Annotated in this window: 40 protein-coding genes and 2 pseudogenes; 14 read left to right on the top strand and 28 right to left on the bottom strand. The window is 69.5% G+C overall.

All coding sequences use genetic code 11. The annotated features are described in order from the left end of the window. Positions 1 to 295: 295 nt before the first annotated feature. Complete coding sequence (locus ABZW30_RS37185; protein ID WP_355675694.1) at positions 296 to 1807, top strand: DEAD/DEAH box helicase; 1512 nt, start codon at positions 296 to 298, stop codon at positions 1805 to 1807. 450 nt (positions 1808 to 2257) lie between these two features. On the opposite strand, the gene ABZW30_RS37190 is transcribed toward ABZW30_RS37185, so the two are convergent. Next, complete coding sequence (locus tag ABZW30_RS37190) at positions 2258 to 2614, bottom strand: hypothetical protein (RefSeq protein WP_355675695.1); 357 nt, start codon at positions 2612 to 2614, stop codon at positions 2258 to 2260. A 74-nt stretch (positions 2615 to 2688) separates the two neighbouring features. Beyond that, a complete protein-coding gene (locus ABZW30_RS37195; protein ID WP_355675696.1) occupies positions 2689 to 3828 on the bottom strand; it encodes an NAD(P)/FAD-dependent oxidoreductase in 1140 nt (379 codons plus the stop codon). Between the two features lie 133 nt (positions 3829 to 3961). On the opposite strand from ABZW30_RS37195, the gene ABZW30_RS37200 reads away from it, so the two are divergent. Next, positions 3962 to 4570, top strand: a complete 609-nt coding sequence (locus tag ABZW30_RS37200) for a helix-turn-helix domain-containing protein (RefSeq protein WP_355675697.1) — start codon at positions 3962 to 3964, stop codon at positions 4568 to 4570. Between the two features lie 465 nt (positions 4571 to 5035). On the opposite strand, the gene ABZW30_RS37205 is transcribed toward ABZW30_RS37200, so the two are convergent. The 3 genes from ABZW30_RS37205 to ABZW30_RS37215 all read right to left on the bottom strand — a co-directional run bounded on the left by ABZW30_RS37205 (position 5036) and on the right by ABZW30_RS37215 (position 8324). Beyond that, positions 5036 to 5947 carry an NADP-dependent oxidoreductase gene (locus ABZW30_RS37205; protein ID WP_355675698.1) on the bottom strand — a complete coding sequence of 304 codons (912 nt, stop codon included), beginning with the start codon at positions 5945 to 5947 and terminating at the stop codon, positions 5036 to 5038. 98 nt (positions 5948 to 6045) lie between these two features. Next, positions 6046 to 7491 carry an MFS transporter gene (locus tag ABZW30_RS37210; protein ID WP_355675699.1) on the bottom strand — a complete coding sequence of 482 codons (1446 nt, stop codon included), beginning with the start codon at positions 7489 to 7491 and terminating at the stop codon, positions 6046 to 6048. Between the two features lie 80 nt (positions 7492 to 7571). Further along, positions 7572 to 8324 carry a TetR/AcrR family transcriptional regulator C-terminal domain-containing protein gene (locus ABZW30_RS37215; RefSeq protein WP_355675700.1) on the bottom strand — a complete coding sequence of 251 codons (753 nt, stop codon included), beginning with the start codon at positions 8322 to 8324 and terminating at the stop codon, positions 7572 to 7574. 95 nt (positions 8325 to 8419) lie between these two features. Here ABZW30_RS37215 and ABZW30_RS37220 point away from each other — a divergent pair, with 95 nt between their 5' ends. Both ABZW30_RS37220 and ABZW30_RS37225 read left to right on the top strand, forming a co-directional pair. Further along, complete coding sequence (locus tag ABZW30_RS37220; protein ID WP_355675701.1) at positions 8420 to 8548, top strand: hypothetical protein; 129 nt, start codon at positions 8420 to 8422, stop codon at positions 8546 to 8548. Between the two features lie 324 nt (positions 8549 to 8872). Then, positions 8873 to 9754, top strand: a complete 882-nt coding sequence (locus ABZW30_RS37225) for an IS4 family transposase (protein ID WP_355675728.1) — start codon at positions 8873 to 8875, stop codon at positions 9752 to 9754. Positions 9755 to 9922: 168 nt separating this feature from the next. On the opposite strand, the gene ABZW30_RS37230 is transcribed toward ABZW30_RS37225, so the two are convergent. From ABZW30_RS37230 to ABZW30_RS37240, 3 genes are all read right to left on the bottom strand, one after another. Further along, positions 9923 to 10591 carry a Type 1 glutamine amidotransferase-like domain-containing protein gene (locus ABZW30_RS37230; protein WP_355675729.1) on the bottom strand — a complete coding sequence of 223 codons (669 nt, stop codon included), beginning with the start codon at positions 10589 to 10591 and terminating at the stop codon, positions 9923 to 9925. A 459-nt stretch (positions 10592 to 11050) separates the two neighbouring features. Continuing rightward, complete coding sequence (locus ABZW30_RS37235; RefSeq protein WP_355675702.1) at positions 11051 to 11974, bottom strand: helix-turn-helix transcriptional regulator; 924 nt, start codon at positions 11972 to 11974, stop codon at positions 11051 to 11053. A gap of 174 nt (positions 11975 to 12148) precedes the next feature. Then, on the bottom strand, positions 12149 to 13231 hold the full coding sequence (locus ABZW30_RS37240) for a DMT family transporter (RefSeq protein ID WP_355675730.1): 1083 nt from the start codon (positions 13229 to 13231) through the stop codon (positions 12149 to 12151). 147 nt (positions 13232 to 13378) lie between these two features. Between ABZW30_RS37240 and ABZW30_RS37245 the strand changes: the two genes are divergently transcribed. The 5 genes from ABZW30_RS37245 (at position 13379) to ABZW30_RS37265 (ending at position 17060) form a co-directional block, all read left to right on the top strand. Further along, positions 13379 to 13543, top strand: a complete 165-nt coding sequence (locus ABZW30_RS37245) for a hypothetical protein (protein ID WP_355675703.1) — start codon at positions 13379 to 13381, stop codon at positions 13541 to 13543. 95 nt (positions 13544 to 13638) lie between these two features. Next, entirely contained in the window at positions 13639 to 14070 is a 432-nt protein-coding gene (locus ABZW30_RS37250) for an organic hydroperoxide resistance protein (RefSeq protein WP_355675704.1), read from the top strand. A 213-nt stretch (positions 14071 to 14283) separates the two neighbouring features. Then, a complete protein-coding gene (locus ABZW30_RS37255) occupies positions 14284 to 15063 on the top strand; it encodes a hypothetical protein (RefSeq protein WP_355675705.1) in 780 nt (259 codons plus the stop codon). Positions 15064 to 15105: 42 nt separating this feature from the next. Then, positions 15106 to 15369: a hypothetical protein gene (locus ABZW30_RS37260; RefSeq protein WP_355675706.1), complete on the top strand. Its 264-nt coding sequence runs from the start codon at positions 15106 to 15108 to the stop codon at positions 15367 to 15369. 518 nt (positions 15370 to 15887) lie between these two features. Next, positions 15888 to 17060, top strand: coding sequence for a DMT family transporter (locus ABZW30_RS37265; RefSeq protein ID WP_355675707.1), 1173 nt, complete (start codon positions 15888 to 15890; stop codon positions 17058 to 17060). Between the two features lie 389 nt (positions 17061 to 17449). On the opposite strand, the gene ABZW30_RS37270 is transcribed toward ABZW30_RS37265, so the two are convergent. The 13 genes from ABZW30_RS37270 to ABZW30_RS37330 form a co-directional block, all read right to left on the bottom strand. Further along, positions 17450 to 17848, bottom strand: a complete 399-nt coding sequence (locus ABZW30_RS37270; protein ID WP_355675708.1) for a transcriptional regulator — start codon at positions 17846 to 17848, stop codon at positions 17450 to 17452. Then, positions 17845 to 18348, bottom strand: coding sequence for a hypothetical protein (locus tag ABZW30_RS37275; protein WP_355675709.1), 504 nt, complete (start codon positions 18346 to 18348; stop codon positions 17845 to 17847). The genes ABZW30_RS37270 and ABZW30_RS37275 overlap by 4 nt, the downstream gene beginning before the upstream one ends. A 320-nt stretch (positions 18349 to 18668) precedes the next feature. Further along, positions 18669 to 19463: an alpha/beta fold hydrolase gene (locus tag ABZW30_RS37280; protein WP_355675710.1), complete on the bottom strand. Its 795-nt coding sequence runs from the start codon at positions 19461 to 19463 to the stop codon at positions 18669 to 18671. Continuing rightward, on the bottom strand, positions 19460 to 20542 hold the full coding sequence (locus tag ABZW30_RS37285) for an alpha/beta hydrolase (RefSeq protein WP_355675711.1): 1083 nt from the start codon (positions 20540 to 20542) through the stop codon (positions 19460 to 19462). Before ABZW30_RS37285 ends, ABZW30_RS37280 begins: the two co-directional genes overlap by 4 nt. 14 nt (positions 20543 to 20556) lie before the next feature. Continuing rightward, the gene (locus ABZW30_RS37290; RefSeq protein WP_355675712.1) at positions 20557 to 21441 is read right to left on the bottom strand and encodes a 4'-phosphopantetheinyl transferase superfamily protein; all 885 of its coding nucleotides are present in this window, start codon (positions 21439 to 21441) and stop codon (positions 20557 to 20559) included. After that, positions 21386 to 22261: a 2-oxo acid dehydrogenase subunit E2 gene (locus ABZW30_RS37295; protein ID WP_355675713.1), complete on the bottom strand. Its 876-nt coding sequence runs from the start codon at positions 22259 to 22261 to the stop codon at positions 21386 to 21388. The genes ABZW30_RS37290 and ABZW30_RS37295 overlap by 56 nt, the downstream gene beginning before the upstream one ends. Further along, complete coding sequence (locus ABZW30_RS37300) at positions 22258 to 22494, bottom strand: acyl carrier protein (protein ID WP_355675714.1); 237 nt, start codon at positions 22492 to 22494, stop codon at positions 22258 to 22260. The genes ABZW30_RS37295 and ABZW30_RS37300 overlap by 4 nt, the downstream gene beginning before the upstream one ends. Before the next feature lie 8 nt (positions 22495 to 22502). Further along, entirely contained in the window at positions 22503 to 24401 is a 1899-nt protein-coding gene (locus ABZW30_RS37305) for an HAD-IIIC family phosphatase (protein WP_355675715.1), read from the bottom strand. 35 nt (positions 24402 to 24436) lie between these two features. After that, a complete protein-coding gene (locus ABZW30_RS37310) occupies positions 24437 to 25459 on the bottom strand; it encodes a 3-oxoacyl-ACP synthase III family protein (protein ID WP_355675731.1) in 1023 nt (340 codons plus the stop codon). Positions 25460 to 25497: 38 nt separating this feature from the next. Next, positions 25498 to 28494 (bottom strand): type I polyketide synthase, encoded by a 2997-nt coding sequence (locus tag ABZW30_RS37315; protein ID WP_355675716.1) that lies wholly within the window; start codon positions 28492 to 28494, stop codon positions 25498 to 25500. Continuing rightward, a complete protein-coding gene (locus tag ABZW30_RS37320; protein WP_355675717.1) occupies positions 28491 to 28766 on the bottom strand; it encodes an acyl carrier protein in 276 nt (91 codons plus the stop codon). The genes ABZW30_RS37315 and ABZW30_RS37320 overlap by 4 nt, the downstream gene beginning before the upstream one ends. Before the next feature lie 52 nt (positions 28767 to 28818). Continuing rightward, positions 28819 to 30531: an acyl-CoA dehydrogenase gene (locus ABZW30_RS37325; RefSeq protein WP_355675718.1), complete on the bottom strand. Its 1713-nt coding sequence runs from the start codon at positions 30529 to 30531 to the stop codon at positions 28819 to 28821. Positions 30532 to 30566: 35 nt separating this feature from the next. Beyond that, positions 30567 to 32345, bottom strand: coding sequence for a fatty acyl-AMP ligase (locus ABZW30_RS37330; protein WP_355675719.1), 1779 nt, complete (start codon positions 32343 to 32345; stop codon positions 30567 to 30569). Positions 32346 to 32960: 615 nt separating this feature from the next. Here ABZW30_RS37330 and ABZW30_RS37335 point away from each other — a divergent pair. Further along, positions 32961 to 33480 (top strand): annotated as a pseudogene (locus ABZW30_RS37335) (transposase family protein); the annotation flags it as partial. 11 nt (positions 33481 to 33491) lie between these two features. Here ABZW30_RS37335 and ABZW30_RS37340 read toward each other — a convergent pair. The 3 genes from ABZW30_RS37340 to ABZW30_RS37350 are packed head-to-tail and all read right to left on the bottom strand — an operon-like array spanning position 33492 to position 36392. Next, complete coding sequence (locus tag ABZW30_RS37340; protein ID WP_355675720.1) at positions 33492 to 33926, bottom strand: RidA family protein; 435 nt, start codon at positions 33924 to 33926, stop codon at positions 33492 to 33494. A gap of 31 nt (positions 33927 to 33957) precedes the next feature. After that, positions 33958 to 35490 carry a carboxylesterase family protein gene (locus tag ABZW30_RS37345; protein ID WP_355675721.1) on the bottom strand — a complete coding sequence of 511 codons (1533 nt, stop codon included), beginning with the start codon at positions 35488 to 35490 and terminating at the stop codon, positions 33958 to 33960. Beyond that, complete coding sequence (locus ABZW30_RS37350) at positions 35487 to 36392, bottom strand: MBL fold metallo-hydrolase (RefSeq protein ID WP_355675722.1); 906 nt, start codon at positions 36390 to 36392, stop codon at positions 35487 to 35489. The genes ABZW30_RS37345 and ABZW30_RS37350 overlap by 4 nt, the downstream gene beginning before the upstream one ends. Positions 36393 to 36699: 307 nt before the next feature. On the opposite strand from ABZW30_RS37350, the gene ABZW30_RS37355 reads away from it, so the two are divergent. The 3 genes and pseudogenes from ABZW30_RS37355 to ABZW30_RS37365 all read left to right on the top strand — a co-directional run bounded on the left by ABZW30_RS37355 (position 36700) and on the right by ABZW30_RS37365 (position 39578). Further along, positions 36700 to 37728: an Lrp/AsnC family transcriptional regulator gene (locus tag ABZW30_RS37355; protein WP_355675723.1), complete on the top strand. Its 1029-nt coding sequence runs from the start codon at positions 36700 to 36702 to the stop codon at positions 37726 to 37728. Between the two features lie 115 nt (positions 37729 to 37843). Beyond that, positions 37844 to 38053: pseudogene (locus ABZW30_RS37360) on the top strand (transposase); the annotation flags it as partial. Positions 38054 to 38861: 808 nt separating this feature from the next. After that, the gene (locus tag ABZW30_RS37365) at positions 38862 to 39578 is read left to right on the top strand and encodes a TNT domain-containing protein (protein ID WP_355675724.1); all 717 of its coding nucleotides are present in this window, start codon (positions 38862 to 38864) and stop codon (positions 39576 to 39578) included. Positions 39579 to 39814: 236 nt separating this feature from the next. Here ABZW30_RS37365 and ABZW30_RS37370 read toward each other — a convergent pair whose 3' ends face one another. The 4 genes from ABZW30_RS37370 to ABZW30_RS37385 form a co-directional block, all read right to left on the bottom strand. After that, positions 39815 to 40489: a GAP family protein gene (locus ABZW30_RS37370; RefSeq protein ID WP_355675725.1), complete on the bottom strand. Its 675-nt coding sequence runs from the start codon at positions 40487 to 40489 to the stop codon at positions 39815 to 39817. A gap of 42 nt (positions 40490 to 40531) precedes the next feature. Then, entirely contained in the window at positions 40532 to 41341 is an 810-nt protein-coding gene (locus ABZW30_RS37375; RefSeq protein ID WP_355675732.1) for an SDR family oxidoreductase, read from the bottom strand. A gap of 304 nt (positions 41342 to 41645) precedes the next feature. Then, a complete protein-coding gene (locus ABZW30_RS37380) occupies positions 41646 to 43478 on the bottom strand; it encodes a glycoside hydrolase family 15 protein (protein ID WP_355675733.1) in 1833 nt (610 codons plus the stop codon). A 329-nt stretch (positions 43479 to 43807) separates the two neighbouring features. After that, positions 43808 to 44020, bottom strand: coding sequence for a DUF6059 family protein (locus tag ABZW30_RS37385; protein ID WP_355675726.1), 213 nt, complete (start codon positions 44018 to 44020; stop codon positions 43808 to 43810). 295 nt (positions 44021 to 44315) lie between these two features. Between ABZW30_RS37385 and ABZW30_RS37390 the strand changes: the two genes are divergently transcribed. Beyond that, positions 44316 to 46090: type I polyketide synthase (locus ABZW30_RS37390; RefSeq protein ID WP_355675727.1), on the top strand; the 1775-nt coding region annotated here is incomplete at its 3' end.

The following is a 46090-nucleotide window of genomic DNA, read 5'->3' on the forward strand; positions in this document are numbered from 1 at the left end:
CGGCGTTGCGCCACGACGCCCCTGGCCTTCAGCCCCCCTGGCTGCGCCACCGGCGGCCATCCCCACGCGAGACGCACAGCGCCGCGTCCGGATCGGTGCCTGCCGTGACAGCTCACGGTTCGAGGTTCTTCGCTCCCGCCCGTTTCGGTGAGCGCCGACCGTAGGTGACGTGCCGCACGGTTCTACCGTCCACGCTCCGCCCGCCCCACTTTCGGCCCGTTCCCTTGCGGTCTCCGCCAGCGCCCCCCGCTGCGGAGCCTTCCTCGCAACGTGCCACCTGAGGAAGGTCTCCCGCATGAACCGCCCCAGTCGCTCCTCGTACCAGAACGCCAACTCACGCTCCGCCGCAAGCTCCCGCTCCGGCGGCAGCTCCTTCTACGACTCCCGACCCGCCAGTGGCCGACATTCCTCCGATCGGGGCGGCCGCCAGGGCTCCTCCCCGCAGCGAGAGTTCGCGATGCCGGTGAGCACCACCCCGGCACTGCCGGCCGTCGAATCCTTCGACGAGCTGGACATGCCGAAGGCGCTGCTGACGGTGCTGACCCGTCAGGGCGTCACCTCGCCGTTCCCGATCCAGGCCACAACGCTGCCGAACTCGCTGGCCGGCCGCGACGTGCTCGGACGAGGCCGCACCGGCTCCGGCAAGACCATCGCGTTCGGCCTCGCCGTGCTGGCCCGCACCGCCGGGCAAAGGGCCGAACCCCGCCGCCCGCTGGCCCTGGTGCTGGTCCCCACCCGGGAGCTCGCGCAGCAGGTCAACGAAGCCCTCACCCCCTACGCCCACGCGATGCGCCTACGGATGACGACCGTGGTGGGCGGGACGTCGATCAGCCGCCAGGCATGGATGCTGAACCGCGGGGCGGAGATCGTGGTGGCCACCCCCGGCCGGCTCAGGGACCTGATCCAGCGCGGCGACTGCCGGCTGGACCGGGTCGGCGTCACCGTCCTCGACGAGGCCGACCAGATGGCCGACATGGGCTTCCTGCCACAGGTCACCGAGCTCCTCGAACAGGTCACCGAAGGCGGCCAGACGATGCTGTTCTCCGCCACCCTGGACCGCAACGTCGACCGCCTCGTGAGGCGCTTCCTGAAGGACCCGGTCACGCACTCGGTCGACCCGTCCGCAGCGGCGGTCAGCACCATGGAGCACCACGTGCTGCACGTGCAGAACTTCGACAAGAACGCCACGATCGCCCACATCGCCTCCCGCGACGGCAGGGTGATCATGTTCATCGACACCAAGCACGGCGCGGACCGCCTGGTCGAGGACCTGCTCGCGAACGGGGTCAAGGCCGCGGCCCTGCACGGCGGCAAGTCCCAGCCCCAACGCACCCGCACCCTGGAGCAGTTCCGCACCGGCCAGGTGACCGCACTGATCGCCACCAACGTCGCCGCCCGCGGCATCCACGTCGACGGGCTCGACCTGGTCGTCAACCTGGACCCGCCGGGCGACCACAAGGACTACCTCCACCGGGGCGGCCGCACGGCCCGGGCCGGAGAGTCCGGCACCGTCGTCACGCTGGTGCTGCCCAACCAGCGCCGCGCGATGGCCCGCATGATGACCACCGCCGCTATTACCCCCGTCACCACCAGGGTCAGCGCCGGCGACGAGGACCTGGCCCGCATCACCGGCGCCCGCGTGCCCACCGGCATTCCCACCGTGATCGCCGACCCCGTCGTCGAGCGGCCGCGCCGCAACGCGTCCACGAGCCGCGGCCGCCGCAACCGCCCCGCCTACACCGGCGCCGACAACCAGGGCTCCTCCGGCCGCCGCCGGGCGCCCAGGCGTGCCGCCCTCGCCGGGTAGCACCCCAGCGGGCCCGGCTCACAGCGCGGACCGGGCCCGCGCAGTCCGCCCAGGGACGACACCCGGTTCCCACGACGACCGCACACGAAAAACCGGAACCAACGCCGCGGCCCGCTCCAACGCACGCCGCCAGCCGCCTCACCGCCAGTGCCCTGATCACTGCAGGCCCCGGCGGAGGCGACACAAAGGCCCTCGAACACCCCTCGACGCGGTCGCCGCAGGCGTCGAGCTGGTGCTGGCCGCCCCGCTCCCGCAGACCAGGCAGCTGCTGGAGGTCACCGGCGCCGGCGAGGTCTTCACCGCCCGCGACCGTGTCCGCGCAGCCCTGACCTCGCCCAGCAGGCCAGGCCGTCCTGTTCAGCCGCGAAGACGTCTCCCCCGTCCAAGTCGCCGACGCGCACCATGACCGGACCAGAGGCTGCTCCAGGCCCCCTGCTACAGCATTCGGCATCAACCGGCAGGCGGGGCGAGGACGGTTCGGTCGAACGGCCCGCCATGCGCGGCGGCGTACTCGACAGCGTCGTTGACGGCGTCGAGGGGGAAGGTCCGGACCCATTCGGCATCGAGATCGAGCGCGCCGGATGCGCTGAGTCGGATCATGCCGACGTTCGCCGAGCAGGGGTACATCCACTGCCCGCGCACGGTGACCGAGTTGCGCATGATCCACGGATAGGGGAGGGCGAGGTCCACGCCGCCGAGCATGCCGACGCCGCCCATGAGGACGACGCGGCCGTACTCGCGGACGGTCATGGCCGCCGCACGTACCGCCGAACTGGGTGCGGCGGGCGGAAGCAGGTCGATCACCATGTCGATCCCTCGGCTGCGGCGGACATGGCCGTGCGCCGGGCTGGCGGTCGGTGCGGCTCTTGCGGGCGGGGGGCTCAGCGCTGGGCGTCGGCGCCGAAGTCGGGGATGTCGGCGGACAGCAGGTGCTCGGCGCCGCCTTCGAGGGTCTTGGCCGTCTCGGTGGAGCGGGGGAGCATGGTCTTCTCGTAGGTGCGAATGGCGTCGTCGACGGTGGCGGAGTTGGCGAGGGCGAGGGCGAGTTCGCTGGCGTCGAGCATGGCGAGGTTGACGCCGACGCCGAGCGGGGGCATGACGTGGGCGGCGTCGCCGAGCAGGGTCACGGTCGGGTTGTGCTCCCAGGTGTGCGGGACGGGGAGGGCGAAGATCGGGCGGTCGACGTAGGGGCCGTCGTTGTCGGTGATCATCTGGCGCAGGCGGGGCGACCAGTGGGCGTACTCGTCGAGGAGCAGGGCGCGGATGGCGTCGGTGTCGTCGGCGGTCAGGCCGCTGCGGCTGATCCTGTCAACGGGGACCCGCTGGATGAGGTAGACGCGGATGTGGTCTCCGCTGTTGCGCTGGGCGAACAGTCCGCGGTCGCCGTCGGCTGCGTGGGCGCCGCCCAGGCCGACCAGTTCGGCGATGTCGGGGTGGCGGTTCTCGACGTCGGAGAACCGGGCCTCCAGGAAGCTCACCCCGGTGTACTGGGGGACGGCGGGGGACACGGCCGGGCGTACCCGCGAGAAGGCGCCGTCGGCGCCGATGACCAGATCGGTCTCGATGGTCGTGCCGTCGGTGAAGTGCAGCTGCCGCGGCCCGTCGGCGGGCCCGCTGATCGTGTCGAGGGCCTGCCCCCAGTGAACGGTTCCCGGTTGCAGGGAGTCGAGCAGCAGGTCGCGCAGCTGGCCGCGGTCGATTTCCGGCTTGAAGAGCTCGTCTGCCTCCGGGACGTGGTGGAAGGTGATCGTGCCGGTCGGGTCCATCTGGCGCATCTCCTGCCCTTCGGGGCGGGCCAGCTCGAAGAACTCCTCGAGCAGGCCGGCTTCGCGCAGGGCGATCTGGCCGTTGTCGGCGTGCAGGTCGAGGGTGCCGCCCTGGTTGCGGGCGTCGGGGCCCGGGTCGCGGTCGTGGACGGTGACCGCGATGCCGCGGCGCTGGAGGATGCGGGCGCAGGTCAGCCCGCCGGGTCCGGCGCCGATGATGCTGATCCTGGCCTGGGCGGGCGCTACGGAGTTCATGGGAATCCCTTCGTCGATGCCGGATCACGGCCGCGGACCCGTGCCGCGGACCCGTCCGGCATCGCTAAATTATTGGAACCGTGCCAAACATGCAACAGTTCCAACTTTTCGCGATGCCGGGTAGGGTTGGGACATGGCAGAGACGATCGACCGCGCGGAGACAGGCGGGCGGCGCGAACGCAAGAAGGCCGCCACCCGCCAGGCGATCGCCGACACGGCGCTGCGGCTGTTCCTGGAACGCGGCTACGAGCAGGTGGGCGTCCGCGAGATCGCCGAGGCCGCCGACGTGTCGGTGTCGACCCTGTTCAACTACTTCCCCCAAGGCAAGGAAGCCCTGGTCTTCGACGAGGACGCCCGCAACGAGGCCGCCCTGGTCCTGGCGGTCACCGACCGACCGCCGGGCCAGACGATCCCCCAGGCTCTGCGCGCCCACCTCGCCGGCTTCGTCGACTCGGCCCACACCCGAGACCCCCGCTTCGCCGACTTCCGGCAGCTCATCCACGAAACCCCGGCCCTGCGCGAGTACTCCCGCACGATGTGGCTGCGCCACGAACACGCCCTGGCCCGCGCTCTCGCCGACCAGACCGGCCGACCCCACGACGACCTCATCTGCGCCGCCTACGCCCGGTTCACCCTGGAAATCGTCGCGTTCGCCGGCTCCCGCCCCGACCCCGTCGCCGCCATCGACCAGGCCTGTCTCCTGCTCGACCAGGGTTGGACGGCCGCAGCCGCCCAGACCTGACCCCGAACTCGGAAGACCCGTCGGCGTCCCCTCCCCAACCGCACGGGGGTTGCGAATGTTTCGCCGGCCGCACCACGGTGCACGCCGACGAGCTGGTTGACGCCGCGTGGATCGCCACCCCGTTGTCGAGTTCCGGGCCGGCCTGCCCGCACGGCCGCCCCACCCCGGCGATCACGGCCGTCCCCCAGACGATGACCTCGACCTCCGGACTTTCGCCGCAGCCCGCCGAGGGCGCACACGACCCCGACGGCCTGCCGGCCGCCGGGGTCGTGTCACAACGCTCCGTCGACGACGAGCGCGTCGCGTGCCCGGGGCCCCGCCGCACTCTGGCCGATCGCGGCCTGGACGGCGCAGTCCAAGCAGTGCGCCAGGTCGCCGCCGGCGGCACGCGCGCACAGGGGTCTGACGGTGCCCTGCGGGAGTATCCAGGGTGGTTGGCTACGCCCGGATCGCCTGTCGTGTCGGTCAGTTGACGATGAGGACCAGCCTGCCGCGGACCCGACCGTGTTCACTGACCCGGTGGGCTTCGGCGATGTCGGCAAGAGGGAACGTCCTGTCGACGGGGAGCCAGAATCGCCCAGCCTCGATCAGCTCGCCGATCGTGTGCAGGGAGTGGAAGGCGTGTCCGTCTGCGAATCCGCTGCTGAAGTGCACGCCGTGATCCTTGGCGCCCTGGAAGTCGGCGAGGGTGATGACGTGGTCGGCTCCGTGCGCGAGGTCGATCAGCTCGGGCAGGACGCCGCTTCCGGCTACGTCCAGGGCGGCGTCCACGCCGTCGGGAGCGAGGACGCGGACCCGTTCGGTCATGCCGTCGCCGTAGGTGACGGGCTCCGCGCCGAGCAGGCGCAGGTAGTTCTGGTTGGCGGCGCTGGCGGCGCCGATGACGCGGGCGCCGCGGGCGACGGCCAGCTGGGTCGCGGTGCCGCCGATCCCTCCGGAGGCGCCGTTGATGAACAGGGACGTGCCGTTGGTGACGCCGAGCTGGTCGAGAGCGCGGGTGGCCGTTTCCAGGGCGACGGGCAGGCCCGCGGCATCGACGAATCCGAGCGACGGGGGGATGACCGCGCGGAAGGTGAGCAGCGCCAGCTCGGCCGCCCCTGCGGCGTTGTCGGAAACACCGAAGACGCGGTCTCCGACGGCTACGTCGGTCACGCCCTCGCCGATCTCGTCGACCACGCCCGCAACGTCGGTCCCGGTGGTCTGCGGGAGCGTTGCTCCGAAGGAGAGCGTGCCGGCGCGCAGTTTCCAGTCGGTGCCGCTGATGCCGACGGCGTGGACCTTGATGCGCACCTGGCCGGGGCCGGGGTGCGGGTCCGGGAGCTCGACGATCTTCAGGACCTCGGGGCCCCCGTACTCGCTGAACTGCACGGCCTTCATGTGTTTCCTTTCGATGGAGCGGCGGGTTCTCCGCTGATGCCTGCTGCGGCTGCGGAGTGCGGAGCTGACTCGCGTGCCCGGTGAATGCTCGAGAGGTGTCAGTGCGCGGCGATGGGCGGCGCGTCGTCGGGGATCGTCAGCGGGCCGCTGCGGAACATGAGCGCGGTCAGGGCGCCGCAGGCCAGGAACACCGCTGATGAGATCCAGAACACCAGGTGATAGCTGGAGATGGTGGCGTCGGCCAGGATCTGCCCCTGAGGGGCCGTGTCGGCGTGGTCCTTGATGTACGAGGTGACGGCTGTCGCGGCGAGCGAGCTGAAGACAGCTGTTCCGATCGAGCCGCCGATCTGCTGGGTGGTGTTGACCATGGCGGAGGCCACGCCCGCCTCATGGGGCTGGACGCCGCTGGTCGCGGCGTTCTGCGCGGATCCGAAGATCAGGCCCATCCCGAGGCCGAGGACCAGCAGGGCCGGCAGCACGCTTCCGGCGTAGCTGGAGTGGGTGCCGAGCCCGGTGAACAGCGCCATGCCGATCGCGGACAGGAGACATCCGATCGGAACCAGGGGACGGGGACCGATACGCGGCAGCAGGGCCCCGGAGACGATCGCTCCCACGATCAGCAGGCCGACCATGGGCAGGAACGCGCTGCCGGTCTGGATCGGGCTGAACTTGAGGGTTTCCGCCAGGTAGTAGGTGACGAACAGGAACACCGCGAACGCCCCGACGCCGGACAGGCCGATCGACACGAACGACGCACCGCGGTCGCGGTCCAGGATCACACCCAGCGGCAGCAGCGGGTTGCGGACGCGCCGCTCGATCGATACGAAGACGACCACCAGGACGACGCCCGCGATCACCGGACCGAGCGAGGAGACGTCGGTCCAGCCCTTGGATGCGGCATTGCCCAGGCCGTAGACGATGCCGACCATGCCCGCGACGATGGTGAGCGTTCCGGCGAGGTCGAGGCGGACGCGTTCGGGCCGCTCACCCTCGTGCAGCCAGAGCATGGCACCGATGAACGCGATGGCCGCGATGATCAGGTTCACGTACAGGCACCAGCGCCACGACACGCTCTGGGTGAGGATGCCGCCCAGCAGCAGTCCCATGGCGCCGCCGGCACCCGAGACCGCGCCGAAGATTCCGAACGCCCGGCCTCGTTCGGCGGCATCGTGGGCGAAGGTGACGGAGACCAGTGAGAGGGCCGCAGGTGCGAGGAGCGCACCGAACACGCCCTGAGCGACGCGCGCAACGAGCAGCAGCACGAAGCCGCCGGCCGCCCCGCCGACCGCGGACGCCAGAGCGAATCCGACGACGCCGATCAGGAACAGCAGCTTGCGACCCAGCAGGTCCGACAGGCGGCCGCCGAGCAGCAGCAGGCTGCCGAACGCCAGCGCGTAGCCGGTCACCACCCACTGCCGGGCGTCGTTGGAGAACCCGAGATCGCGCTGCGCGGTAGGCAGGGCGATGTTCACGATGGTCGAGTCCAGCACGACCATCAGCTGGGCCAGGCTCAGGACGACGAGTGCCAGCCACCGGTTCGCCACACGACGCCCACGTGCGGGGGCCTCAAGGGAGCCGGCTCCAGACTGCCGCGTTGCCGTGTCGCCCGAGGATGTCTCGGTGCTCATGAGGTGGGTCCCCCGATTCGTGCGGTGAGCCCTCCGAAGAGCAGCCCCAGTGTGTAGTCGAAGCGGTCGTGTCCCTCGCCGGAGTTCACCACCTCCACCGATGCGACCGTGATCGGGAAAAGATCCGGGGGCAGCATCCTCAGGCGTTCGACGACTTCGTCCCGTGCTGCGGGACTGCCGTCCGGGCCGCGCTCGGTGGTCCGCCTGGGTGCCACGACGCTGTAGGCGCCGATGTAGAGGAAGGCCGCATCCACTGCCCACGCTGCGGACCGCAAAGAGACGCCGCCCGCCACGAGGATCGCGAGCAGCCCCTCGTTGATACGGAGCGTGTCCAGGCTGTGCGGAGCCCTCGCCACCGTGGCGCGCCAGATCCCCGGATACCTGAGGTACTGATCACGCAACTGCCGGCAGACATCCCGCGCCTGGTCCATCCACCGGTCGGCGTCCGGCTCGGGCAGCGTCACTTGCGAACACAGCTTGCCGACCATCAGATCGTCGAGCTCCGCCTTGTCACGCACATGCGAATACAGCGCCCCCTGTGTGGCATGCAGCTCGGCGGCGACACGGCGCATGGTCAGTGCGTCGAACCCTTCGGCCTCAACGATCCGCAGCGCGGCGTCCACAATCCGCTCGACGGTGAGCGGCTCCCTGCGTGCACGCGTAGCTCTGGGCGTTTCACCGAGAGCCGCGACCTGCGCGGCCCACTGATCGCTCGAGACGATGCCTCGCGACTGCTTCTTCTCGGTCATGACACAACCGTAGCAGCGAACTAAACAGCGTTCAATCACTAAACGGCGTTTAATGACGCCCCGACGTGTAACGCTGCGTACGAGACAGGTATCACATGCGTGACACTGCAAGCGATGGCGACGGCCAGCGGCGACGCAGCAGCATGGCCACGGTGGCGCTGGGCAGGGCTGCGCCGACGGCCATGCAGGTGTCCGGGGTGGCGCAGGAGACGCTGGTGAACTGAACGTGATTAGGCGATCACACCAGTAGGTGCCGAGGCCGGACACCCACACTCGGCCGCCGGCCGAGTCCGTGCTCGCCAGCGCCCGAATCCTCGCCCTCGGCGCCGCCGTCCACGCCGTACGCCGGCAACGCGCCTGCGGGTCGACCCACCGGCGCCGCCGCGGTTCAGGGCCAGGAAGGTGCGCAGACTGCGCGGGGTGGCTACTCGGAACGCCGCGGGGACAGGCCGTCCAGCACTATGTCGACCGCTCTGTCCACGACGGCCCGGTCGCCCCGGGCGTTGGCCAGCGCTCTGATCAGCATGTAGACCTCATCTACGGAGCCGCTGCAGGCGCTGTTCGTGCGGGTGTGTCGTCCGGTGGCGACGCCGGAGACCGTCGGTGCCTGGTACCGGGGCCGGCGACTGGTGGCGGTGGACGGCACCACGCTGGATGTGGCGGACACGCCCGACAACGATGCGCTCTTCGGACGTCCGGGGTCCGGGCGAGGCGACAAGAAGAGCGCGTTTCCGCAGGTGCGGCCGGTGGTGCTGGCCGAGTATGGCACGCTTGTGGTCTTCGCCGCGGCCACCGGCCCGTGCACGGTGGCCGAGACGCGGCTCGCCGATCGCCTGCTGCCGCAGCTTCAGCCGGGAATGCTGCTGTCGGCGGACCGTAACTTCCCCGGCTACGACCGGTGGAAGGCCGCCGCAGTGACGGGCGCGGACCTGTTGTGGCGGGTCAAGTCGGATGTCGTGCTGGTGGTGCGCGAGCAGTACGCGGACGGCTCGCACCTGTCGGAGATCTACGCGGCCCGGGACAAGCGCCGTGCGCACGGGCAGTTGGTGCGCGTGGTGGAGTACACCACCACCGGCCATGAGGAGGCCGGCCCGATCCGGTTGATCACCACGATCCTCGATCCGGGCCAGGCACCGGCAGCCGAGTCGGTGGCCTTGCACCACGAGCGGTGGGAAGTGGAAAGGGTGCTGGACGAGATCAAAGTCCACCAGCGCGGCCCGGACGTGGTCCTGCGCTCCAGGTACCCCGACGGTGTCGAACAGGAGGTCTATGGATCCCTCCTCGTCCACCACACCATCCGCCAGGTCATGCACCAGGCCGCCGCCCAGGCCGAGCCGACCCCGACCGGCTGTCCTTCACCCGCTCCCTACGCGTCGCGCGCCGCCAGGTTCCCGCCCGGGCGGCTTTCACGTGGGCGGCCGTCACCTTGATGACGAGGCGACCGACCCGCCGCACGACCCGGCCTGCCGAACGGCGCGACGTCAGCCCGTACTACCCCGCGCAAGCCGCCTGACGCAGGTGCTCACCCCGGCAGCTCCACATCAGCCCGCCCCTGGGCGCGGCACTGCCCTGCCCGGGGCTCCCCACCACGCGTTGAGTCACGGATGGAACCGCCACCGGCCTTCAGAAATGACATCCACCTTGCCGTCCCTGACGCGAACGGCCGTCTCGTCGTCGATGAAGTAGATCGGGAAGTCCGCCCGCGCAGCGATGCGATCAGCCCAGGCGTCGTCCCGCTCGGGGAAATCCGGCGAGTACAGGTGGGGCTTGAGATACCAGTCGAAGAGGCCGAACGGCGGCTCCACGGTCGTCGCGCCGAGCACGTGGAGGTCCGCGGTGTCCCCGATGACGTCGGCGGAATGCCCGGTGAGATTCCGGCTGAAGATCATTGATCCGGCGCTCACCCCCACATAGACCCGGCTCTCCAGCGCCTCCAGGAAGCCGTCGGCCAGGCCGTTGCCCGTGATGCTGCGCGCGAGGTGGTAGTGGCTGCCGCCCTCGACATAGATGACGTCGGCGTGGAGCAGCCGGTCGAGCACCATCTGCCGGGGCAGGCCGTTCAGCTCCAGGACGTCGAACTCACGCCAGCCGAGGCCGTGCAGTCGGCTCATGTCCGTGACGACCCATCCGTGGTCCCCGGGCTCGGCAACGGACGCCGTGGGAACGAACACCACGTTCGCCGACCCGAACGGCTTGCCCAGCATGTCCCGCAGCGCATCCCGCAGCGTCTCGTTGCGCAGGCCACTCGCTGTCAACAGAAAGTTCATCGGGCGAGCCAAGCACGACTGACGGGCGCGCGCAACGAACCCAGGATCCACCAACACTGCCATGACATGACCGCGCCAGGAGCGGACACTTGAAAACAGCGACATTGCGTCTAGGCCCGTTGTACGCCGAGCGAATCGAGCGGTGGGTGGGCGGTCCAGACCGTGACGTTCAGGGCCTCGGCGACGGGGCGGATACCCTTGGCCGCCGGGGTGCCGCCCACGCCGACGCAGTCGTGGGGCCTGTGCAGGAGACATCCGCGAGAGCCACGCCGGGAGCGACGAAGGTGGTCGGGGTGACCTCGTGCCAGCCTGTCCCGTCTGTGCACTTCGGCCGGTGAGGCCACGTTCGCGCCGGTCGCGACGAAGCCGATCGCCGTGCACCAGGCGGCCGTTGTGCATGAGAGTACGGTGGCGACGCCACGGCGTTGCTGCGGCTATCGCCCCCGGGCCAACCGATAATCAGCGGTTATGCAATTCGGCTCTGGCGAAGGTCCCGGCGGTCTCGGAGCTGTGCTCTGCTTGCCGGTCAACCGGGGTGCCGACCTGGGCAAGAAGGTGCAGTGCGGCCTGTGAGCCTGAACCGGCCTCAGCGGTCGCCACGACGATGCGCTGCCCATTCTCCTGCGGGGTCGTCAGGGTCTGCAGGTTGAGGCGCATCTGGCCGACAAGAGGATGGCGCATGCGATAGACCGCGATATCCCAGTTCCTGACCTGGTTCTCGGACCACAGGGTGGCGAATTCCGCACTCTTCATGGCCAGTTCACCGATCAGCACGGCCAGCATCGGATCGTCCGGATACTGGCCGGCAGCAAGCCGCAGCTTCCCCACCACCGCCCTGGCCTTCCTCGGCCAGTCCACGAACAGATCCCGGGTATGAGCGTCCAGGAAGACCAGCCGCGCCATGTTCGGGCGGCGGTCCGGCTGATCAGGGATGTGCGAGTCCAGATGTCCGGCGAACAAGGCGTGTCCCGCACGGTTCCAGGCCAGCACGTCGCTGCGGCGCCCCAGTACCACCGCGGGTGCGTCACCGAACGCTACGAGCAGCTGCCTGGTCGCGTCATCCGCATGCTCGGGCGCCAGCCTGCGGCGCTTGCTGCCGCGACGCGTGGCGTGAGCCAGATCGTGCAGGTGCGCCTGCTCCACCTCATCCAGACCGAGGGCCCGGGCAAGAGCGTCCAGCACCTCCGGCGAAGCGTTGAGCGACACCCCCTGCTCCAGCCGCGTGTAGTAGGACAAGCTCACCCCCGCCAACTGGGCCAACTCATCCCGTCGCAGCCCGGGCACGCGCCGTCGATCTCCGAAGTCCGGCAGTCCCACATCCGCCGGTTGCAGCAGCGACCGGCGTGTCTGCAGGAACTCCCCCAACCGCACTGTCTTGTTCATGCAGCCGAGTATGCATGCCCCGGTGCCGTGCAGCCTGCCCCTGCCAGTGCTACACAGACTGCATTCACGGCCCCGCTTCGTCGAGAGACGGCTTGGCCCCGTAGACGATGTCGAACGGCGCGGCGCCGTGGTACCCGAGCACCAGGGTCGGGTGATCGTCCAGGAGGTGCCATGTCAGGTCTTCTCCATCGACCTGCTCGGCGCCGTGCCGGGACGCGAGATGTGGGAACGCGAGGTGTCGGGGTGTCGTAGGCCGGGCCCGGGTGCCGGCAGGTGTGTGGTGTTCCGGCCACGCATCGGTGGATTCCTCGGTCGCCGGCTGTGGTTGGGGGCATACCGACCGGTCTCGGTCGGACAGGGCGGCGCTCCTTTACGGTGTCGTCCGCTCCGCTCTGTGGCCGGTTCCCCACTGCCGCCTGCCACCACGACCGTGACGCCGACGATGATCAGGAGGAGCCCGGGCACGGTCGCGAGGTCGATGTCCTGTCCCAGCAGCCACCAGGCGGCGAGTGCGGCCACGGGGGTCTCCAGCAGGAGGACGACACACATCGTCGTCGCCGAAATCCTGCCGAGGGCGAAGTTCAGCGAGCCCAGCCCCAGAAGTTGAGGGAGGATGAGCAGCCCGAGCAGCGACAGTTGTGTGGACCTGTCGAAGTCCGTGAGCGGGGTGTGGGTCAGCAGGCAGACCGCGAGGAGTTCCGACGCGCAGACGAGCGAACTGACCGTCGAATACAGCGGTGTGCTCACATCTGTGCGCGCCTTTTGGCTCAGGGCGGCGTACCCGGCCAGGGCCACGGCCCCCACGAGGGCGAGCAGATCGCCCAGCAGTGCCGTACCGCCCGAGCGTATGTCGAGACCGCCGGCCGCGGCTGCTCCCACTACGGAGACCGCGAGACCGGCCCATGTCCGGCGAGACGTCCGGACGCCCTGCGCCGCGGCGATGAGGGCCTGCCAGACGGGCTGGGTGGCTACGAAAGCTGTGGACATGGCCACCGAGGTCAGCCTGGTGCTCGTCATGAAGGCCGCGAAGTGGAGGGACAGCGACGTGGCCGCGAGGAAGCCGAAAACCATCGGCCGCCACTGCTCCCGGCGCAGGACGCCGCGCTCACCGCGGACCACCCGCGCGAGCTCACCACGGCGTAGCACCAGGAGGAACGGCCCGAGTGTGGCGAAGCCCAGGGCATTGCGCCAGAAAGCCATGGCGAGCGGTGCGGCGGAGGCTGAGGCGGTGAGAGGAGCGGTGGCCGAGAAGCTGATGGCGAATGTGGCTCTGCCGCGCGCTCAGCGCTCGTCATGGCGCCTCACGATCCGGTCCGCCGCGTGCCTCTGCGGGCTGCTTCCAGCCTGCCCCTGTCAGGGGCAGGCTGGAAGCAGCCCGCAGAGGCACACTCGGATCCACGAACAGTGGCCGCGGAGGCAGGCTCGCCCTCGCAGGCCGCACTGATACCCCTGGCCCAGGTCACCGACCCGGCCATGAGGCAGACCGGGCATGACGCCATGCCCACCGCATCCGCCGTCGTCCGCACCGGCACCGGCACCGGGACCGGGACCGGGACCGGGACGAACTGACAAACCTCCAGCGCGAGCTGGTCGACATCGCACCCGCACAGGTGCGTCCAACAGGCGTGCCGTCAAGCGGTGCGCCTTCATCGAAGGATCTGGACATGAGCGACACCATCTACACCACCATCGCCACCTCGTGGGGCGGCCGGGACGGCAAGGTCGCCACCGAGGACGGCCGTCTGACGGCGTCACTGTCCATGCCCAAGGCACTGGGCGGTGACAACGGCCCCGGTACCAACCCGGAGCAGCTGTTCGCTGCCGGCTATGCGGCCTGCTTCCACAGCGGCCTGCGGCTGGTCGCGGGAGCGAAGAAGCTGGACGTGAGGGAATCGGCGATCTCGGTGACCGTCTCCATGGTCGGCTCGCTCGCCGAGGGCAGGCTGGGCCTGGCGGCTCGGATCGAGGCCAAGCTGCCCGGCGTGGACCCCGAGGCCGCACGGGAGCTGCTCGAGGCAACCCATCAGGTGTGCCCGTACTCGAACGCCACGCGGGGCAACGTCCCGGTCGAACTGGTGCTGATCGAAGAGAACTGACGCCCACCCGCTCAGACGCGCAGCCGCTCAGACGCCAAGACGAACAGTCGACATCAGCTGCGGAGAGCTTGGCGTGCTCACCGGCATCGCGGGATCGAGCGATGCCGGTGAGCGGCCACGCCCGGCGCCGCAGTCCGCTTCATCGCGCACTTCGACTTCAGCCAGGGTCAGACGTCGGAGAACGTCACGCAGGAGCCCGACGGCGACCTCGACGTGACGTTCTCGGTGGCCCGGCAGGTCGCCAGGGTCGGTACCGACGGTGCGACGCACATCCTGGCCACCATGCCGCCGCCCGCTGACGGCGGGGTCAACACGCCGGTCCTGCACTTCGCTGCCACCATGGGCATCGTCCGGGATCAGGACGGAACCCTGTACTTCCTGTACGCAGCCGGCAGCGCGGACCTGACGGGTGTGTGGCGGATGCGTCCGCACGGGAAGCCGGAACGGATCGCCGCCCTGCCCGCCAACGGCCTGCCCAACGGACTGGCCCTGGACCGGCGAAGCGGTGTGCTCTACATCGCCGACAGTGTGCTCGGCACGATCTGGAGCGTTCCCACCGCCGGCGGGGCGGCGACCGCCTGGACGACCGCGCCCGAACTCGCGTTCTCCAGCATCGCGGGCGCCAACGGCCTGAAGATCCACAACCATGCGGTCTGGGTGTCCAACGCCGACCAGGGCACCATCATGCGCATCCCCTTCCTGCCAGGCAACCACCCGGGGCCCGTTCAAATCCGGGCGAGCAGGCTGACCATCGTTGACGACTTCGCTTTCACCGGTGCCGGCGACGAGATCCTGGCTGCTCTCAACCACACCAACACCGTCGTGCGCATCGGTCCTGACGGCGCCCAGAGCACCGTCCTGACCGCCGCCGACGGCCTGGAGAACCCCACCTCGCTCCTGATACGCGGCGGCACCGTCTACGTGATGGACGCCGCCTACGTCACAAGCAAGAACCCGAACATCCTGGCCGCTCGCCGGCACGACCTCCGCTGACGAACCGGCCACTCTCATCACCCAGATCCGGAGATGGACGGCATGAGCACGAATTCCTTCACCCTCGGCCATGTCGAGGTGACACGTGTAGTGGAGTTCGAGGCCGCTACCCGTCCGCTGAACGGGCTGTTCGCGGACCTCGGCCCGCAGGTGTGGGACGACAACCGCTCCTGGCTCTCTCCGGACTTCTGGGACCGGGACACGGGACTGCTGATGACCGGGATGCAGACCTTCGTGCTGCGCAGTGAAGGCGTGACGATCCTGGTGGACACCGGAGCCGGGCCGCGAACCGGGCAGGACCGGTGACGGGCGCGGCGTAGGGGATGGCGGTGAAGGTTCGCAGGCCCGTGAACGTGTGCTGACCGCAACCCACAGATCGGGCTGTCCGGCAACCCCGGCACTTCACTCTCCTTGCCGCGCTCCTGCCGCCTACAGCCCGCCTGAACGACGAGGACACGTCGGCGCCGGCCGGTCTCACCTCCGCTGTCGACGCCCTGAGCCGCCCCCCCTTCCCACAGCACAGAAACTGCGTACCCAGTGATCAATATTGGACATGTAACCGACGGCACGTCGATATCCGCGGCCCCGTGGCAGTTCGTGCGAGTACGCCACGGAACACGGCTGGGCCTGCACGGCATGGACGTCTTCGATCGCAACCGCGGCGGGAGGGACGGCGCGGAGTACCGCCACGCGAACGCCCAGGTTCCGCCGCCGCGTTCCACGCGCGACGGCATCGGAACCCCGGCATCCGCCGCCGCCCGGTCGACCGCGGACGGCGGTACGAACGCGTGAAGTCCAAGCTCGATCCGCTGTCCATGGCGGCGATGGCGGTCACCGTGGTCTCCGTCTCGGCCACCGCCCCGCTCACCGCCGCCGCCTCCGCCTCGCCGCTCTCCATGGCCTTCTGGCGCAACTGTCTGGGCTTCGCCGTACTCGGACCGCTCCTGCTGTTACTGCGCCGTCGCGAGGTGGTGCGCGTCGCTCGAGGTGAGCGCGGCATCCTGCGCCGGGAACAGTGGCGGCCCCTGGTCTTCGGCTTCCTCGCGGCCACGTCGCTCGCCCTCCACTTCGCGACCTTCATGACCAGCACCCGGCTGACCTCGGTCGCCATGGCCACGGCACTCGTCGCCACCCAGCCCGTCTGGCAGGCCCTCATCGCCGCGGCACAGGGCGTCCGGACGTCCCACCGGACATGGGCGGGTCTCGCGCTCTCCGTAGTGGGAGCAGCCGCAGCGGGCGGTCTCGACATCAGGTCTGGCGGTACGGCACTGCTGGGGGACCTGCTCGCCCTCGTCGGGGCCATCGCCCAGGCCGGGTACACCGCGCTGAGCGAACGGTCACGCGCGGATGTGAGCACACCGCTCTATTCGACGTTCACTTCGCTGGTCTGCGGTCTGGAACTCCTTGCCGTCTGCCGGCTGGCCCACATCCCGCTGACGGGCTTTGACAGATCCACGCAACTGTCGCTGCTCGGGCTGCTCATCCTTCCCCAGATTCTGGGGCTCGGCTCACTGAACTTCGCCCTCGGCAGGACATCGGCGACGACAATGAGCGTCCTACTCCTGCTGGAGACCCCCGTGGCGGCGCTCGCCGCGTGGTGGTTCATGGGGCAGGGCATCAAGCCCGCGACCGTGCCCGGGCTCCTGTTGATCATCGTCGGCGTCGCGGTCGTGGTGACGAGCGGCGGCATGGAACAAGCCACTGCACAGCAGGGCAGACACCGCAGTACAGGAATACCGCCGTACCCGGCCTACGCCCCCTACACACCCCAGCCCCCGCCCACACCGCAGCACCTGACGTTCCCGGACTCCGCCAAACGGGACCCCAGAGTGGACTGGGCAAGGTACACCGGGGACGAGAGCCCAACGGTCACCCTCACCTGTCACGGTGCGGGGGCGTTCGACACCCTGTTCTTGCGCATACCGCACGTCGAGGAAGAGGAGCCGGGCCTCGACGGTCCCGCTGAGGCAATGGCTGACCCCAGCCGACGGCGGTAGACCGCCCATCCGATCGCAGCTCGAGGTGGATGATGCCCACATAGATGTGATCTCCTCGGCGAACGTCACCGCCGGGCAGCGGGGTGCACCGCGCTTGAACCGGCCTACCAACACCTCGATCACTGTCGGGACACCACCAGTCGGCGCATCGGCCAGTCGCCGCACATATCGGCCCTGCACTCGACGGGACACGGTCCCGCCGAGTGCAGGGCCGTATCGGCAGCATCCCGCAGCGGACCCGGATGCTGAGCACATTGGTCAGTCCGGCCTCGTGCCGCCGGTGGCGGTGCTGTGGTGTGGCTCGTCGGGGTCGTGTGGGACTTCGAGCTGCGACGATCGTCGGCTGTTCGAACGCCACGGGAACAACCCGGTGCTGGGCGGGGTGCGGGTCAGCCGGTGTGAGGTCGCTGTGTGTCGGCATCGAGGCCGGGCCCCGTGTCGGCGCCGCTGTCGGGGCGGTCCGCGGCGGCCTGCTCGGCGCGGTCGGCGATCTGCTGGAGCGCGGCCACGTGCGCGCGCAGCCGCTCCCGCCCGGCGGCGGTGGCCCGCACCCAGGTGCAGCGCCGCTTCCCGACGTGGCCCTTGCGGATTTCGACGAGATCGGCGCCGCCGAGCGTGGTGAGCTGCTTGGACAGCGCCGAGTCGCTCAGCCCGGCGTGGTCGCGGACGAAGGCGAACTCGCACCAGGTGGTCGCGGACACCAGGGAGACGATGGTCAACCTGGTCGGATCCAGGAGGAGTTGCTCCAATCCGGGGAGGGCGCCGGCGGCCGGTCCGGTCACGCTCATCGGATCGCCTTGCGACGGGCCATCCGCCGCAGCATCGCACTGGCCAGCAGGCCCGCGGCAATATTGAGGACGGCGTACGGAAGCGCCGCGGTGGTGTACGGGTACTCGCGGATCCAGGCGGGCATGCCGGAGCCGGTCAGCACGCGGTGCACAGCGGGGCCGGCGAAGTGCTCGACGACGACGGCGATGAGGCAGATCAGCAGCACGGGCAGCCCGGCGTATCGGGGAAGGGCGCTGCGGTGCAGGGCACCGGAGGCGGCGGCCACGCGCGGGCTGCGCCGCCCGGCGACGACCCACGCGACGGCGAGGGCGCCGAGACCGACAGAGGCGACCCCCTGGACAGTGGAGCCGAAGTCGTTGGCGGCGAGGAACAAGGCCATGACGGCGCCGAACACCGCCCACACCCACCAGGGTGTGCGCAGCGACTCGGCGGCGTCGAGACGGACCTCGCGGACGCGGGCCAGCGCGTCCCGGGCCTCGGAGGGGCTGGGCGTACTCATGCTGTTCTCCCCTTAGGCGATTACTTTCCTATAGAGAAAGTAGACCCAACTTTCCCGCGAGGCAAGTACGTGGAGGGTGGATCCACCGGCACGGCTGCTGGCTCCTCCACAGCGAGTACGACGAACTCGACAACGACGAGGAGGACGAAACCGAGGACGACGAGGAACGGGAGGCCGAAGCGCACCAGCACCACAGCCGCGCACGCTTCGCCCAGCTCGTCCGCGCCGCCGCCGCACGCAACCGCGACCGGCTGATCTGAGGCGCCCGGTACCCGAGAGAGCCCGACCGGCACGGTCACACGCGGAATCGACAAACCCACTCAGGGTTTCTCGTTGGGCCCGCGCACCATCGAGCTCGATGGCATCCAGGCCGACACCGCACGCAGCAGCGCGGCGTAGAACGCCGCCGGTCTCTCCTGCGGGAAGAAGTGTCGGCCGGGCAATGTCTCGGAGCGAAACAGCTTGGATGTGTGCTGCTGCCAGGCGAGCACGTCGGCGACGTCCACCAACGGGTCGTGCTGTCCGGCCAGCACGTGGATCGGGATCGGCAGCCTTCTGAAGGAGATGGGGCGGTGGCTCGCGCACATGGCGAGGTCGTCGCGGATGACGGGCATCAGCACCTCGAGCCACTCCTGGTGGTCGGCCAGCTCGGCGGGCAGGCCGCCGAGGCCGAGAAGTCGTTCCATCAACTCGCGGTCCGTCAGGTCCGGTTGCAGTTCCAGGGTGTGAGGCAGATGCGGAGCGGGGTACCCGCTGACGATCAGCGCCTTGGGCAGCAGGGTGTCCGGGCCGAGCCGGCTGGCCACGGTGTAGGCCAGCAGCGCGCCCATGCTGTGGCCGTAGAACAGGTACGGTCGGTTCAGCCAGGGCAGTAGCGCCTTTCCCACGTCCGCCGCCAGCAGTTCCAGTTCGGTGAACCGGGTCTCGCGAATCCGGCTGGCGCGGCCGGGCAGCTGGATCGGGGCCACCGACACGTCCGGGCCCAGGTGCTCGGCCCAGCCGCGGAAGGCGGAGGCGTCGGCGCCCGCGTGGTGGAAGCAGAAGAGGTTCAGCAACGCGTCGCCGTTGGGCGGGTGCGGCAGGTAGGGCGTGGGCGTGGCGCCGGGGACGTTCACCGGTTCACTGTCTGGAGGGAGCCGAGGGTGAGCCCCGGGTGTGCGGTCGTGTTGAGCATGTCCGCTACAGAGGAGGCCATCCAGGCGCGGACCTCGTCGATGTGCCCCGGCGAGGCGTGCACGTCGTCGAAGTCGACCAGCCGCAGCCCGGGGACGTGCTGCCGTAGCAGCTCCGCCTCCGTGTTGGGGATGATTTCGTCGCGCAGGCTTCGCGCGTAGGCCACCGGTATGCGCAGCGAGGACAGCTCTTGCGGGGTGAGGGCCCAGTCCGCCAGCCGTGAGAACACCTCAGCGCGGTCCGCGCCGTCGAGCCCGGCATGGTGAGCGACGGTGGTAGCGGTGACCGCGGGAACGCGGGGCTGCCAGGCCGGGTCGCTGAAGAAGCCTGCGACGGGGGCCGCGACGGTGACCACACCGCGGATCCGCTCGTCCACGGCAGCCTGGCGCAGTGCCAGATGGCCGCTGAAGCTGAGCGCGACCAGTACCGTGTGGGAGCTGTCGGCCCGGTCCGCGACGGCGTCGAGCACTGCCCCGTACATGCGGTGGCTGTCCCGTGTGTAGGGCAGGGAGTTTTCGCCGACGCCCGGCATCTCCGCGATCACGGCCGCTGCGCCGAGAGTCTGGGCCATGTCCAGGAAGGGCGCCCACTGCTCTTTGACGGAGACGATCCCGCCGGTCACCACCAGCACCGGCTTGGGGTTGTCCCGATCCAGGCCGCGGGTCCAGGCGTGGAACACCCCGGCCGGGGTCTCCACCGTGAGCCGTTCCACGCCCGGCACGGTCTGCCGCCAGGTGTCGAAGGCAGCCAGGGCGCTCTCACGCGCCACCCGGCGGGCCGCGTCGCGCGGGTAGGGGAAGCTCGCGAGCAGATAACGGGAGACAGCCGCGGCCAGGTCTCCGTCGGAGAGCCGCAGGTCTGCCTCGGCTGACCACTCGCCGACCCAGGATCCCTTTCCTGACGTCCCGTCGTCGCGCTGGATCCGGTCGCGCACCTTGGCAGCTTCGGCGGGCTCCAGCCCCAGGGCGCGGGCGTGCAGCAGGACGAACTGCTTCAGTTCGTCAAGGTCGTTGGTGGTCATGGTGTTCACCTTTTTCATTCTTCGGGACCGCGCCGCCGGTCGGCGGCGGGCTGTTCAGTGCCGGCAACTGTGTCGGCAACGGAGCCGGAGCCGAGTGCCGCGGAGAGTGCGGCCACCAGGCCCTGGTCGAGGATGGTTGCGGCGGCTGGGTCGAGAGGGCTGCCGAAGCCGGTGTTGCAGACGGCCGTGCTCATGCAGAAGCCCTCCGGCAGCGTCTGGGTGCTGAAGGCCCACTCGTCGCCGGTGCCCGGCGTGCCGTCGGGCCGCAGCACCCTGACGTGACCGGCGGCGTCGGCGGCGTCGGCGAAGCCGAACTCGGTGAACCGGAACTGCATGCCTTGGCCGATGGCCTTGGTGTATGCCTCTTTGAGCGTCCACAGACGCACCAGGCTCTGGTTGCGTTCGTGTTCCGCAAGTGCGGACAGCTGGCGCAGTTCGTGCGGCGTGCAGACCTGATGACCCAGACCCGGACCCCACAGCATCCGGTCCGCGCGCTCGACGTCGACGCCGATCAGTCCGCGGGTCGTCAGCCCGACCAGGAGCAGGTCCTCGGTATGGCTGAGGCTCATGTCGAGCTGGTCGAAGCCGCGCAGGTAGGGCCGTCCGCTGGGACTGTAGGAGAGTTCCAACGACTCCGGTGGAACTCGCAGTACGAAAGCTGCGGCCGTTTTCAGCAGCGCTCGGGCAGCCGCGAACCGGCGCCGCAGTATCGGGTTGTCGAACCTGACGTAGCGGGCAAAGTCCCGGCCCAGCAGTCGGCGCAGTGCGCTCTCGTCCCGTGACTCCCACTGCCAGGAGTCGAGCCGGGTGTACAGCACCGCCGTGCCGTGCTGCTCGACGTTCTCACGGACGTCCTCCCACGGCTTGCCCTCCGCGATCCGGACCGGTGGCGGGATCACGGGCGTCAGACTGCTCTGCGGCGCCGTACGCACGAATGTTCTCCAGGGCGTCTTTGATATCCGCGATGATGTCTGCGGCGATGGCCCCGTCGATCACTCTGTGGTCGAAGGTAAGGTTCACCCGCATCACTGGTGCCACGATCACCTCACCTTCGCGAACCCACGGCCGGTCCTGCATCCGGCCGACGTTCAAGGTGACGGTGGTACCGCCGGCCCCCATGAAGGCGTCCACCGGCCGGTGCCCCAGGCAGCTGACGGACAGGGTGCCGAGCGTCGCCCCGCGCACGGTGGGGCGACGTAGCAGCCTGCGGAACATCCACCGACCGACGGGAGTCGGCATCCGGTTGAGCCTGCGCACACCCTCGAACTCCGGCATCCGCTCCGGGTCACCGTCGCGGTGACGGACGATCTCCTGCTGGATCGCGTCCAACCCGAGCTGTTCGGCCCCGCGCACCAACGCGGAGAGCACCACCCGGCGTCCCGACATGGTCTTGTCCAGCGCGACCTTGGTGTTGACCGCCGGGTATCGCACCAGTCGCGGCCGCAGTCGGCCGATCAGCGCGGAGTTCGCCTCCGGCTGCCGGGCTACCGCCCGGGCGCCCGCCCAGACGACGTAGCTGACCAGAGAGTATGCGCGGCCGTCCGCCTGCGCAGCGCGGCGGTGCGCCTGGACGGCGGACATGTCGACCGGACAGTCGACGGAGACGGTCCGCTGGGCGGCGAAGGCGTACTGGAGGAAGTAGAGGGTGTGTCGGCGCTGGCGTTCGGGTACGACGGCAAGGGGCGTGCCGGCGGCGGTGACCTTGGCGTCGGTGCTCATGCGGACGTCGCCAGGACGAAGATCTCATTGAGGGTCTGCGCCTCGAGCACGCGGGTGACTGCGAGCCGCACGCCGCTCTCCCGCTCGATCGCGGTGACCAGCTTGAGCAGGTGTACCGAGTCCCAGCCGTAGAGCAGGTCAAGAGGCGTGTCGAGCTCGTAGGCGGACACGGGGAAGCCGACGAGGTCACGCAACAGGCGGACGTAGTCGTCGGACGTGGTCAGTGTGGTCATGGGTGTCCTCAGTGCCTGGGAGCAAGCGGATGGGCAGCCACGCTCAAGGCGGGCAGGTCGGTGTCCAGGGCGACGTGCGCCGGGACGGAGTCGACCGCATCCAGCGGATGCCGGAAGAGCAGCCTCCCGTCCCTCTCCCCCACCTCGGCGAAGCCATGGTGGGGGTAGAAGTCGCGCATCCGATGGTTTTTGGCGGTGGGCCGGTACTCGCCCCAGACCGCCGGCAGGCCCGCCTCCCGCGCGGCCTGGAGCAGGGCCGACAGGCACGCCTGCTCGATGCCGCGAGCGAAGACCCGGCAGCTCAGCAGGAAGTTGTCCAGGTGCAGACCGTCATCGCGGATCTGCGCGAAGACGGCGCCGACGATGCCGTTGTCGCCGAAGCGATCGCCCGAACGGATCGCAAGGACCAGCCAGCCCGGGTCGGCCAGCCGCTCACGAACCGTCTGGGGCTGAAGCCGGCGGGTGGTCAGGTTGAACTGGTTGGTGCGCTGGGTGATCTGGGCGACGCGGGTGGCCTCCACGCCCTTTGGCGGTCCGAAACCGACTCTCACCTCCAGCCCGGCCAGGTACTCCTCGGTGGAGCCGGCGCCGGCCAGGAACTCCTGTCGCAACTCCTCGACCTGGTACCGGTCGGCGCGGGCCCGGTCCTCCTCGGTCAGCTCCCGCACGTCGAACCAGCCGTCCGCGAGCAACCGATCGACGTGCAACGCCGGTTCGTCGTTCAGGCGCACCACCGCGACGCCGGAGACACCGGCTTCGACCAGGCCGCACTCGTAGGTGCTGTCGTCGGCGAACACAAAGCTGTCGGTGCCGAGGTTCAGCCGCTGCGCCAGCGTCTCGAGGTTCTCGTCCTTGGGTTGCCAGTTGGCGGTGACGTTGACGAAGTCGTCCTCGCGCAACACCATTTCCGGGTGCTCGCGCAGCACTCCGAGGACCTGTTCGCGATCGTTCTTGCTACATATGGCGAGCATCACGCCCTGCGAGCCGATCTGCTTGCACACCTTCTGGAAAGCGGCGAACGCCTCGCCGCGGAAACTGCCGCCGATGGCGATGCCCTCCGGGCCGTCATCACCCAGGATGCCGTCCCACAGTGTGTTGTCGGCGTCCAGGACCAGAACCTTCTTCGCCCGCCCGGTCAGCGCCCGTGCCAGGTGGCCGACTTCGACGGCGTAGGCGCCGAGGGTCTCCTCGGACAGCCGCGCCTTCACATAGCAGCTGAAACGGGGGTCGGCGACCGGTCCGCCCACGGCGACCAGCGGCTCCAGGTCCAGGACGAGAGAGTTGGCGTGTGTCTCGCCCAGGCGCAGTAGGCCCGCGTTGAACTCGCGCCAGGCGACGCCGAGCCGGGCCCGGGAGCGGAGGTCGACCAGCTGATGGGTGAACTTCGGCAGCAGAGGCACGGTGTTCAGCACCAGCGTGCCCGCGCCGTGGGCGGCGTAGGTTGCGGCCAGCGTGTTCAGTTGGGCGAGCTTACTGCGCAGGGCCTCTTCGGCGTGTTCGAGGCGCCACGGAGAGAGCATGTCGTCGAAGACAGCCTCCGCGTCCAGCAGGCACAGCACCAGGTCAGTGTCGGGAAGGTAGACCTCGCTGCCCGGATCTTGCAGGTCACGCGCGTAAGCGTTGTAGTCCGACACGCGCGGGCGCAGCAGCATTCCGTGCCGGGCGAATTCACCGGTGAGCGGGGCGATGAGGCTGGTCAGCGTGGAGTGACCGGTGATCGCCACGGTAGAGGTCGGCGTCTGCGGGTGCAGACGCTGAACCTTTTCGGCGTCGAGGCGTGCGAGCAACTGCCCGACGGAGGCGCGGGCGTCCGCATCGAGCAGCCGGATCAGCGAGAGCACCCCGGGGTACTGTTCGGCCAGACGCCCTTCGGCGTTCCAGACGCGGATCTGATCCAGCGCAGTCATAGTCTGTGTCTCGGTCATAACGACGCTTCAGTTCCTCAGACCTTTTCCAGGGCGTAGCCAGCCTTGATCCACTTGCTCGACTCGACGGCCACGCCAATCGCCTTCTGGCCCTGTTCGACTACCTCCAGGAGCCGTGCGAGCTGCATGAACGGCAGGGCGTTGCTGGTGTTCCCGGTTTCCGCGACACAGGAGACCTCTGCAACGCCCGGCAAGTCCATGTGGGCCACAATCCGTTCGGTCATCCGACCGGACAGCTGGGGCGGCAGCACATAGTCCAGTTCGTCCTCGGACCAGCCCAGCTCGTCCATTAGCTCCCAGACGATCTCCCGGGCCATCACCGGCACAGCACTCTCGATGGCTTTGTAGTCCTCGCGGATCGGCTGCCGCCCCGAGTCGAGGTCGGCGACGCCGAACCACTCCACGGTCTGGCCCGGTTCGCGGCCGAGCCCGGTCAGCCGGTTGAGCACCCGGCGCAGAGCCAGCCGCGCCCCGACAGGCTCGGAGGTGATCACCGCGGCCCCGGCCCCGTCACCGAAGAGCACGAAGTTGACCAGCTCGGACGGCGGCATGGTGGTGAAGTCCTGGTCCAACGGCAGGATCTTGGCGCACACGTCCCCGCCGAGCACCAGACCGTTGCGGTGCAGTCCACTGCTGACCAGTGAGTAGCCGAGGTCGAGCGCCTGCACCGCGCCGGCGCAGCCGGACTGGAGCTGGTAGGTGGGCAGGTGGTCCAGGCCCAGCCTGTCGGCGACCAGGTTGACCGTGGCCGGCATCAAGGCGTCCGGCGTGGCCGTGCCCAGCACGATGAATCCGATGTCCTCCAACTCCAGACCGGAGGCTGCCAGAGCCTTGGCCCCCGCCTGCGCGGCGAGGTCAGCCAGCGTGTACTGCTGCTCCTTGCTGTCCAGGTCGAGCGCGAAGTGCCGGGTCCTGGTCCCGATGAACACTTCGATCCAGTTCGCGTCGATACCGAAACGATCGGCGAGGCGCTGGTTGTCGATGGGAGCACCTGGCAAAGCGGTCCCGACGGCGGCTATGTACGCATTGGCGTCGGCCATGGTCGCAATCTTCCTTTTTCTCACACTGCTGATGGACGTCAACTGGCTTGGGGTACGGCAGCGGTGCTGTGCTCGCGCAGGAATGCGATCAGCGCGCCCACAGTGGTCAGGTGCGGCAGCAACTGCTGGACGGTGAACTCCGAAAGCTCCGGCAGCGCGGTCTCGACCCTGACCTTGAGCTGCATGACCTGCACCGAGTCCAAACCGAGGTCCTCGTAGAGCCGGGAGCGGAGCGCGATCTCGCCTGGCTCGTAGCCACCGGTCTCCGCGACGGCGGTGAGCACGGCGTGGGTCACCCGGTCCGTGTTCGCCGACGGGGTGGGTGCCCCGTTTTCGGCCGCACCACCCCCGTCATCCGGGGCAGGCCGGGCGGCCGGTCGGCGGTCGTCCGCCTGCGGTGCAAGAGCGGCGGGGATCGCCACTGGCAGGTTGAAGTAGCGGCGCTGGGTGGAGAACTCGTAGGGATGCAGCCGCTGCAACTGTCGATCCGGCTCCCCGTACAGACCCGTCCAGAGCGGGTCGATGCCCGCGAGGAAGAGCGCCGCCACGGCCTCGGCCAGATCCTCTTGGCCTGCTTCCTCCCCGGGGGCAGGGTGGAGGCAGACCAGGTCGTCGGCCAGCCGGAGCTTGCGCACGAGGGGGGTGAGCACCGGCTTGGGCCCGATCTCGATCAGCAGCTTCAGGCCGTCGTTGACCAACTCGTGGACGGCGTCGGCGAAGCGCACCGGCTCGACCACCTGGCTCGTCCAGTAGCCGCCGTCCATCGCTTCTGTGTCGGTTGCCCGTCCAAGAAGCGTGGAGTACAGGGGGATGCGCGGCGCTCGGGGGCGCACAGCCGAGGCCACCCGGCTGAACTCGGGCAGCATCGCAGCCATGAGGCGAGAGTGGAAAGCGTGCGAGACCTTCAGCGGCGTGGCATCGACGCCACGGCGGCGCAACGCCTGCGCGATGCGCTCCAGCGCCTCCAGCGCACCGGAGAGCACAGTGGCGCCGGGTCCGTTGACGGCAGCGATGTCCACCAACGGCTCGTCGGCGACCAGATCCGCGATCTCCTCGGCGCCGGCCCGCACGGCGGTCATCCCGCCGCCCGCGGGCAGCGCCTGCATCAAGCTGCCGCGCGCCGACACCAACTGGGCCGCATCGTCCAGTGAGAGCACGCCCGCGGCGACCGCCGCAGCGAACTCGCCGACGCTGTGCCCGAGGACGGCGGCCGGTTCGACGCCGAGGCCGGTCATCGTCCGGGCCAGGGCGTAGCCGACGGCGAACAGCGCGGGCTGCGCGTGGCCGGTCTGGTGGATTCGGTCGTCGGCTGCGAACACCAGGTTGCGCACTGACTGTCCGAGATGCGGTTGCAACGCTTCGTCGGCCTCGTCGAAGTAGCCCCGGTACAGAGCAGACTCCTGGTACAGCCGACGGGTCATGCCCACGAACTGGGCCCCCTGGCCAGTGAAGAGGAAGGCCACCTTGTGCCGTTTCTCGGGCCGGCCCGTACGGATGGCGAACTCTTCCGGGTCGGCCGCCGCCTCGGCCAGCTTGCGGGACAACTCCCCGGTGCTGCGTGCCACCACGGCGAAGCGGTGCGGCAGCGTGGTCTTCACCTGGTTGCTGCTCCAGGCCAGCGGGGCCACCGACTCGTGCCGGCGGCGCGCCAGCCAGTCGGCCTGCGCCTGCACATTGCGGCGCAGTCCGGTCTGGTTGTCGGCGCTCAGGGTGAACACCACCGGGGTATCCAGCCCTTTGCCCGCCACCGACCGCCGACGGGCCCGCGACGGCGCGGAGGCCAGCACCGCATGGGCATTGGTGCCGCCCATGCCGAAGCTGCTCAGACCGGCCAGAACCGGGCCCGTCGGCAGCCGCAGCGGCGTCTTCAGCAACCTCAATCCGTGCGAGCGCAGCGCCAGCTTGTGATTCTCCCGGGTGGCGAACGGGCTGGCGGGAACAATACGGTGGTGCAGGGCGAGGGCCACTTTGATCAGCCCGGCGATACCCGCGGCGGCCTCGGTGTGGCCGATGTTGCCTTTGACCGAGCCGATGGCACAGGGCTGCTTGCGGCCGGCTCCGTAGACGTGGCCCAGCGCCTTGGCCTCGATCATGTCGCCCAGCACCGTTCCGGTGCCGTGCGTCTCGATGAAGTCCACTTGGCCGGGGCTCGCCGCGGCGCGGCGCAACGCCGCCGCCAGCACCTCCTGCTGCGCCCAGCGGCTGGGCGCGGTGAGCCCGTTGCTGCGTCCGTCCTGGTTGACGGCGGTGCCGCGGATCACCGCATACACCTGCTGGCCGTCTGCCAGGGCATCCTCCAGCCGACGCAACACCACGGCGCCCACGCCGTCACCACGCCCGATGCCGTCGGCCACAGAGCTGAACGGCTTGCAGCGGCCATCGGGCGCCGACAGCCCCGCCTGGGTGTAGAAGATGCCCAACGCCGGGGTGAGCTGGAGGTTGACGCCGCCCGCCACCGCGTGGTCCACCTCGCCCGAGAGCAGCGCGTTCACCGCGAGGTGCACCGCGACCAGAGAGGAGGAGCAGGCAGTGTCCACCGCCAGGCTCGGGCCTTTGAGGTTGAGGTGATAGGAGACCCGGTTGGCGACCATGCTGCAGCTGCTGCCGGCCCCCGTCTGGGCCGTGACCTTGGCGTAGTCGCGCAACTGCAACTGACCCCACTCGCTGGCCATCACTCCCACGTAGACCCCGACAGCGGTGTCGGCCAGCCGGTGCGGCGGCATCCCTGCGTCCTCGAGAGCCCGCCAGACGGCCTGCAGGAAGAGCCGCTGCTGCGGGTCCATCGCTTCGGCCTCGCGCGGCGAGACCGCGAAGAAATCGCTGTCGAAAACACCAGGGTCGTGGACGAAATTGCCCCGCGTGGTATTGGTGCGACCCGGTGAGCCATTCGGGTCATAGCACTCAACCGCCCTCCAGCGGTCCGGCGGTACTTCTCCGCCGCCGTCACCGGCCCGCATCAGCAGGTCCCAGAAGGCCTCCGCGTCAGGCGCGCCGGGAAATCGGCAGTCCAGCCCGACAATGGCGATCTCGTTCATCGTGCGGTGCTCCCCGCGAGCCGGGCTGCCAGGTGGTCGGCAAGGGCCTCGACGGTGGGGTAGTCCCAGGCGAGGGTCGGTTCCAGTTCGACGCCGTATTCCTCCTCGATGTCCCCGCACAGGCTGAGCGCGACGACCGAGTCCAGACCGTAGGTCGCCAGCGGGACCGAGACGGAAAGGCCGGCAGGGTCCATCTCCACGTGCCGTGCCACCCGCTCGACGATCCATTCGCGCAGCGTTACGCCGGTATGGCCCTGGGCGGCTTTGGTCATGACAGATCACTCCTTGGGGCTTACGCGATGGTCGTGTGCGGGTGACGGCCGGTCAGCCGAGGACCGGCGTCGCATACAAGTCGAAGCTGTGCCGCCGAGCGTGGCGGTCGTACACCTCGCGCCGGAGGGTCAGTGCCCACTGCGGATCCATCCCGGGAGCCGGCAGTCCGAGCCGGCGGGCGATCCGTGTCAGGGCGAGAGCTGCCCACGCGGGGTCGGCGAGGAAAGTGTCACCAGGCCCGGACGGACCGCTTGCGCAGGTGGCGTGCACGGCCAGGACCGCGGCGCCCGCCAGCAACAGCGCGTAGCGATCGGCCAGCGGGAAGGCTCGCAGGTCGGTGACGCCGGGCGGGAGCTCCAGGCAGCGTGCGCGCAGCTCCTTGAACTCCGTTTGCAGCGCGGCGGCGAGCGGACGCAGCGGGCCCTCGCAGGCATGGTCGAGCCAGGAGCTGACAGGGTCGTCCGACGCGGCCAGCGACAACCGGTCCGGGCCGGTCAGGGCGGGCAGCTCCCCGTGCGGCCGAAAGAGCAGAGCCGGCGCCGGCTCGGTGCGCATCCAGGCAGATTCAGCCAGGCGGCGCAACTGGGGTATCAGGATGGCCTGGCAGGCAGCACTGCCAAGATGGCCGAGGCCGATCACCGGAAGGTCGCGCACCGCCTTCTGGAAGAGGCCGGCCTCGCCGTCGCGGTCGAAAAGGTGCCTGCCGAGGACCGAGGACAGGTCGTTCAGCGTCTGCGCCAGAACCCGCGGCACCAAGTACCTGACGGCGGCGGCGTACACACTGGTCCGTTCGGGCAGCAGGTGCACGGCCCGGGTACCGACCAGTGCGAAGGCGTCGCACAGCAGCAGATCGGCGAATCCGCCGGCCAGGGTCTGCCATGCATGTTCCCCGTGCTGCTCGTTGCGCAGCGCTGTCCGCACGGCGGTGCGCAGCGCCGTGTCGGCTACGCCGATCATTGCCGAGGCAGCGACGGCGCCAACGATCTGGAAGGAGCGCAGAGTCAGCTCCGTTCCTTCGCCCTCCTCGCCGAGGAGCGCAAGACGGTCCAGGCAGCAGCCACGGAAAGCCAGACCTGCGATTCGGCAGGAGCGGACCCCGAGGGTCTCCTGACGGGGCAGCTCGGAGACGGCGGCCGAATCGAGTCCCTCCCGCCCTACCAGAAACACGGAGTGGGACCGCGGGCCCGCCCCGCCGGTGCGGCATACCAGGGTCAGCGCATCGGCCCTGGTGCCGTTGAATACAACCCGCTTGCGGCCCTCCAGACGGTAGCCGGAGTCCTGCGGCCACGCCTCGTACTCGTCGCGCAGCAGCACGCTGCCATGTGTGACTCCATGGCAGGCGTTGGTCATCCGGCCCCCGCCGAGAAGCAGTCCCGCGGTCGCTTCCCGCTGCTGTGTGCTCCCGGCGTTCCACACATGCACCGCACTCGTGAAAGTCATAAGCGCGTTGCCCACGCCGACCGAGGCGTCCCGGCGGAACACGTGGCGCAAGAGGCGGGCCACCGTGTCGATCCGGTCCATCCGGCCTCCCAGCGTCCGCGGCACCAGCTCAGCACCCAGACCGAAACGGTCCAAGGCCAGTTCAGCCTCGTCGAGGACCCGCCGGTCCGCGTCGGCGGCCAGCAAGGCCGCGTGGCCGACCGGGTTGTCCGGATCCCCCGGGTCCCCAAAGGCCGCTTCCACGGCGGCAACCCGCGTCTCCGGCGCCGAGCCGGTGTCCGGCACAGCCGCCACAAGACCCTGGTCACGCACCGCAGCCGTCATCACAGATCCTCTCCCGTCTGGTTCGTCCGTCGCGTTCAAGCCGGCGAACCGGCCGCCCCAGGACGCCCGATCCGGGCCGCCACTTCCGGGGTGAGTAGCTCCTGGAAGGCCTCCAACTTCCCCTCCAGGAACAACCTCCGCATCAGCGAGCGCTGGATCTTGCCGCTCGTGGTCTTGCGTACGGTCCCGCGCCGAACCAGCAGGACGCCCCCGACCGGTACATCGAAGGCTCGAGAGACACCCCACTGCACCGACTGCGCCAGCGACTCCAGGCCAATACCCTGGGGGGCGCCGCGAACTTCCTGAACCACCACCGCGACATCACGACCGCCCGCTTCCACGGTGAAGACCGAACCGGGACCTTGCCCCAGCAGCGGATCGAAGCCTTGGACCACCTGCTCCACGTCCTGCGGGTAGACGTTGCGTCCCTGGAAGATCAGCACTTCCTTGCGCCGCCCGGTCACATACAGCTCGCCCTCCACCAACGCGCCGAGGTCGCCGGTGCGCAGGAACGGGCCCGCGCCAGTGGCGGTATGTGCACCGAAGATCTCCCGGTTGACCTCATCGCGATCCCAGTAGCCACAGGCGACACTCTCGCCGCGCAACCAGATTTCGCCGACCGTCCCCTCAGACAGTTCCTCCCGCGTTTCCGGGTCGACGATACGCAGGTCAAAGCCAACCACCGGGCCACAGCTGACGACGGACCTGGCAGTCTCGCCCTCAGCGGCGTCGATCAGACGGTTGTTCTCCAGCGCAAAGGCCGAGACGGTACGAATGACCGGGGTCACACCGACAACGGAACCGCTGACGATCAGCGTGGCTTCGGCCATGCCGTAGGCGGAGTGCAGCGCGCCGGCGCTGAAGCCGGCGCCGGCAAAACGCTCGGCGAACGCCCGGACCGAGGAAGCGCGGATCGGTTCGGCGCCGTTGAGTGCCGACTTCCAGCAAGACAGATCCACGTCGGCCAACTGCGTGTCGGTGATCCTGCGTGTGCACAGGTCGTACGTGAAGTTCGGCCCCCCACAGACCGCCACCCGGTACTCGGAGATCATTTCCAGCCAGCGGTGCGGCCGCTTCAGGAACGAGGCGGGAGACATCTGTACCAGCGTGGTGCCCAGATACAAGGCGTGCAGGATGAAGCCGATCAGACCCAAATCGTGGAAGTAGGGCAGCCACGACCCGAGGACGTCCTCGGGCGTGGTACCGAGAATCTCACTGAACACCGCCGCATTGGCCAACAGATTACAGTGCGAGACCATAACGCCCTTGGGGTCGCTGGTGGAGCCCGAGGTGTACTGCAGAAAGGCCAAGTGCTCCGGCCCGAACTGCGGCTGCTGCCACGTCTCCGGGGCACCGTAGTCCGGCGTGTCGGTAGCCAGACACTCGACCCGCTCGCCCAGTTGCTCGGACCGAAGCCACTCCCTCACATCCTCCACGTTGGCCTGGTCGGTGAGCACCACACGCACGTTCGCGTCACGGACGATGCCGGTGACCCGGGAGAATGCCCGACCCTGCCCGTCGGGCAACGGCGAGGGGACCGCCACGACACCCGCGTACAGACAGCCCATGAAAGCCTTGGTAAAGGCCAGGCCGTGGTCGTAGAGCATCAGCACACGCTCACCGAACAGCCCCCGCTGCTGCAGCCAGGAAGCCAGCCTGCGGGCTTCACGGTCCAGACCGGCGTAAGTGAGGTGCTCGGGGACATGGCTTCCACTCGAGTCGTGCAGGAAAATATAGGCGTCCCGCTCCGGGTGCTCCTGCGTACGGTGCCGCACCAGATCCGTGAACGTCGGGAAGTTCGCTGTACTCAGCAAGGCCACTCTCATATCTGTTGGCTAAGGGGTGGCAATGTTCCCCCTCCGACCCCTCCGATAATTCGGAGGGAACAGAGCAGTTGCGTCACAGTCCTACGACGCGTGTTCTCCCGGCACATCGGCCGACGAAGCGGTAGACAGGGCGCTGACGCTCCGTCCCGTCCAGACGAGAGCCCGGGCGATGAAGTCCACGACTTTCTTGGACACGTTGGGCGACACACGCCCTGCTCCAGCCTCGTTTAGTGCGACTCACTGACCCCGGCGACCGCGGCCGGTTCGTCACGCCGCCGTCCCGCCAAGCGCCGGCGCTCGTCGAACACTGGCAAATCGACGTCTGCGAATTGCATCTGCGCACGCCGTGTCCGCAGAAACCTATCCGGTACCGACTCGCTGCTCATGAATTCGAGTATGGGCTCACCAGGCTATGCGTACCTGCCCCTGCCAGTGCCAGTTTCAGCTCCGACAACCCGCCCGCAGCACGGTACAATCCGGCGGCAAGAACGGCGGCAACTCCCGCAACGACAAACGCCCCAAGACGATCGTGGGCTGTGTCAGTTTCTTGGCTCTGTCTGACTTCCGGTGGTGACGAAGCGTGATTAGCGTCGTCGTCATTGCATGCGGGACGTCGACGAGCTTGTGGGCGTGGTGTTTTCGGGGTTGCCCCCGCTGGTCATCGAGGACGTGGTGGATGAGGGCGAGCTGATCCGGGTGTGGGCGCGGACGCCGGAGTACCCGGTGCCGTGTCCGGGGTGCGGGGTGGAGACGACGCGGGTGCACGGTTATCACGAGCGGATGGTCGCCGACGTGCCGATTGATGCCCGCCGGGTGGTGGTCCGTGTGCGCGCGCCGTCTGGTGTGTCCTACCCGGGGCTGCCGTCAGACCTTCCGCGAACAGTTGCCCGGAGTCCTTGAACGTTGTCAGCGTCGCACGCCCCGCTTGACCTCCCAAATCGGGGCAGTGGTCCGGGAGTTGGCCGACCGCGCTGGCACACGCGTGTTATCCGCCCTGGCAGTGTTCGTCTCCCGACACACCGCACTGCACATACTGCTACGCGCGCCACTGCCCACGCGGCGGGTGCCGCGCGTGCGCGGAGCGGACGACTTCACCCTGCACCGACACCCCGCACACAGCACATGCTGAGCCGGTCAGCCGACCACGGCTTGGGCGTCGATCTCGACCAACATGCCGTCCAGGGGCAGCCCGACGAAGACGGTGGTCCGGCACGGCTTGGGGCCCGTCGCGACATGCTGGTCCACAAAGCGCTCGTAGGCCTGGTTCATGGCGCTGTAGTCGTCGCGGCTGGTCAGGTAAATGCGGAACATCACCACATCCGCGATGGACGCGCCGCCCGCGGCGAGGATCGCGCTGACGTTCTCCAAGGCGAGGATCGTCTGTTCTGCGGCGTTGTCCCGGTGGAGTACTTCACCGGTGGCGCGGTCCAGCGCTCCCTGGCCGGAGACCTGGAGGATGGAGCCCTTCCGTACTCCCTGGGCGAAGTACCTTGGCGCGGGCGCTGCCTCGTCGGTGTGGATGGCGGCGTGTGCCGAAATGGTGGGATCGGTATCGGCTGGTTGGCTCATGGTTGGCTCCAGTTGTGTCGGATACGGGGTGTCAGTGGGCAGCGGTGGCGGCACTCGGGCGCGGGGTGCTGCGGGTCAGCCGCCATTCCTCGTCGATGCGCATCGTCGTCTGCTCTTCGCTGCCGTAGCGCTCCCAGCCGGGGTCGCCGTGGTCGACGAAGGACACCCATGCCGCGTGCATGCGCGAAGCGATGGAGTCCGCGGGCCGGGCGGGGCCGAGCAGTGCGTTCTCGCCGTGGAGTGCGGCGATATCGGTGCGGTCGAAGACGAACGGGAGCTCGATGCAGTGGCAGGCGCCGAGCCCGCCGTCGAAAGCCGCGGAGCGCCAGCCGAACTCATACGCATAGGTGCGCGAACCGGGACGGGCGGCGTGGGCGTCGGCGAGGGCCCGGTTGCTCTCGGCGTACACGTCGCTGATGAGCCGAGACGCCAACGCTGCGGGAGCTACCCCGGGGTAGCGCGCGTGGTAGCCGGCCACCAGTGCCTCGGGGTCCTCGTGGCGTCGGGCGGCAGCGGCCAGCAGATCAGCCTCGGCCAGCTTCGCCCCCGAACCACTCGGCACTGAGTAAAGGTTGGCTTCTTCCGAGTTGACCCCGATGAGCAGGTCGTTCGCCGTCGTCCCTCGAGGTTTCGCGCCGGGCTCCGTCAAGTGGTGGAGCACGACCGCAGGCTGCTGGTCGAGCAGCACGCCGTCGATCACCGGTTTGAACGGGCTGCTGCCCAGGGACGTGTCACGGTAACCGTGTGCCGCGTGGTCGACCGGCCCGATGGCGTCAAGAACACTTGCCAGGCGCGAGTCGTCGAGCGCGGAGAGCGATTCGGCCGTCATGGGAACACCGAGCGCGTCGCACACCGACCGGGTGACCAGGGATGCCTGGTCCGAGGTGAAAGCACACAGGCCACTGCCGCTTTGGCTGATCGCGCGCTGGAAGAGGCCGTCCGCTTGGGGAGCGGCGAGCAGGGCCGCGACGATCATCGCTCCCGCTGATTGGCCCGCGAGTGTCACCCGGCCCGGATCACCGCCGAAGGCGCTGATGTTGTCGCCGACCCAGGTCAAAGCGGCGATCACATCGAGCAGCCCCCGGTTGGCCGGAGCCCCCGGCACGTCGAGCCATCCGACCACTCCCAGACGGTAGTTGAGCGTGACGAGCACCACTCCGTCCCGTGCGAAGGTGGCGCCGTCGAACAGTTCTGCCTGCCCGGTGCCGGAGATGAAGCCGCCGCCGTGGACGAAGACAAGGACCGGAAGTCCGCGCGCCGCGACGTCCGGGGTGGTGACGGTGACCGTCAGGTACTCCTCCCCCGGCATCCATCCCCCGCCCATGACCGGCCGCAAGTCCATGCCCCCGAATCCGCCGCGGTGAGGTGCGGGCGCGGTGGGTCCGGGCGCGGTGGCGTCCCGTACCCCGCCCCAGGGTGCAGCGGGGGCCGGAGGCGCGAAGCGGCCTGGGCCGACCGGGGCGGCGGCGTAGGGGATGCCGGTGAAGACCTGGCGGCCCGGGCGGGAGAGCCCCCGGATCCGACCGGTCGCGATCCGCGTCTCCACGAGGTTCCCGGCGCTCATACCGTGGCCTCCAGCGGCGCCCACGACTGGACGGAGAACTTGGCGCCCGACCGCTGCACCACCATCGCCGGCCGCCCGCCACGTAGATGCGCGGGGAAGACCAGCTTGCCTTCGTCGGCGGCCTGGCCGAGCACTCGGCGCCGGGATGCGCGTGCGGCTTCCTCGTCCTCGCAGAAGCAGCTGTTGCAGTCGGGTTCGACCACCTGCACCGGGTTGTGCAGCAGATCGCCGACGAACACCGCACGGTCGGTGCCGGAGGCCACCTCCACCACGGACGACCCGGGGGTGTGCCCGGGAGTCGCGACGAGCCGCATGTTCGCGTCGATCACATGCGACTCGTCCCACAAGACAGCCTGGCCAGCCTGTACGACGGGCACCACACTGTCCTCGAAGACGTTCTGGTTGGCCACCTCCATGCGGCGGCGATAGGAGTTCGCCGGGTTCCAGAACTCGTAGTCCGCACGCGGGAACAGGTACTGCGCGTTCGGGAAGGTCGGAATCCACTCGCCATCGACCAGGCGGGTGTTCCAGCCCACGTGGTCTGCGTGCAGGTGCGTGTTGACGACCACGTCGACGTCCTCGGGCGCCACACCTGCGGCCTGCAGCCGCGACAGGTAGCCGGTGTTCAGTCGGTGGAAGGCAGCCATGGCAGGCCGCTCCTTGGCGTCGCCGACGCCCGTGTCGATCAGTATGGTCGCCCCACCGCTGCGCAGCACCCATGTCTGGACGCAGGACCGCAGGAGGCCGGCTTCAACGTCCCAGTAATCGGGGGCGAGCCAGGACCGGTGCTCCTCCCACGCCTGGGGCGCGACGTCGGTGAACATCGCCTCCGGAGCGCGGGTGGTGCCCTCATATTCGATGACTCGCGCCACATTGACGTCACCCAAAGTGATCGACTGCATGCTGTTCCTTCCCTGCCTGCCATTCACGCCCGGATATGCGTCAACCGTTCACCAGAACCGTCCACGACGCTGTTTCCAAGATCTAGAGTGCGCCATGACGCCTGTTTCAGGCAAGCGGAAGCATGAAATCGCCCAATCGAGTCACCTGCTCACTCCCGAACCTCTCACGCTCCAGACCCTGCGAGGAGCGATCGCCGGATCCAGTCACTTGTTCCATCTGCATGCCGGGTCCCTGCGCAAAGCGGGTTAGGATGGCCGAGTCGCAGCGGTCGAGAGAGCATGTTCTGTGCGGACAGGAGTGGCGTCGATGACTGACATCGAGCTCGATCGGATGGACCTGGATCTGATCGCCGCACTCCAGCACGCCCCCCGCGCCCCCTTCGACGTTCTGGCCCGCGCGCTCGACAGCTCGGCGCGGACGATCACCCGCCGATACGCGCGGCTGGTCGACGCGGGTGTCTTGACGGTGATCTGCGAGGTGGACTGGTCGCTGCTCGCCGAGGGGATGCCAGTCAACGTATGGATCCAGGCTGAGCCGGGGCAGGCCGCGAAGGTCGCAAAGCAACTGTCCGACCGGCCCGACACCACCTTCGTGGCGACCACCACCGGTACCGGCGACGTCTTCTGCATGCTGCACGGCACCACCCGTGCCGCCACCGCCGCCGCCGTGGCCAACGACGTCCCCGGCATCGCAGGCATCCACTCCCTGCGCACCGAATGGGTACTACGGCGTCTCACCAGCACGGCGGCCTGGCGCCTGCCGCGCCTCGATCCGACCCAGATCGCCGCCCTGAGCGCACACGCGATCACCCCGGACCCCACCACCGCGGAACTCGGCGCTCATCTCAGCGACCTGGAACGCGCGACCATCGACCTGCTGCGCAACGACGCCAGGCTGGCTTACTCGTGCATCGCCCGCGCGCTCGACATCACCGAGTCCCGCGCCCGCCGCACGGTCGCCCCGATGCTCGACTCCGGTCTGCTCAGGCCCAGGGTGGAGGTGGACCCGCGACTCCTCGGCTACCAGGTCGAGGCCGTGCTGGGCATCAACTGCCGCCCGCACGCCGTGAACCGGCTCGCCGCATCGCTGACCGAACACCCCGCCACCCGATTCCTCGCGCTGACCGGAGCCACGACGATGCTCACCTACGTCGGCGTCTTCCATGACGAACAGCAGCTCGCCGACTTCCTTACCAGTGACTTCCCTGGCAGCGAAGAGATCACCTCCGTCGAGTGCTCCCTCCAGCTCGACGTCTTCAAGCGCTACTGGATCCCCCGCCCTATCCCGCGTTCCCACGCAGCGAAGGGCGACCCGGCTACTCACCGCCCGGAGTAACCAGGTCGACGGAGCCACCGGCCGGTCAACGAACGGCTCTGTCCCGTAATCGGTGGTAACGAAGGGTGACAGCCGTCGTTGGCGTGGTGTGCGCGATGTCAATGAGCTTGTGGGGGTGATCGGCATCGACGACTTCGCCCTCAAGCGCCGGCACCGCTGTGCCACGATCGTCATCGACGCCGAGACCGGCGAACGGATCGACGCCCTGCCTGATCGCAGTGCCGCGACGGTGGCGAAGTGGCTGCGCGAGCACCCCGGCGCCGAGTACGTCTGCCGGGACGGCTCCGGCTCCTACGGCGAGGCGATCCGTCAGGCCCTACCGGAAGGCAGCAGCCCGGTCGTCGAGTCCGTACCGACGACACCGTCCAGCTGCTGAAACGATGCTCCGAGCTCCCCCAGCCAGTGGGTGGTGGCGTCGTTGTAGGCGCACCATGCGATCCGGCCTATGGCAACTGCCGAGCTGATCCTGTCATCGCGTGGTGGATCAGCGGTCTGGGCCATGAGTACCTCCTCAGTTCCAGTGGTCTGGCGCCGACAAGAAGCGCCGTCGATGTACGGGCCCCCGCGGGCAGCAAAGGCAAGACCGCCGGGCGCCCCGCGATGCGAAGTGGTGTTACCGCGTCCTATCTCTGGCGCTCGGCCCCATCCAGCGTGAGAAGGACGCACTTTCCCGTGAGCAGGGGGCAGGATTCGAGGTTCGCGGCCAGTACGGAAAGCATGTAGAGCCCCCGCCCACCGGTCCCGCCGTCTGACGGTTCCAGCGGAACCCCGCCGGCAGGTCAAGACGGTTCACCATGACTCCCCCTTCAAAATATGAGGGAAACTCATGTTAGCCCCGCACCCAGGAAACGCCAGAGGCAACCGGCCGTCATCACAACGGCGTTGTCCCGTGCCCCAGGAGTCGCATCCGGCAACGGAGGCCGCGGAAGGTCCTGCTACCGCCGCTGCGTGAAGCGGGGCGCACGGGGTCTCACGGTTCCGTCGACTGCTCCGTCCGAATGCTGTGCGCGCATCCATTCCCCACGTTGCCCGCCTACCGATCAGTACGAGTGTGCAATGACCGTGCCACGTACGTCCGCTGTCGCTGCGTCGCACGTCGCGCACCCTCCGTCCGCGCCCCCTGGAGCCCACCCATGCGTTCGCTCAGGCTCATCGTCCTGCCGCTGGCCGCTGCCCTTCCGCTCACCGTGATGGCCTCGGCCGGCACCGCCGTCGCCGCCGCGCCGGACCGGTCGGCGTCCCACCGCACCCCTCTGCCGTCCGACTGTCCGGACCTCCTCCCGCCGGACGACCCGACCGTCTACTACTGCGGCCGGTCCGAGCTGGGCCCGGCCGAACTGCCGACGACCGGACCGGTGGCGACGCTGCTGAACCACTACCAGCGCTTCGGGGGCCTGCAGCCGACCCAGTTCCTCAGCTGGTACCGCGACGGCACCCAGTGGAAGTACCCCGGCAACCGAGGCTTCGCGGAAACCAACGGCACCCTCGACATGCACGAGCAGACGATGGACGTGGGCCAGGCCCTGGACCGCTTCGGGGCCGACACCGGCGGTTTCCTGGCGACCGGCGGGACTCCCTACGCCAGGCGCGCCCTGCCGCCGGACTCGCTCAACGGCCCCGGGAACAGCTACCACTGCTACGAGGTGAACCGCCCCTTCAACGTGCAGGCCGGTCGGATCGCGGCCGGTTTCAACCAGCCGGGGTTCGGCTACCAGCAGTGGCTCGACCCCCAGTTCAAGCCGTCCGACTTCACGGACGCCGAGCGCTACAACGTCGCCAACCTCCTCAAGCACGAGTACCTGAAGGTCGCCGAGCCCGAGCGCTGCGTCGGCACGGGCCACGGCTCCTGAACCACGGCCGACTGGACGCGGGCATCGCCGTGACGCGCGGAGACGGAGTTCGGCCCCGGGCCGGTCGGCCAGGTCCGGCGAGGGGCTCTTGATCGGTGGTTCGTGGTGGTACGCGGGCACGGGCCGGATCCTCGGAGGACCGCGATCGGGCGCGGCCGTCGAATGACAGTACGTTCCGCTGCCCGCGCCTGATGGGATCGCCCGCCCGGTGGCCGGCCACCGGGCGGGCGATCCCGTCAGGTCAGCACGGAGACACCGTCGCCGACCAGCTTCGCCCCGAGGACGAGGAACAGCACCGCCATGACGGCCGTGTTGTTCCGCGCGGCCCAGTCCCGCCAGTCGGCGAGGGTGCCCCTCGCCCGCTCGCCCATGACCAGGAAGACGCCCAGCGGCGTCAGCAGTCCGAGCGAGCCGACGACCACGAACACCGCCACCGACGCGATCTGCTGCCCGACCGGAAGCCCGGCCGAGCCGATCGTGGCCCCCGCGGCGATGGCCAGGGGGGCGTTCTTGGCATTGGCCGCCGCCAGCGCCAGCCCCAACCCGAGGGTCTTGCCCGGGCTGAGGCCGTCGATCACGGACATCCACTTCGGCAGCTGCGCCTGGGCGGGGTCCTTGGGACGCCGGCGCCACTGTCGAGCACCGAACAGGACGAGCAGGACCCCGAGGGCGAGCTTGAGAACTCCCACCCAGGTGGCCGGGTGGCCGTGCCCGGAGGATCCGGCAGGCCCTGCGACCGCCAGCATCACGCCGGTCAGCCCCGCGAGTCCCACGACCCAGCCTGCCGTGAAGAGCAGTCCGTTGAGACGGCCACGCGGCGTGGCGAGAATCAGAATGATGGCGATGATCGGTAGCGGGCTGACCGCGACCGCGGCCGCGAAGCCCAGCACATCACCGAGAACCTTTCCCATACACGTCCTCTGTACGTTCTCCGGTCGACGCCGGCCCTGTGGTCACCCGCCGGTTTCGAAGCCGGGGAACAGCGTCATGCCGCCGTCGACGTAGAGCGTGGTGCCCACGACGTAGTCGAACAGGTCGGACGCGAGCGCGGCCACGGCGGTGGCGATGTCCTCCGGATCACCGACCCGGTTGTAGGGGATGAGGCGGAGCAGGTCGGCTTCCGCCTCCGCCGACTCCCAGGCGCTGCGGTTGATGGGGGTGCGGATCGCGCCGGGCGCCACCGCATTGACCCTGATCCGGTGGGGCGCGAGCTCCTGGGCCAGGGTCTGCATCATCATCAGCACGCCGCCCTTGGAAGCCGCGTAGTTCACATGCCCGGCCCAGGGGATGATCTGGTGGACCGAGCTCATGCAGATGATCTTGCCCGCGGACCTGGAGACCTCGGGCACGACACCTCTGCGCCGGAACTCCTTGGCCGCCTCCCGGGCGCACAGGAACTGACCCGTCAGGTTGACGTCGAGGACCTTCTGCCACTGAGCCAGGGTCATCTCGGTGGCAGCGGCGTCCCGCTGCAGGCCCGCGTTGGCCACCAGGACGTCGATCGTGCCGAACTCGTCGATCATCCGGGAGATCATCCCGGTCACCTGGTCCTCCTGGGAGACGTCGGCCTCGTGCGCGTAGGCGCGCACGCCGAAGCCCTCGATCTCCCGGACCACCTCCTCGGCGGCTTCTCGACCGGCCACGTAGTTGACCACGACATCGGCCCCGACCCGCCCCAGGCCGATGGCGGTGGCCCTGCCGATTCCGGAGTTCGCCCCGGTCACCAGCGCCTTCTGGCCCTTCAGGAGCGGGTAGGAGGTCATCCGACGGCCCTCGTTGTCGCTGGTGCCCACTGCTGTCTCCCCATCTGTCCGTGCCGCGGCACTCCGAACACAAGCAGCACCGCCGACCCGGGTCGCGGTTCGGCTCGCCGCGCTGGTCCGTCAGGGGGACATCCGTCAGACCATCGGCCCAGCGGGCCGTGGTGCCCGGAACGCGGTCCTGCACGGCCCCCGGCACCCGGACATCGCCTTCGACGGCCTCAAGCCTTCGCCCACGGTGCCCAGGCACGGTGCCCAGGCCCGTCGGCGGGCCGGGGCCACCGCACGACGGGCTTCCGGCCGGCGGTCAGTCGTCCCACTGCCGGTCGAGGGCCTCGTCGAGCGTCCTGGCCGCCATGATCAGCGAGAGATGGGTGAAGGCCTGCGGGAAGTTGCCCAACTGCTCGCCGGTCGGTCCGATCTCCTCGGCGAAGAGACCGACGTGGTTGGCGTAGGTCAGCATCTTCTCGAACGCGTAGCGCGCGGGGCGGAGCCGATCCGCCCGGGCGAGGGCGTCCACGTAGAGGAAGGTACAGAGGCTGAACGTTCCTTCCGAGCCCCGCAGACCGTCCGGCGAGGCCGCCGGGTCGTAGCGGTAGACGAGACTGTCGGACACCAGGGTGCGGTCCATCGCGTCCAGCGTCGACAGCCAGCTCTCCGTCCGCGGAGCCAGGAACCCGACCCGGGGGATCAGCAGCAGTGAGGCGTCGAGGACGTCGCCGCCGTAGTACTGGACGAGCGCCTGCTCCTTCTCGTTCCAGCCGCGTTCCATCACCTGTTCGAGGATGGCGTCGCGGGCGGCCGTCCAGCGGGCGGTGTCGGCGGGACGGCTGTACTCGGCGGCCAGGCGCAGGCCGCAGTCGAAGGCGGTCCAGGACATCACCCGGCTGAAGGTGAAGTCGTTGCGTCCGCCGCGGGTCTCCCAGACGCCCTCGTCAGGCCGGTCCCATGAGTCGGCCAGCCAGTCCAGCGTCCGGGCCAGGTTCTTCCAGCCGTGGTAGCCGGCCCGCATGCCGACCTCGCGGGCCTCGGCCAGGGCGTAGAGCGCCTCGCCGTAGATGTCGAGCTGCAGCTGGTCGGCGGCCGCGTTCCCGGCCCGCACCGGGTACGAGCCCCGGTAGCCCTCGAAGTGTTCGAGGACCTCCTCGGTCAGCTCGGGGTCGCCGTCGACCCGGTACATGATCTGGAGCGGCTCACCGAGGACCTCCTGCTGCCCCCGCAGCCGCTCGCCGAGGCGCTCGGCCAACCAGCCGGTGAACTGCGCCGCCTCGTCGGTGAACCCGAGGTCGAGCAGCGCGCGCACGGACAGTGAGGCGTCCCGTACCCAGGTGTAGCGGTAGTCCCAGTTCCGCTCACCGCCGACCTGTTCGGGCAGGCCCATGGTGGCCGCGGCGACGGGGGCGCCGGTGGGCGCGTAGGTGAGCAGCTTGAGCGTGATGGCGGAGCGGTTCACCATGTTCGGCCACCGACCCCGGTACCGCGAACGGCGCACCCAGTGCTGCCAGAAGTCCACCGCCTGCCACAGCTGCTCGACCACGCCCTCCACGGTCGGAGGCGCCGGTGCCTCACCATCCGGTGCGTCGACGGTGAACACGGCGGCGGCCACCTCCCCCGCGTTCAGCGTCACCACGCCCCGCACGTCCCGGTCGTCCGGGTGGAGCTGGAAGCTGGCCTGCAGGTGCGCGACGAGGCCCGGCGCGCGGAACGTGGCGGTATCGCCTCGCAGGTCGAGTTCGTGAGCGGCCCGGCCGTAGTCGAACCGCGGTCGGCACTCCAGGGCGAAGCGCACCGTACCGCGCACCGCCCGCACTCCGCGGATCAGGACGTGCCGGTCGCTCGGGGTGGCCTTCCGGTCCGGCGGCATGAAGTCGAAGACCTCGCCCACCCCGTCCGCCGACATGAACCGCGTCACCAGGACCGCGGTGTCCGGATAGTAGAGCTGCTTGCAGGTGGTGCCCCGGTCCTCGGGTGCGAGCAGGAAATAGCCGCCGCGGTCGTGGTCCAACAGCGCGGCGAAGACACTCGGCGAGTCGAACCGGGGAGCCGCGAACCAGTCGACGACCCCTTGGGACGAGACCAGAGCAGCGGTCTGCAGGTCGCCGACCAGGCCGTGGTCTGCGATCGGTGGGTACCGGTCCATGATCATCCAGCCTCCCTCCCCCTTCTCCACTGTCCGCCCGGCCCGGCGGGCGTGCGAGAGGAGACCGGAGGCCGTGCCCGAGTCGGCCGTGGCGGGTTCAGCCGGCCCGCGTTCGCGGGTGGTGGAGACCTTGAGGGTCGAGGTCTTGCCCGTCCCGGCGCCGGCGACCAGGACCGGGCTGCCCGGAGACGAGCACCCCCCTGGCGGCCCGTTGTTCCCCGGTCGGCTTCACGACGGGTCGAGGCGGTCCGGCATGACGGCAGCCTCCCGGGTGAAACATGAGAATTGCTCACGCTAGTGACGCGACACCGGAACACCGGGGCGGCGGCTCAGACTGTGTGGTCGAGCTGGGCCCAGAGCGCGCGTTCGGTGGGGGTGGGCGGGACCTCCGGGCAGAGCCGTTCGGGGTGGCGGGGCGCCGCGCCACCGGCCTGATGCGGCGTCAGGCCGGGTACGTCCAGCCAGAGTTCGCCGAGGCAGGCCAGCGCCTGCCAGAGGCGGGCGGCCAGCGAGGCCGGCAGACGTCGGACGGTGGGACGCATCCGTGTCCTCCTGCGATCAGCCGTGCGCCTCCCCCCGTGACGGTCAGGGGGAGGCACAGGGTGGCGGTGTGGTGTCCAAGTAGCAATACCACCCGCCTAACAGCGATCGCGAGGCACAAGAGCCCATTTTAGGGCGCGCCAAGGGGGCACTTAGCCCCGCTGCCGAGCATCGTCCGGGGCTTTCGTCCGAACCGGCGAGCCGGCTGGCACCGCGCACACCCGACCGTCTGCGACCGTCCGAACGGCACGCCCCGGACCGTTCCTGCTGTGACCGCATTCGATCATGGGACTGCCAATGGCCACGCCTTCCGAAGAGAAGATCGTCACTGCCCTGCGGGTATCGCTCCTGGAGAACGAGCGGCTGCGGCAGCAGAACGACAAACTCACCGACGCCGTCTCGGCGCCCATCGCCATCGTCGGCATGGGCTGCCGCTTCCCCGGCGGGGTCACCTCGCCCGAGGACCTGTGGCAGCTGGTGGCCGACGGCGTCGACGCGATCGGCGAGTTGCCCGACAACCGCGGCTGGGACGTCGAGGGACTGTACGATCCGGACCCGGACGCCGTCGGAAAGAGCTACACCCGGCACGGCGGGTTCCTGTACCAGGCGGACCGGTTCGACGCCGAGTTCTTCGGCATCAGCCCGCGCGAGGCGCTCGCCCTGGACCCACAGCAACGACTGTTGCTGGAGGTGTCCTGGGAGGCGATGGAGCGGGCCGGCCTCGACCCGCACGCCTTGCACGGCAGCCGAACCGGCGTCTTCACCGGCCTGATGTACGGCGACTACGGCTCACGGCTGTTCGAGCACACCCCGGACGGTTTCGAGGGCTACATCGGCACCGGCAGCGCGGGCAGCATCGCCTCCGGCCGGATCTCCTACACCTTCGGCTTCGAGGGTCCGGCGATCACCGTCGACACCGCGTGCTCCTCCTCGCTGGTGGCGATGCACCTGGCCGTCCAGTCGCTGCGAGGCGGCGAGTGCTCGCTCGCCCTGGTGGGCGGCGCCACGGTGATGGCCACCCCGACCACCTTCGTGGAGTTCAGCAGGCAGCGCGGCCTGGCCGCGGACGGGCGGTGCAAGTCCTTCGCGGGCGCCGCGGACGGCGTCGCCTGGGGCGAGGGCGTCGGCATCCTGGTGATGGAACGACTCGCGGACGCCCGGGCCAACGGGCACCGGGTGCTCGCGGTGATCCGCGGCTCGGCGGTCAACCAGGACGGCCGGAGCAGCCAGCTCACCGCCCCCAACGGGCCCTCGCAGCAGCGGGTGATCCGGGCCGCGCTCGCCGACGCCCGACTGACTCCCGCCCAGGTCGACGTGGTCGAGGCACACGGAACCGGCACCACCCTCGGCGACCCGATCGAAGCCCAGGCCCTGCTGGCCACCTACGGCCAACGACGCGACACCGAACAACCGCTCTGGCTGGGCTCGATCAAGTCCAACATCGGACACACCCAGGCCGCCGCCGGCATGGCCAGCGTGATCAAGATGGTCGAGGCGATGCACCACGGCATACTGCCCAAGACCCTGCACGTGGACGAGCCCACCCCACACGTCGACTGGGAGACCGGCGCCGTCGAACTGCTCACCGAAACCCGGGACTGGCCCGAGACCGACCACCCACGCCGCTCCGCCGTCTCCTCCTTCGGCATCAGCGGCACCAACGCCCACATCATCCTCGAAGCCGCCCCCGAACCCGCCGAAACCGCCACCGACAACCCCGAGGACACCCTCGCGCCCCTCCTACTGTCGGCGAAGAACCACCCCGCCCTGCGCGAGCAGGCCACCCGCCTGCACGCCTACCTGACCGAACACCAGGAGACCCGACCCACCACCACCGCCGCAACCCTCGCCGCCCGGCCCCAACACCCCCACCGCGCCGTCATCCTCGGCGACAACCGCGACCAACTCCTCGACGGTCTCACCGCCCTCGCCCAGGACCAGCCCGCCACCAACGTCGTCACCGGCACCAGCGACCACCCCGGCCGCACCGTGTTCGTCTTCCCCGGCCAGGGCTCCCAGTGGGACGGCATGGCCCGCGACCTGCTGGCCGAGTCCCCGGCCTTCCGCACCCA

This window comes from Kitasatospora sp. NPDC004669 (assembly GCF_040609455.1).
GTDB lineage: Bacteria > Actinomycetota > Actinomycetes > Streptomycetales > Streptomycetaceae > Kitasatospora.

What these genes read in the sequence shown, in the direction of transcription:
- ABZW30_RS37185 (WP_355675694.1), top strand. Translation starts at nt 296, where the DNA reads ATGAACCGCCCCAGTCGCTCCTCGTACCAGAACGCCAACTCACGCTCC.
- ABZW30_RS37190 (WP_355675695.1), bottom strand. Translation starts at nt 2,614, where the DNA reads ATGGTGATCGACCTGCTTCCGCCCGCCGCACCCAGTTCGGCGGTACGT.
- ABZW30_RS37195 (WP_355675696.1), bottom strand. Translation starts at nt 3,828, where the DNA reads ATGAACTCCGTAGCGCCCGCCCAGGCCAGGATCAGCATCATCGGCGCC.
- ABZW30_RS37200 (WP_355675697.1), top strand. Translation starts at nt 3,962, where the DNA reads ATGGCAGAGACGATCGACCGCGCGGAGACAGGCGGGCGGCGCGAACGC.
- ABZW30_RS37205 (WP_355675698.1), bottom strand. Translation starts at nt 5,947, where the DNA reads ATGAAGGCCGTGCAGTTCAGCGAGTACGGGGGCCCCGAGGTCCTGAAG.
- ABZW30_RS37215 (WP_355675700.1), bottom strand. Translation starts at nt 8,324, where the DNA reads ATGACCGAGAAGAAGCAGTCGCGAGGCATCGTCTCGAGCGATCAGTGG.
- ABZW30_RS37220 (WP_355675701.1), top strand. Translation starts at nt 8,420, where the DNA reads ATGCGTGACACTGCAAGCGATGGCGACGGCCAGCGGCGACGCAGCAGC.
- ABZW30_RS37230 (WP_355675729.1), bottom strand. Translation starts at nt 10,591, where the DNA reads ATGAACTTTCTGTTGACAGCGAGTGGCCTGCGCAACGAGACGCTGCGG.
- ABZW30_RS37235 (WP_355675702.1), bottom strand. Translation starts at nt 11,974, where the DNA reads ATGAACAAGACAGTGCGGTTGGGGGAGTTCCTGCAGACACGCCGGTCG.
- ABZW30_RS37250 (WP_355675704.1), top strand. Translation starts at nt 13,639, where the DNA reads ATGAGCGACACCATCTACACCACCATCGCCACCTCGTGGGGCGGCCGG.
- ABZW30_RS37260 (WP_355675706.1), top strand. Translation starts at nt 15,106, where the DNA reads ATGAGCACGAATTCCTTCACCCTCGGCCATGTCGAGGTGACACGTGTA.
- ABZW30_RS37265 (WP_355675707.1), top strand. Translation starts at nt 15,888, where the DNA reads ATGGCGGTCACCGTGGTCTCCGTCTCGGCCACCGCCCCGCTCACCGCC.
- ABZW30_RS37270 (WP_355675708.1), bottom strand. Translation starts at nt 17,848, where the DNA reads ATGAGCGTGACCGGACCGGCCGCCGGCGCCCTCCCCGGATTGGAGCAA.
- ABZW30_RS37275 (WP_355675709.1), bottom strand. Translation starts at nt 18,348, where the DNA reads ATGAGTACGCCCAGCCCCTCCGAGGCCCGGGACGCGCTGGCCCGCGTC.
- ABZW30_RS37285 (WP_355675711.1), bottom strand. Translation starts at nt 20,542, where the DNA reads ATGACCACCAACGACCTTGACGAACTGAAGCAGTTCGTCCTGCTGCAC.
- ABZW30_RS37295 (WP_355675713.1), bottom strand. Translation starts at nt 22,261, where the DNA reads ATGAGCACCGACGCCAAGGTCACCGCCGCCGGCACGCCCCTTGCCGTC.
- ABZW30_RS37300 (WP_355675714.1), bottom strand. Translation starts at nt 22,494, where the DNA reads ATGACCACACTGACCACGTCCGACGACTACGTCCGCCTGTTGCGTGAC.
- ABZW30_RS37305 (WP_355675715.1), bottom strand. Translation starts at nt 24,401, where the DNA reads ATGACTGCGCTGGATCAGATCCGCGTCTGGAACGCCGAAGGGCGTCTG.
- ABZW30_RS37310 (WP_355675731.1), bottom strand. Translation starts at nt 25,459, where the DNA reads ATGGCCGACGCCAATGCGTACATAGCCGCCGTCGGGACCGCTTTGCCA.
- ABZW30_RS37315 (WP_355675716.1), bottom strand. Translation starts at nt 28,494, where the DNA reads ATGAACGAGATCGCCATTGTCGGGCTGGACTGCCGATTTCCCGGCGCG.
- ABZW30_RS37320 (WP_355675717.1), bottom strand. Translation starts at nt 28,766, where the DNA reads ATGACCAAAGCCGCCCAGGGCCATACCGGCGTAACGCTGCGCGAATGG.
- ABZW30_RS37325 (WP_355675718.1), bottom strand. Translation starts at nt 30,531, where the DNA reads ATGACGGCTGCGGTGCGTGACCAGGGTCTTGTGGCGGCTGTGCCGGAC.
- ABZW30_RS37340 (WP_355675720.1), bottom strand. Translation starts at nt 33,926, where the DNA reads ATGAGCCAACCAGCCGATACCGATCCCACCATTTCGGCACACGCCGCC.
- ABZW30_RS37345 (WP_355675721.1), bottom strand. Translation starts at nt 35,490, where the DNA reads ATGAGCGCCGGGAACCTCGTGGAGACGCGGATCGCGACCGGTCGGATC.
- ABZW30_RS37350 (WP_355675722.1), bottom strand. Translation starts at nt 36,392, where the DNA reads ATGCAGTCGATCACTTTGGGTGACGTCAATGTGGCGCGAGTCATCGAA.
- ABZW30_RS37355 (WP_355675723.1), top strand. Translation starts at nt 36,700, where the DNA reads ATGACTGACATCGAGCTCGATCGGATGGACCTGGATCTGATCGCCGCA.
- ABZW30_RS37365 (WP_355675724.1), top strand. Translation starts at nt 38,862, where the DNA reads ATGCGTTCGCTCAGGCTCATCGTCCTGCCGCTGGCCGCTGCCCTTCCG.
- ABZW30_RS37370 (WP_355675725.1), bottom strand. Translation starts at nt 40,489, where the DNA reads ATGGGAAAGGTTCTCGGTGATGTGCTGGGCTTCGCGGCCGCGGTCGCG.
- ABZW30_RS37375 (WP_355675732.1), bottom strand. Translation starts at nt 41,341, where the DNA reads ATGACCTCCTACCCGCTCCTGAAGGGCCAGAAGGCGCTGGTGACCGGG.
- ABZW30_RS37380 (WP_355675733.1), bottom strand. Translation starts at nt 43,478, where the DNA reads ATGGACCGGTACCCACCGATCGCAGACCACGGCCTGGTCGGCGACCTG.
- ABZW30_RS37385 (WP_355675726.1), bottom strand. Translation starts at nt 44,020, where the DNA reads ATGCGTCCCACCGTCCGACGTCTGCCGGCCTCGCTGGCCGCCCGCCTC.